The following is a 54,693-nucleotide window of genomic DNA, read 5'->3' on the forward strand; positions in this document are numbered from 1 at the left end:
TCGGGGCAGCATCGGCGTGCTCTTCATAACAAAACGCCCCAGACCGGCGAGGCCCAGGGCGGTGAAAATGTCAAAAACCCGGTATCCGGTTAACCGCAAAGCTGCTCCGCTTAAGTGAACAGCATTGGGGTCAAGGATTGGGCTTTTTCGGCAGCGGCCCTGGCGCGGCTGGCGCTGTTGAAGATGCGCTGCGGATCGACGCCGGGGCGCTTGGCGCTCTGTTGGATCAATTCGAGATAACCCACCATCACCTGCAGCAGATTATTGAAGTCGTGGGCGATGCCGCCGGTCAGTTGCCCGAGGGCCTCCAGGTCCTGGGCGCGACGCACACGCAGTTCCGCATCGTGACGCCGGCTCACATCCAACTGGGAAGCGAAGAAGTACACCAGTTGCCCTTGCTCATTGAACAACGGCGAAATGAATACTTCGTTCCAGAACGTCGAGCCGTCCTTGCGGTAGTTGAGTACTTCCACACACACCTCATGGTGGTGTGTCATCGCGCTATGCACTTGCAGCAGGGCACGCTTATCGGTCTGTGGCCCTTGCAGCAGCCTGCAATTGCGCCCGATGACTTCATCCTGTTCATACCCCGTCAACCTCAGGAACGCCTGATTGGCGAAGATGATCGGGTTGTCGGGTTGGGCGGGGTCGCAAACGATCATCGCGCTTTGGCTGGTTTCCATGGCCGCGAAAAACAGGTCTTTGCGGTTGGAAGAAAGCCGCGCTGGGTCGATACGGTCGACCACGGGCTTTTTCTTGCTTGCCAAGGTTCACCTCCAGTTTCGTGGTGCGTGTTCCATGGACCGTGAAAATGTTGCGCAGTGCCGCCCTGCGCTGAACAGGCGCCCGCCGTATGCGGTCGGGCGCCGCGCATTGCTTTAGCGCTTGGCTTCTTTGTCGGGGTCGGCTGAGCGACGCAGGAACGCTTGGGTCAGTTCCGGTAAGTGCTCCAGCAGCCACTCGGCCATGGCGATTTCCTGGGGCAGGATCTTTTCGCAGGCCGCTTGAGTTTGCGAATCGCCGGCCTCTTTCGCAGCGGCGATAAGCGCGGTGTAGCTGGCAATTTCCATGTTTTCGAACACGTAGCCGGCCATCGCGCCCTTGATGACTTCGTCACTCATCAGCGAGCCACCGACTGCCTGGCCGAACGCCATTAGCTTGCCACCCATGTCTTTCAAGGTAGACGAGCTGCCGCCCAGGCGCGCCAGGCACTGGTCGATCAACTGCTGCTGGCCGAGGGTTTCCTCGATGTGCTGGTCGATCCGCGCTTTGAGCTGCGGGTAGTGTTCGAGGCGCTCGGATTGCGCCTTGAGCATTTTTTCGGCTTGCTGCTCCATCGCATGGGCATCACGTAGCCAATCAAGCAGGTTTTCCTGTGGAGTTGCCATATCGTCAGTCCTCTTGATGAAAAAATCATGGGCCGCACGCCCGAAAGCGTGCGGCTGTCCAACGTCAGATTTCAGGTTTAGGTTGCATTCCCGAGCCCAGGTCAGCGCCCGTCACGGGGTCGCTCGTCACGTCCGAGGCCGTGCGGATCTTCATCGCGCTCAACGTCGCTTCGTCATCGGCATCCAACTGCACAGTGGCCAAACCATCACCACCATCGACCGCCGGTTGCGGGCTTTCCACGAATTCCCATTCTTCGCCCTGGTTCCAGGGACCACGCATGCTTTGCGCGCCTTGGGACATGTTGTAGTAGACCTGCGTGAACTCCGGCATGCCCGGCAGCTTGCCTTGAGGGAAGTTCGGCTGAATCGAATGCAGCGCCTTTTCAAAAGACACCTGATGCGCGATTTCCCGCGTCATCAAAAAGCCCAACGCCTCTTTTACGCCCGGATCATCGGTGACGTTCATCAGCCGCTCGTAGACTATTTTGGCGCGGGCTTCGGCTGCGATGTTGGAGCGCATGTCTGCGGTGGGCTCACCGATGGTGTCGATGTAGGCCGCTGTCCACGGTACCCCGGCGGAGTTGATCAATGGCGCACCGGCCCCGTACAACAGGCTGGTGATATGGGAGTCATTGCCAGCGCCGTTGAGCGAGCGATACAACTCGCCCTCCTCTTCCACGCCTTCGGCCATGCGCCCCTTGGCGCCTTTGTTGAGCATCACGATGATTGATCCGACGATCTCCAGGTGGCTGAGCTCTTCGGTGGCGATGTCCATCAGCAGATCTTTGCGGCCTGGATCGTCTTCAGCCAAGGCCTGGGTGAAGTAGCGGGACGCTGCGGCCAGCTCCCCTTGTGCGCCGCCAAACTGTTCCAGCAGCAAGTTGGCCAGGCCCGGATTAGGCTCGGCGACACGGACGGTGTATTGAAGTCGCTTGTTATGTAAAAACATGAACAAATCTCCTCGGGCTTATCGAAAAAGAGACGGCCTTTGTAATGCTCGCCTACTTTCATGTGAAATAACCCGCGCTGGAAATTTCAAAAAAATTTACGCATATCTCGACCAGTGGTTACGCCTGAATGGCCAAGCGAAACGGCCGTCCGCGATGCCTGGCATTCAATCGGCGCGCACGTTGTCAGAGGGAACGCTGTCTATTTCGGGTGTTCCGTGGGGAGCTGGCCATGGAGAACGAACAACCACCATTTAATGGCGAACGGGAAAAAATCAGGCAAGAGATAGCGCAGGTGCCATCGCAACCAACCAAGGGCGATAACCAGGGGAGGGGGGCAAAGCAAACTCCAAAACCTAACGGGGGAGTAGATGGGGGAACAAAATCATCAGACACAAAAAAGCCCCGTAAAAACGGGGCTTTTCAGTAAATAATGGCGGAGAGATAGGGATTCGAACCCTAGGTACCGGTGAAGGTACAACGGATTTCGAATCCGTCCCATTCGGCCACTCTGGCATCTCTCCAACGGCGCGCATCATAACAGTGTGTTTCGTGGAAGCAAACCCCAAAGGTGATTTTTTTCCGTGCTATCAGATGCTTGCGTCGATTACAGCGGTACACCAAGGCGGTTGGCGACTTCTTCGTAGGCTTCGATCACGTCACCGAGGCCCTGGCGGAAGCGGTCTTTGTCCATCTTCTTCTTGGTGTCCTTGTCCCACAGGCGGCAGCCGTCGGGGCTGAATTCGTCGCCCAGGACGATGGAGCCGTCATGGAACACGCCGAATTCCAGCTTGAAGTCCACCAGTAACAGGCCTGCATCGTCGAACAGCTTGGTCAGCACGTCGTTGACCTTGAGGGACAACTCCTTCATGCGCGCCAGTTGTTCAGCGGTGCCCCAGCCGAAGGCCACGACGTGGGATTCGTTGATGAACGGGTCGCCCTTGGCGTCGTCCTTCAGGAACAGTTCGAAGGTGTAGGGGTTGAGCTTAAGGCCCTCTTCCACGCCCAGGCGCTTGACCAGGCTGCCGGCGGCGTAGTTACGTACGACGCATTCCACCGGGATCATGTCGAGCTTCTTGACCAGGCACTCGTTGTCGCCCAGCAGTTTGTCGAATTGGGTCGGGATGCCGGCCGCTTCGAGTTTCTGCATGATGAAGGCGTTGAACTTGTTGTTCACCATGCCTTTGCGATCAAGCTGTTCGATGCGCTTGCCGTCGAACGCCGAGGTGTCGTTGCGAAACAGCAGGATCAGGCGGTTGGCGTCGTCGGTCTTGTACACCGACTTGGCTTTGCCGCGGTAGAGTTCTTCACGTTTTTCCATGATGGGCTCCGCTTTGAGTAAGGTGGGCTAGGCGATGTGTCGCCAGTCGAGCCCTGAATCTTGATCGGCCAGTTGCAGCCAGTCCGGGTCGCACCCAAGGGTGTCGACAAAGCATTGCCGGGCAAGCGTCGGCAGGTTGTTCTTGCTGCTCAGATGGGCCAGGACCAGGTGTTGCAGGTCTTGCCAGCCCAACTCATACACCAGGTACGCCGCCTGGTGGTTGTTCAGATGTCCCAGCTCGCCGCCCACCCGTTGCTTGAGGAAGTAGGGGTAATGACCGCGCGCCAGCAGGTCTCGGCAGTGGTTGGATTCGATCATCAAGGCATCGAGGTCCCGGTAACCGTCCAGCACCTTGACGCAGTAGGAACCCAGGTCGGTCAGCACGCCAAAACGCCGCTGACCGCCACTGAATACGTACTGCGTCGGCTCCAGGGCATCGTGAGCGACCGCAATGACATCGATGCTCAGCGCTCCGACTTGCAGTTGCTCGCCACCAGCCAGGAAGCCTGCGGGTTCAATGGGTTTGCGCATCCCGCGCAACGTGCCACGACTCATGTACACCGGAAGATTGTAGCGCCGAGACAGCAAACCCACGCCATGCACGTGGTCGGCATGTTCGTGGGTCACCACAATTGCGCTCAACTGCGTGGGGTGAACCCCCAGGCGCAGCAGGCGCCGCTCGGTTTCCCGCAGGGAGAAACCACAGTCGACCAGCACATACGTGTCGTCATGGGCGACCAGCGTACCGTTCCCTTGGCTACCGCTGCCGAGAACGGCAAAACGCACCGGATCAGCCCAGGTTGTCTTGAATCACGCCCAACACTTTGCGCGCTGTTTCAGCTGGCGCGACGGTGTTGATGTTCTTCTCGACGGTGACTTGCACGCTTTCGCCAACCTTGCTCAAACGAACCTGATAACGCTCGGCGCGGGTTTCGACCTCTTCCTTGGTCGGCGTGCTGCCGAACAGTTTGCCGAAGAAACCTGGCTCGTCGTCTTTCTTCTCGGCCTTTTCAGCCACGTTGATGTAGTACAGGCCCAGACTGCGGTTGATGTCTTCAACGCGCCAAGGGCCCTGCTCCAATGCACGGCCGACACTGGCCCAGGCACGGTCAAGGTCTTCACCCAGGTTCAGCACCACGTTACCGCTGCCGTCTTCGGTGAGGCTGACGCGGTTAGGCGTGTCGTAGTCACGGGCTGCGAGCAGGGAAACGGAACCGCCCTTCTCGGAGATACGGCTCATGCTGGCCAGCATCTCGTCGACCAGCGCAGCATCGACACCGGTATTGACCGAGCGTGGTGTGAAATCAACGTTGGCCGTGCTGCCGGCAGGACGCTCGGCGCTGACCACATAGACTTCACTGGTATTACGCTGCACACCCGGCTCGATGCGCACACGCACACGGGCTTCGCTGTCGGCGGCTACACCGCCAGCCAACAGGCGCTGGGCCATGTTCGCGGACAGCTCGCGACCTTGCTGCCACGCCGTGGTGAACTCACCGGTTTGCGGGCGTTGCTGGTCGATGCTAAAACCGTTGTCCTGGAAGAACTGCACCGCCACCGGCCAGACTTCGGCGGGTGGGCGCTGGGCCACGATCCAGCGGTTGTCGCCGCTTTTCTGCAGGCTGTAGTCGCTGGCATCCGCCACTGCGGTAATCGGCTGTGGACGCGGTACCACGTACTCGCCCTTGACGGTGTCGTCGGCAACGTTGCGCGGGATCGGCAGTAACGGGTCAAGGCGCTTGGCGACATTGACGTCAGGCGGCAGTTGCATCGGTTTGGTTGCTTGCGCTTCCAGGTAATCGCTGCCGCGGTCACGGAAGTAGCCTTCCGGGCCCCATACCCAACCGCAGCCACTGGTGCTGGAGATAATCAAGGCAAGTGCGGAAAGTCCGGCCAATCGCTTCATGCGTAGTGCTTCCTCAATTAAACCAGGACGCCGGACTGGCGCAGGGCCTGTCGCAGCGGTTCGTGACAGGCTTCGCTGAGCCGGGTGAGCGGCAGACGGATACCGTCCGGCATCAGGCCCATCTCAAACAGCGCCCACTTCACGGGAATAGGGTTGGATTCGATAAACAGCGTTTTGTTGAGCGGCATCAGCTTCTCGTGGATGCCGCGAGCAGTCACGGCGTCGCCGGCGATGGCGGCGGCGCACATTTGGCTCATGGCACGCGGGGCGACGTTGGCGGTCACGGAGATGTTGCCCTTGCCGCCCAGCAGGATCAGCTCGACAGCGGTGGCGTCATCACCGGAATACACCAGGAAGTCGCTGCTCACGCCGGCCAGGATGTCCTTGGCACGCTGCAGGTCGCCGGTGGCTTCCTTGATGCCGATGATGTTCGGCACAGTGGACAGGCGGATCACGGTCTCAGCCTTCATATCGCACGCGGTGCGACCCGGTACGTTATAGAGGATCTGCGGGATGTCGACCGCTTCGGCGATGGTCTTGAAGTGCTGGTACAGGCCTTCCTGGGTCGGCTTGTTGTAATACGGCGTGACCAGCAGGCAAGCGTCGGCGCCGGCTTTCTTGGCGTTACGGGTCAGCTCAATCGCCTCACGGGTGGAGTTGGCACCCGTTCCGGCAATCACGTGGATACGGCCCGCGACGCGCTTGACCACGAACTCGATTACCTGGATGTGCTCTTCCACATCGAGGGTGGCCGATTCACCTGTGGTGCCGACCGCCACAATGGCGTTGGTGCCCTCTTGCAGGTGGAAGTCCACCAGTTTGCCCAGGCTATCCCAGTCGAGACGACCTTGCGCATCCATGGGTGTGACCAGTGCCACCATACTGCCCGCAATCATGCAACCGCTCCTGCCGGAAAAAGAGAGCCGTAATGGTACTGGCGCCAAGATGCTTGTACAAGCGAAGTACCGCGTGAGGATGCGTTCTGGACCAACTAAACGTCGGGCAATGCCATCATTGGGCCAAAGCACTGCCGGAAGCCGACCGATCACACAATGAAAACGCCACCTCCTAGCCCTTGGCGACGGTTTTCGCTACCCTTCATCCTTTGATCGATACGGCCCACACGGTATCGACCGCTCATCGCTTTAGGAAGGCTGCATGTCCACCCCCACAGTTCGCGAACAATTCCTTGTTATCAGTGCCCTCGGCGCCAACCCCATGGAGCTGACCAACGTCCTGTGCCGCGCCAGCCATGAGAACCGCTGCGCCGTCGTGACCTCCCGCCTGACCCGCCACGGCGAGTGCAGTGCGCTGGTGTTGCAGATCTCCGGTTCCTGGGACGCCTTGGCGCGCCTGGAAACCGGCCTGCCGGGCCTGGCCAAGAAACACGACTTCACTGTCAACGTGGTGCGCAGCGCCGCCCTGGAAAATCGCCCGCAAGCCCTGCCTTACGTGGCGTATGTCAGTTCGGCCTACCGCTCGGACATCGTCAACGAGTTGTGCCAGTTCTTTATCGACCACAACGTCGAGCTGGAAAACCTGACGTGCGATACCTACCAGGCGCCACAGACCGGCGGCACCATGCTCAACGCTACGTTCACCGTGACCCTGCCGGCCGGCGTGCAGATCAGCTGGTTGCGCGACCAGTTCCTGGACTTCGCCGATGCCCTGAACCTCGACGCCTTGATCGAGCCATGGCGCCCACAGAACCCAATGTAAGGAAACACCCATGCCGGTAGCCATCGACAAACCCGTGGCCGATTTCGAAGCCCAGGCCACCAGCGGCCAGACTTTCAGCCTCGCGGCCCTCAAGGGCAAGCAAGTGGTGATCTACTTCTATCCGAAGGACAGCACCCCAGGCTGCACCACCGAAGGCCAGGGTTTTCGTGACCAGTACGCAGCGTTCAAGGCCGCCAACACCGAGGTGTTTGGCGTGTCGCGTGACAGCGTGAAGTCCCACGAGAACTTCAAGGGCAAGCAGGCGTTCCCCTTCGAGCTGATCAGCGATAAAGACGAAGCGGTTTGCCAACTGTTCGATGTGATCAAGCTGAAGAAGCTGTACGGCAAGGAATACCTGGGCGTGGATCGCAGCACCTTCCTGATCGACAGCGAAGGCGTGCTGCGTCAGGAATGGCGGGGCGTGAAAGTACCGGGGCATGTGGATGCGGTCCTGGCCGCGGCGCAGGCGCTGAACAAGGCCTGATCTTGCGCCTGCAAGGCTATCAGGCCTTGCGCAACCAATAATGGTACACACCAGCGGCCTCTTCTTCGTGGAGCAGCGTATGGCCTGCCAGCCTGGCGAAGGTCCTGAAATCACGCTGTGAGCCTGCATCCGTGGCGGTCACCTTGAGCACGGCGCCGCTGGCCATACGATTGAGTTCCAGCTTGGCCTTGAGCAAGGGCAACGGGCAATTGAGGCCGCAGGCATCGAGTTCGGCGTCAAAGGCTACAGCGTCGGTCATGGTGTTACTCCAGGCAAACATTTGGGCTGCTTAGAATATCTGGTCCCAAGCTCAGTGTCCGGCTACAGTAAGCTCTTTGTCGAAAGGCTTTGTGCATGACTTTTTTGCGCCCTACCCTGCTGACGCTGGCCTGCCTGCTGGCCTCCCCGGCCTTCGCTGACGAGCTGCCGTCACTTGGCGACGCCAGTTCTGCCATTGTCTCGCCCCAACAGGAATACCAACTGGGCCGCGCATGGCTGGCCTACCTGCGCGGCCAGGTCTCGCAGCTCAATGACCCGCAACTCAAGGATTACGTCGAAACCAGCGTGTACAAACTGGTGGAGACCAGCCAGGTCAATGACCGGCGCCTGGAATTCATCCTGATCAACAGCCCGCAACTCAATGCCTTTGCGGCACCTGGCGGGATCGTCGGGGTCAACGGCGGCTTGTTCCTCAACGCCCAGACCGAAGGTGAATACGCATCGGTACTGGCCCACGAACTGGCTCACTTGTCCCAGCGCCACTTCGCCCGGGGCGTCGAAGCGCAGTCACGCATGCAACTGCCGATGATGGCCGCCCTGCTCGGCGGCATCATCGCCGCCGCCGCCGGTGCAGGCGACGCGGGTATCGCCGCGATTGCCGGCTCACAAGCCGCAGCGATCCAGGAACAACGCCGATTCTCCCGGCAGAACGAACAAGAGGCCGACCGTATCGGTATCCTCAACCTGGAGAAAGCCGGCTACGACCCGCGCTCCATGCCGACCATGTTCGAACGCCTGATGCGCCAATACCGCTTCGACGCCAAGCCACCGGAATTCCTGCTGACTCACCCGGTGACTGAATCGCGGATCGCCGATACCCGTAACCGCGCCGAGCAGGCCAAACCCGGCGGCAAGGAAGACAGCCTGCGCTATCAGTTGATTCGCGCACGGGTGCAATTGAAGTACGAAGACACGCCAGGCCTTGCCGCCAAGCGCTTCCAGGCCCAGTTGGACGAGAACCCCAAGAACGATGTGGCGCGATATGGTCTGGCTATCGCACAGATCAAGGGCACCCAACTCAAGGAAGCACGGGAGAGCCTGGCACCGCTGCTGGCCAAGGCGCCCAACGACATCACCTACAACCTGGCGCAGATCGAGCTGGACATCACCAGCAACCGCATGCCGGACGCACAGCAACGTACCGACCGCATGCTCACCCAGTACCCCAGCAACTATCCGCTGAATCAGGTGCGGGTGGATTTGTTGCTTAAGCAGAACCGCACCGCTGATGCGGAGAAAGCGCTGGACGGGCTGCTCAAGTCCCGCCCGGACGATCCGGACGTGTGGTACCAGGTCGCCGAGACCCGCGGCTTGTCCGGCAACATCATCGGCCTGCACCAGGCTCGTGCCGAATACTTCGCCCTGGTGGGTGATTTCCAGCAAGCCATCCAGCAGTTGGACTTTGCCAAGCGCCGCGCTGGCAATAACTTCCCACTGTCCTCGCGCATCGATGCCCGTCAGCGTGAGCTGATCGAACAGGAGCGCTTGGTCAAAGGCATGATGAGCTAAACCCATCACCCACAAAAAAGCCCCGCTGTCGTTAACCGACAGCGGGGCTTTTTTGTGGGTTAGTGGATTACTCTGCCAGCTTGAAGGTGATGAAGCTGGCTCGACCTTGACGCAGGACGCGCATCGACACCGAACGATTCTTCGGCAACGCCTTGGCGATGTCGGTGAACTCCTTGGTGGAGTCGATCGCCTGGTTGTTCAGATGGGTGATGACGTCGCCAGGCTGCAGGCCGATCAAGGCGGCCGGGCCATCCTGGACTTCCTTGATCACGACACCGCTCTGCAGGTCGAAGGTTTTCTTCTGCTCGGCGGTCAGCTCAACCACGGCAATACCCAGGCGGTTGCTGCTGCGTTCAGCACCTGGCTTGGCATTGCCCAGGGCATCCAGGGTCGCACCTTCTTCCGGAATGGCGCCGACGGTCAGCTCAACGTTCTGACGCTTGCCGTCACGGATCACTTCCAGCTTGGCTTTACCGCCGGCCTTGAGCGCGCCGACCAGATGAGGCAGGTCGGCCGACATGATGATTGGCTGGCCGTTCATACTCAGGATCACGTCGCCGACTTTCAGGCCGCCCTTGGCTGCAGGGCCATTGTCCTGGATCTGTGCAACCAGCGCACCGGCCGGCTTGTCGAGACCGAAGGACTCAGCCAGATCCTTGTTCACTTCCTGAATAACCACACCCAACCAACCTCGGCTGACCTTGCCACCGCTCTTCAACTGGTTGGAAACATCCATGGCCACGTCGATCGGGATTGCGAAAGACACGCCCATGAAACCACCGGAGCGCGTGTAGATCTGCGAGTTAATCCCCACGACTTCGCCGGCCAGGTTGAACAGCGGGCCACCGGAGTTGCCCGGGTTAATCGGCACGTCGGTCTGGATGAACGGTACATAGTTTTCGTTCGGCAGGCTGCGACCGATGGCACTGACAATGCCCTGGGTAACGGTATGGTCGAAGCCGAACGGTGAACCGATGGCTACCACCCATTGGCCGGCTTTCAAGTCCTGGGATTTACCGAGCTTGAGAACCGGCAGGTCCTTGCCATCGATTTTCAGCAGCGCCACGTCGGAGCGTGGGTCGGTGCCGATCAGCTTGGCCTTGAGTTCACTGCGATCAGCCAGGCGTACGAGAATCTCGTCAGCATCGGCAATCACGTGGTTGTTGGTGAGGATATAGCCGTCGGGCGAGATGATAAAGCCGGAACCCAGCGACTGGGCTTCGCGCTGACCACCGCCGCCACGAGGGGCGCGGGGTTGCGGCATGCCGCGCTCGAAGAACTCGCGCAGCATGGGCGGCAGGCCTTCCAGATCCGGCATCTGCTGGTTCGATACTTTGCGATCCGGCAGTTTTTGCGTGGTACTGATGTTCACCACCGCAGGCGAGGCCTGCTCCACCAATTGGGTGAAGTCAGGCAGTTCGACTGCTTGCGCAGGCAAGGCCTGACCCAGCACCAGCACCGTGGCGACTATGGATAGGTAAGACTTCAAACGTGGTATCGACATACAGCTCCCGTTACGACGAGCAGGGTTGAGCGACAGGGTTCAATAAATGCCGGAGACTGCGACCGACAATTTTGTCCCGCTAACAAAACAAGGCCAGGGCCATCAAACCCTGACCTATAAAAAACATAGGAAATTTTTGCAAGTGAAAATGCTGATCCAGAGATTTCATACGCTCAGCACCCAACCAACGATGGGCACAGATTGAAAGATCAGCATGAACGCAGGATTAACAATTTCATGGCTTGGCAGTGGCCTCCCCACTACGCATCGACAAGGCGATACGCTCGGCAGTGCCGATGGGAATTTCGCCTACCACCGTCACCATCACTTCACCTTCCACCGTATTCAAGCGTCGGGATACTGCTACGGTTGGCCCAAGCTGAGCCCGGGTTTCATTCACATCAGCACCTTTTGCTGACTCCAGAAACACGGAGAAACGCGCGAGCCCATCGCCAAACATCAGGCTATCGACCGTGGATTTGGTTTGGGTATCTTTGCGCGTGACGGCACTGATCTGTTGGAAGCCAGGCGGCAGCCAATCCAGATGCCACACCTGGGTGGCAGGCATGTCGGAGGCTTTAGGAGAGGAAACAGCGACAGGCGAACACTCGCGGCCAGGCTGCAAGTCCTGGTCGGACGGAACGGCGCGGGTATCCAGGCGCGTATACTGAAAGCGCTCCAACAACTGCCCCTGATCATTGAGCAGCAAGGATTTGAGCGGCAGCGCGGTTTCACGATCCAGGTGCAATTCAAAACCATAGCGATATTGATCACGCGGACTGATCGACACGATCACCGCATTACGACCGGCCACGCGGGATTTACCGATAACGGCCAATTCATAGAATTGAGTGAGTTTTTGTGGATCGAGTGCACGCGAAGGTGCATCAGAGGAACTCGTCAGGCCAGAAACCAGCGCACCGCTGACACATTGTGTACGACCGTCTACCCTAAGGGCTTCCTGGGCAACGCCATCGAGCTGCAACAAGCGCTCACGTACGTGGCCATCCTGGACGCGATGCCAGATGTCATGGGTAGAAAAACTACCATTACGTTCGTAGACAAACGTGCCTTCAAAGCTTTGCTGCTGCTCTGCACGCCCAAGTCGAGTCAGCCAGTCTTGGGCTTCATCGGCATGGGCGGATAGTGCAAACCAACTACTGAGCCAAAGCGTAAGGAGCGGTATGGCGCGCATAGGGCTCCTTAGCGGATCAACGGTTTTCCTGGCTTGCTGCGCGAGCGTATGGCAGAGCGCTATCAGTGTCTTTCGAAGCCGATTCCTGCGTATGTTGACGCAGGTAGCCTGGAAGACGCTGGTCCTGCCAACCGGATTGCCCTTGAAGCACACCATTAGCCATAGGGCCGGTGGTATCGGAGCTTTCCTTGTAGCCTGCCAGTACAGCCGGACCTTTGACTTGCGGACCGGCCATGACCGGTTGCTGAGTCTGTTGGGCCAACTCGTTGCCAGCAATCTCGTCCTGGTTGTACAGGCGAACACCAGCCAGCACAGCGACGGTGACCGAAGCAGCTACTGCCAGGCGACCCAGGCTACGCCATGGACCCCGTGCAGCTTTTGCCGGAACGGCTTCATCAGCAAGCGCAGCAGAAACGGCCGCAGCAATATCCAGACGAGGGATTAGAAGATCCTTGTGCATCACCGCCCGAGCGACTTGGTAACGAGACCAGGTATCACGGGTTTCGGCATCATCAAATGCATTGAGCACCCGACGAAGTTCCAGTTCATCCGCTTCGTTATCCATCACTGCGGACAGCGATTCCTGCAGGGCATCACGACTCATGGCGGTTCCTCTCTTGGCTGTCGCCGCTGTCTTTAGTTTTCCTGCAACAAAGGTTGCAAGGCTTTGTCGATGGCTTCCCGGGCCCGGAAAATCCGTGACCTTACAGTCCCCACCGGACATTGCATGACGCTCGCAATGTCTTCGTAACTCAGACCATCAAATTCACGTAAAGTTAACGCCGTACGCAAATCTTCTGGCAGTTGCTGAATTGTGCGATGGACGGTGCCTTCGATCTCGTCGCGCAGCAATGCACGCTCCGGCGACTCGAGATCTTTGAGGCCGTGATCACCATCGTAAAATTCTGCATCTTCTGAACTGACATCACTGTCTGGTGGGCGGCGGCCGCGAGACACCAGATAGTTCTTCGCCGTGTTAATGGCGATGCGGTAGAGCCACGTATAAAACGCACTATCACCGCGGAAATTTCCCAGTGCACGGTACGCCTTGATAAAGGCTTCCTGTGCAACGTCCTGCGCTTCATGGGTGTCGTGCACAAACCGCACGATCAACCCGAGAATTTTGTGCTGGTATTTCAGCACTAGCAGATCAAATGCTCGCTTGTCGCCGCGTTGTACGCGCTCGACCAGCTGCTGATCCTCTTCCTGGGTTAGCATGAACACTCCTCGTTGTACTCGAAGGAGGCTTGCATAACTAAACGATCAGGCTTGCAAACATAGACTCGGGCTTTTCGCAAAAGTTCTCCCCCTTCAAGCAAGTTTCCGGCATGCACTGATTTGGCACACACGAAAAACGCAGCCCGGGCGGCGCCGGCTGCGCGAATAATCTTGTCGCCGGTTTCGTGACGCGTCCAATGCTCCCGACGGGCCAATAAACTCAACGTTTTCCCAGCTTTCGGGCAACCTGCTATTGAGTCGGTACCCATGCAAAAAGTTCCCGCCTCGCCAACCGGCCATTTCCCAAAGCTGCGCAGCATAATCTCACAATGCCACGAATGCGTGGCTATTGTGCCGCTCCCCCCCTCTATATACTAGTGGCCCGTGTGCCCCTTTGATTCGCCGATCCAGGCGTCCTGTTTGCGCCGCTCCTTCGGATCGCTTTTTGCGGAATCCATTCAATGAGCCAACAGTTCCAACACGATGTCCTGGTAATCGGCAGCGGCGCGGCCGGCTTGAGCCTTGCGCTGACCCTGCCCAGCCACCTGCGTATCGCCGTCTTGAGCAAAGGCGACCTGGCCAACGGCTCGACATTCTGGGCCCAAGGCGGCGTCGCCGCGGTGCTGGATGATACCGACACGGTGCAATCCCATGTTGAGGATACCCTCAATGCCGGCGGCGGCCTGTGCCATGAAGAGGCGGTGCGCTTCACCGTCGAGCACAGCCGGGAAGCCATCCAATGGCTGATCGACCAAGGTGTGCCGTTCACCCGCGATGAACATGCCGGCAGCGACGACGGTGGCTTTGAGTTCCACCTGACCCGCGAAGGTGGCCACAGTCATCGGCGAATCATTCATGCCGCCGACGCCACCGGCGCAGCCATTTTCAAGACGCTGCTCGAACAGGCCCGCCAACGCCCCAATATCCAATTGCTTGAACAACGTGTCGCCGTCGACCTGATCACCGAAAAACGCCTGGGCCTGGCGGGCGAACGCTGCCTCGGCGCCTACGTGCTTAACCGTGCCAGCGGCGAAGTCGATACCTACGGCGCACGTTTCACTATTCTTGCCTCGGGCGGCGCGGCCAAGGTCTACCTCTATACCAGCAACCCCGACGGCGCCTGTGGCGACGGCATTGCCATGGCCTGGCGCTCGGGATGCCGGGTGGCCAACCTGGAATTCAACCAGTTCCACCCCACCTGCCTGTATCACCCCCAGGCCAAGAGTTTCCTGATCACCGAAGCCCTGCGTGGCGAAGGCGCACACCTGAAGTTGCCCAATGGCGAACGCTTCATGCAGCGCTTCGACCCTCGCGCCGAGCTGGCACCGCGCGATATCGTCGCCCGCGCCATCGACCATGAAATGAAGCGCCTGGGTATCGACTGCGTATACCTGGACATCAGCCACAAGCCCGAAGCCTTCATCAAGACCCACTTCCCGACGGTCTACGAACGCTGCCTGACCTTCAATATCGACATCACCAAAGGCCCGATCCCGGTGGTCCCCGCCGCGCACTACACTTGCGGTGGCGTAATGGTCGACCAGCATGGCCGCACCGATGTGCCCGGCCTGTACGCCATCGGCGAAACCAGTTTCACCGGCCTGCACGGCGCCAACCGCATGGCCAGCAATTCACTGCTCGAATGTTTTGTGTATGCACGCTCAGCCGCAGCCGACATCCTTGAACAACTGCCGCGCATCCCGGTACCGGCCGCCCTGCCCCGCTGGGATGCCAGTCAGGTGACCGATTCGGACGAGGACGTGATCATCGCCCACAACTGGGACGAGCTGCGACGCTTCATGTGGGACTACGTGGGGATCGTGCGCACCAACAAGCGCCTGCAACGCGCCCAGCACCGGGTGCGCCTGCTGCTGGATGAAATTGACGAGTTCTACAGCAACTACAAGGTCAGCCGTGACCTGATCGAATTGCGCAACCTGGCCCAAGTGGCAGAGCTGATGATTCGCTCGGCTATGGAGCGCAAGGAAAGCCGAGGCCTGCATTACACCCTCGACTACCCGCAGATGCTGCCCGAAGCCCGCGACACTATCCTGGTGCCAACCACCTACGGCGGCTGAACTTCAGGCGTACCCGCAGGCGCCGGTGTACATCGGCAGCCAGTGCGTCCTGCGGCACACAGATCGAACGCACTCGCCGCTCACCCTGCACTCGGTAGCGCAACACAACGATCAGCGGCAACGCGAGGCTGTCGGGACGCAATTGCACCGCGTGCCAGCCGCGCGAGGCGTTCCATAGCTGCCAGCCATCGTCGTCACGGCGCAGGCCACGAATCGACGAACGGTGAGTGAGCAGGATATGGCGCGGCAGCACCCAGGTGCAGTGAGCCAGGCATAGCAGGACGCCAAGGCTTGAATAAGGCAGGTTCAGCATCAGCAGGCTACCCAGCGCAATCAGCTGGGCAAGCAGATACGCCGCCAGCAACAACCGTGAGGCCTGCCAGCGGCATTCGAAGCGGTTACTTGGGCTGGACACGGTCCAGAATCTTGCGAACCATGCGCTGCAGCTCCGGATCTTCAGATTCGGAGCGCTCCATGAACCAGCCGAACATATCCTGGTCTTCGCATTCGAGCAGCCTGACGTAGAGGTCGCGATCGACTTTATCGAGCGTCGCGTACACTTCTTTGGTGAACGGCACCAACAACACATCCAGCTCAAGCATGCCACGACGGCTGTGCCAGAAGAGACGATTGATTTCTACATCTTCGACCATGGAGCCCTCCTCAAATAGAGCGCCAGTATACAGCCCCGGCGAGACCGGGACACTCGGCTTTGGTCGCCCATACGGAAACTATCCATTTGCCGGGCGCCCCTCTATGATGCACCCATGACTTTTTGATGTGCGATGACCCATGGCCGACTCTGCGTTTTTTTGCCCACTGACCCACGAAGGCGTGCTTGCCGTCCGCGGCTCCGATGCCGCCAAGTTCCTGCAAGGCCAACTGACCTGCAACCTCAATTACCTGAGTGATACCCAGGCCAGCCTGGGCGCGCGGTGCACACAAAAAGGCCGCATGCAGTCCAGCTTCCGCATCCTGCTGCAAGGCGACGGCGTACTGATGGCCATGGCCACCGAGCTGCTCGAACCGCAACTGGGGGACTTGAAGAAATATGCGGTGTTCTCCAAATCCAAACTCACCGACGAAAGCGCCGCCTGGGCACGCTTCGGCCTGGCAAACGCAGACGCTTCCCTTGGCCTGGCACTGCCGGCCGAGACCGACAGTGTAGTACGCACCGATTCGCTCATCGCCATTCGCGTCTCCTCTAACCGTGCCGAACTCTGGGTGCCCGTAGAGCAAGCCGACGCCGTGCGCAGCCAACTCGCCGCGCAGCTGCCACAGGCAGACTTGAATGCCTGGCTGCTCGGCCAGATCCGTGCCGGTATCGGCCAGGTGATGCCGCAGACCCGCGAGCTGTTCATCCCACAAATGCTCAACCTGCAGGCCGTGGGTGGCGTGAGCTTCAAGAAAGGCTGCTACACCGGCCAGGAAATCGTCGCGCGCATGCAGTACCTGGGCAAACTCAAGCGGCGCCTGTATCGCCTGAGCCTGGACGTGGCCGATCTACCCGAACCAGGTACGCCATTGTTTTCACCCAACCACAACAGCGCGATCGGCGAAGTCGTGATCGCGGCAAAAGCGGGCCAGTCGATTGAACTTCTCGCCGTGCTGCAAGCCGAAGCTGCCGACAATGGCGACGTGCGCTTGGGCACCTTGGAAGGCCCTGGCTTGCACCTGCTCGACCTGCCCTACCAACTGGACCGTGATCGCGAGATCCAGCGTTAATCGCCGTACCTTTTTGCAGCACCCTAGAGAGCATGAATGAACAAGCTGGCGGAAAAAGTCCAACAGGCGTTGGTGATGGCCATCGACAACGATGACCTGGTTCTGCCGACACTGCCGGAGGTAGCCCTGAGGATTCGCCAGGCCGCCGAAGACCCGGAGATCAGCATCAGCCACTTGAGCAAGGTGATCAGTCGCGACACCGCCTTGTCGGCGCGCCTGATCAAGGTGGTCAATAGCCCGCTGTTAAGGGCCAGTCAGGAAGTCACCGACCTGCACACCGCCATCACGCGGCTCGGCACCAACTACAGCAGCAACCTGGCTATCGGCCTGGTGATGGAGCAGATCTTTCACGCCCGCTCCGAAGTGGTTGCACAGAAAATGCGTGATGTGTGGTGTCGCAGCCTGGAAGTAGCCGGCGTCAGCTATGCCTTGTGCCGCCGGCATAGCCACCTCAAGGCGGACCAGGCGGCCCTCGGTGGTTTGGTGCACCAGATCGGCGTGCTACCGATCCTCACCTATGCCGAAGACCATTACGAACTGCTCTCGGACCCGGTCAGCCTCAACCACGTCATCGAGAGCATTCACCCGTTACTGGGCGACAAACTGTTGGGCGGCTGGGACTTTCCGGAAATGCTGGCAAAACTGCCAGGGCAGTACCTGAACCTGGAACGCGACTCTGCCAGGCTCGACTACGTCGATCTGGTGCAGATCGCCGTACTCTACTGCCACCACAACACCGACCATCCGCTGGCGAAAGTCGACATTACCAGCGTGCCGGCGATGCAAAAGCTGCAGGTTGATCTCTACAGCGAAAAGTCACGCGCCGAACTGGATGAAGCGCGCTCAATGTTTTACTGATCAACCCGCAATAAAACTCACGCGGACTTTCAGCCCAGCCAACTCACCATCATGCAGGCTGATCCGCGCCAGGTGCGCGCGGCAGATCTCCCCGACAATCGCCAGTCCCAAGCCCGACCCCATGCCCTGCTGGCTGCGTCGGTAAAAACGCTCGAATACCCGGTCCCGCTCATCCAGCGGGATGCCCGGGCCATCATCTTCGACCTCCAACACCGCCGGTGCCGTCACCCGCAGAATCACATTGCCGCCAGGTGGTGTGTGGGCCAGGGCGTTATCCACCAGGTTGCTCAGTAACTCGTTCAACAGCGTCGGTTCGCCGCGCAGCCATATGGGCTCGTCCGCCTCCAGCGCCAAAGCCACTCCCCGCGCATGGGCCAGTGGCGCCATGGCCATGCCCAGCTCACGGGCCAGCTGGCTGAGGTCGAGCAATTGCGCACCGCCCTCGGCAATGGCCCGGGCACCGTTTTCAATGCGGGCCAGGGACAACAACTGGTTAGCCAGGTGCGTCAGGCGGTCGGTGCCTTGGGCGGCGCTTTCCAGGGTGCTGCGCCAGGTGGCTGGCTCTTCGGCGCGCAGGCCCAGCTCCAGCCGGGCCTTGAGCGCCGCCAGCGGCGTGCGCAGTTCATGGGCTGCATCGGCAATAAACTGCGCCTGGCGCTCGAACTGCCCGCGCAGGCGTTCGGTAAAGTGGTTGAGGGAACGCACCAACGGGCCGAATTCATCCTGGACTTCCACCAATGGCAGCGGCCGCAGGTCATCGGGCTGGCGCTCTTCCACCGCCGAGCGCAGGCGTTCCAACGGGCGCAATGCCGCGCTCACGGCGAACCACACCAGCAACAGTGCACCGATGGCGAGCATGCCCAGGCGCAACAGCGTGTCGGCCATCAAGCTGCGGGCCATGGCGACCCGTGCTTCGTCAGTTTCAGCGACGCGGATTTCCGCCATGCCATTCATATTCGGTTCGGAGACGGCCTTAAGAAGGCTCACCACCCGTACAGGCTGGCCTTGATACTTGGCATCGTAGAAGCGCGCCAGGGCCGGGTAATCGTCGGTGCGCGGCGTGCCGGGGGGCGGGCCGGGCAAGTTTTCGTAGCCGGAAATCAGCTTCTGGTCGATGTCATTGACCTGGTAATAAATACGCCCTGCGCTGTCATAGGCGAAGGTGTCCAAGGCCACGTATGGCACATTCGCGCTAAGGGTGCCGTCGACCTGGGTCAAGCCGGCGGCAATGGTGCGCGCCGAGGCCAGCAAGGTGCGGTCATAGGCGGTGTCGGCGGCTTCGCGGCCATTCCAGTAGGCACTCATACCGCTGGCGAACATCAACAACACCAGCAGCAGCGCCAGGTTGCACAGCAGGCGCCAGCGCAGGCTGCTGGGCTTATGCATCGCGGGCTTCCAACAAGTAGCCAAGGCCGCGGAACGTCACGATGGCGATGGGCTGGCCGTCGAGTTTCTTGCGCAGGCGGTGCACGTAGATTTCGATGGCGTCGGGGCTGGCTTCCTCATCGAGGCCGAATACCTGGGAGGCCAACTGTTCCTTGCTCATCACGCGGCCCGGCCGGGCGATAAGGGCTTCGAGCACAGCTTGCTCGCGGGAGGTCAAGGTCATCAGCTCGCCCCCAACCGTGAAGCGCCGGGTGTCGAGGTCATACACCAGCACCCCGCACGCCTGCTGGCGCTCCCCGCCCAGCACGCTGCGCCGCAGCAGCGCCTTGACCCGTGCTTCCAGCTCCGTCAGCTCAAACGGCTTGGCGAGGTAGTCGTCGGCACCCAGGTTCAGGCCGTGCACGCGATCTTTCACATCGCTGCGCGCCGTCAGCATCAGCACCGGCAGGTTTTTGCCACGGGCCCGCAGGCGCGCCAGCACCTCGAAACCATCCATGCGCGGCAGCCCCACATCGAGGATTACCGCCGCGTACTCCTCGCTGCCCAAGGCCAGGTCCGCGGCCACGCCATCGTGCAGCACGTCGACCGTCAAACCCATGCTCTTGAGCGCCTGGGCGACACTTTCGGCGAGTTGCAAATGGTCTTCAACCAGGAGGACACGCATGGATTTCTACCTCATGAGGGGTGATCGGCGCGACTTTTTATCGACCCGCTGGCCGGCGAGTTTACAGGCGCCACCTGCCCTGTGAAGCCCGAAAACATTGAAAGGCCATTGAAAGGTTAGTGAAAGCTTCGCCCTTTAGCATCCAGCCACGGTGGTCTATGCCTGCCGAGCTACCTGATCCGTAGCATCCGAAAAACGCCTCGAAGCGTTTTCGTCAAAAAATAAGAACAATAACGGAGAAATCCCATGACATCTTCACTACGTAGAGTTGCCCTCGCCGCCGGCTGCATGCTGTTCGCCGGCCAACTGCTGGCCGCTGACGAACCCAAGCGTCCCGAATGCATCGCCCCGGCCTCCCCTGGCGGTGGTTTTGACCTGACCTGCAAACTGGCGCAAAGCGCGCTGGTGAACCAAAAGCTGCTGAGCAAGCCGATGCGCGTGACCTACATGCCCGGCGGCGTGGGCGCGGTGGCCTACAACGCCGTAGTCGCCCAACGGCCTGCAGACGCCGGCACCCTGGTAGCCTGGTCCAGCGGCTCGCTATTGAACCTGGCCCAAGGCAAGTTCGGCCGTTTCGATGAAACCAACGTGCGCTGGCTGGCGGCGGTGGGCACCAGCTACGGTGCCATCGCGGTGAAAAGCGACTCGCCCTACAAAACCCTCGACGACCTGGTCCAGGCGTTGAAGAAAGACCCGAGCAAGGTCGTGATTGGTTCCGGCGGTACCGTCGGCAGCCAGGACTGGATGCAAACAGCACTGATCGCCAAGGCGGCCGGCATCAACCCGCGTGACCTGCGTTACGTGGCGCTCGAAGGTGGCGGCGAAATCGCCACGGCGCTGCTGGGCGGCCATATCCAGGTGGGCAGTACCGACATCTCCGACTCCATGCCACACATCCAGAGCGGCGATATGCGCTTGCTGGCCGTGTTCGCTGAAAAGCGCCTGGACGAACCGGAAATGAAAGACATCCCGACGGCCAAGGAGCAAGGCTACGACATCGTCTGGCCGGTGGTGCGCGGTTTCTACCTTGGGCCAAAAGTCAGCGATGCCGACTATGCCTGGTGGAAAGATGCGTTCGACAAACTGCTGGCCTCCGAGGACTTCGCCAAGCTGCGTGACCAGCGCGAGCTGTTCCCGTTTGCCATGACCGGCCAGGAGCTGGACACCTACGTGAAGAAACAGGTGGCCGACTACAAAGTGCTGGCCAAAGAGTTCGGCCTGATCCAGTAATCGCCCCCTGTTCGCGCGGCCATGCCTTTGTGCATCGAAGGCGTGGCCCAGGAGTTCTCCATGCTCTTTCAACGCATTTTCGCTGCCGCGATGTTACTGGCCTGTATCGGCCTGGCACTCATGGCCTGGCCGTATCAGGCGGCCTTTTCCTACGAACCGGTAGGGCCTCGAGCCTTCCCCCTGCTGCTGATCGGGCTGATGGGCCTGGCGCTGATCTACATGCTGATTCGTCCGCAACCGACCAAGCACACCGACGATGAGCCGGCGCTGGACCGCCCGACCCTGGTCAAGATCGGGATTTGCGTAGCCTTGCTGCTGGTGTTTGCCGGCACTTTCGAATCCCTGGGTTTCATTCTCAGCAGCATGCTGATCGGTATTCCGATGGCACGGCTGTACGGCGGCCGCTGGTTGCCCAGCGTGGTCATCATCACCTTGATGAGCATCGGTCTTTATCTGCTGTTCGATAAAACCATGGACGTGCCACTGCCCCTCGGTCTGCTCGACGTTCTGGAGAACTGATATGGATACTTTTGGCTATTTGGGCCAGGGTTTCGGCGTCGCGCTGAGTCCCTACAACCTGGTGACTGCACTGTGCGGCACCCTGATCGGCACCGTGGTCGGCCTGCTGCCAGGCCTGGGCCCGATCAACGGCGTGGCACTGTTGATCCCCATCGCGTTTGCCCTGGGCCTGCCGCCCGAATCAGCGCTGATCCTGTTGGCAGCGGTGTACCTGGGTTGCGAATACGGCGGCCGGATCAGCTCGATCCTGCTTAACATACCGGGCGAAGCCTCCACCGTGATGACTACGCTGGACGGCTATCCGATGGCCCGCAAAGGCATGGCCGGCGTGGCGTTGTCACTGTCTGCCTGGAGCTCGTTCATCGGTGCGTTTATCGCCACCTGCGGCATGGTGCTGTTCGCCCCGCTGCTGGCCAAATGGGCAATTGCCTTTGGGCCGGCGGAATACTTCGTGTTGATGGTATTCGCGATTGTCTGCCTGGGCGGCATGGCCGGCGACAAGCCGCTGAAAACCTTCGTCTCGGCGTTGATCGGCCTGTTCCTGGCCTGCGTGGGCATCGATGCCAACAGCGGTGTGTATCGCTTTACCGGCGACAATATCCACCTGACCGACGGCATCCAGTTCGTGGTGTTGGTGCTGGGCCTGTTCTCCATCAGTGAGATCCTGCTGCTCCTGGAAAAAACCCACCGTGGCCAGGAAGCGGTGAAAGCCACCGGGCGCATGATGTTCAACGTCAAGGAAGCCTTGTCGGTGTTGACCGTAAACCTGCGTTGCGGGGTGTCGGGCTTTATCATCGGTGTTTTGCCAGGTGCTGGCGCGACCATGGCCTCGGCCGTGGCCTACATGACCGAGAAACGTATCGCCGGCGCCAGCGGCAAGTTCGGCCAAGGCGACATGCGCGGCCTGGCAGCACCTGAAACCGCCATCGGCGCTTCGGTCTGCGGCGCCATGGTGCCGATGCTGACCCTCGGCGTTCCGGGTTCGGGGACCACGGCCGTGATGATCGGCGCGCTGTCACTGTACAACATCACCCCTGGCCCGCTGCTGTTCCAACAGCAACCCGATATCGTCTGGGGCCTGATCGCCTCGTTGTTTATCGCCAACATCATGCTGGTGGTCCTCAACATCCCGATGATCCGTATCTTCACGCGCATCCTTGCCGTGCCGAACTGGGCGCTGGTGCCGGTAATCGCCATTATCACTGCGATTGGTGTGTACGCCGTACATGCCACCACCTTCGACCTGTTCCTGATGATCGCCATCGGCATTTTCGGCTACATCCTGCGCAAGCTGGATTTCCCGCTTTCGCCGTTGCTGCTGGGCTTTATCCTTGGGGGCCTGATGGAACAGAACCTGCGTCGTGCGCTGTCGATTTCCAATGGCGCGCTGGAGATCCTGTGGTCAAGCCCGATCACCTTCGGTGTGTGGGTAATGACCGCCATCATGCTGCTCGTACCGTTGCTGCGTATCTGGCGCAAGCGCTCCTTGCAGCGTCGTGCCGTAGCCGATGCCTGAGGTCAGCTTTAAATATTGGTGGGGAACACCGCTGGTCGGCCTGGCCGGCGGTTACCTGGCCAGCCTCGTCGGCTGGCCGTTGCCGTATATGGTCGGTTCGTTGCTGGCGATCATCCTGGTGCGCTGCCTCACGCCCTGGCAATTGGCGGAGATTCCCGGCGGACGCAAATGCGGGCAATGGGTGGTGGGCATCGGCATCGGCCTGCACTTCACCCCGGTGGTGATCGAACAGGTGATGAGCCACTTCGGCCTGATTTTCTTTGGTGCCTTGGTTACGAGCTTGTCGAGCGTAGTCGGCGTTTGGTTGATGCGCCGCAGCGGTGAAGACCGCGCTACGGCGTTTTTCTCGAGCATGCCGGGCGGCTCCGGCGAGATGGTCAACCTCGGCGCACGCAATGGTGCGGTACTCAGCCGGGTCGCGGCGGGACAGAGCTTGCGCGTGCTGGTGGTGGTGCTGTGCGTGCCGGCGATCTTCAAGTATTTGCTGGGCGGCGGTGCACCGCAGTTTCATCCAGCGCCGGTCGACTGGGCTTGGCTGGCCCTGCTGTTTCCGGTAGGTGCGCTGGTGGCCTGGGGCTGGCAGCGTCTGCGCCAACCCAATCCTTGGCTGTTCGGGCCATTGCTGGTGAGTGCCGTCGCCAGCGTGACCTGGGATCTGCACATCGGCTTGCCCGATGGTGGTAGCCAGATTGGACAATGGCTGATCGGCAGTGGTTTGGGTTGCCACTTCAATCGCCAGTTCTTCCGACGGGCCCCGTCGTTCATGGGGCGCACCTTGATCGGCACGGCCTTGACCATGGCGCTCGCCACGTTGGCGGCGGTGGGCTTGAGTGCGCTGACGCACCTGGACCTGCGTTCACTGACGTTGGGCATGATGCCCGGTGGCATTGCCGAAATGAGTCTGACGGCGCAAACCCTGCAATTATCGGTGCCGTTGGTGACGGCAATGCAAGTCATGCGTTTGTTATTTGTGCTGTTTTTGGCGGAGCCGTTATTCAGGCACTGGAACCGTCAGCCGGAAACAATCTAAGCCCTCAATGCGGTTCAAATGTGGGAGGGAGCAAGCCCCCTCCCACACTTTGAATTTGCTTGGCGTTAGAGCGGCGGCAAACGCCACTCTATCGGCATCTCGCCATTCTGCTCCAGAAATTTGTTGGTCCGGCTGAAATGCCCACACCCAATAAACCCGCGGTAAGCCGACAACGGCGACGGATGCACCGAGGTCAGCACCAGATGTTTGGTGGCGTCGATCAGCTTCTGCTTGCTCTGGGCATGGGCGCCCCACAGCAGGAACACCAGATGGGGCTGATGCTCACTGGCCACCTCAATAATCCGATCGGTAAAGAACTGCCAGCCCTTGCCCGCGTGGGCATTGGCATTGGCGCGCTCTACAGTCATGGTGGTGTTGAGCATCAACACACCCTGGTCGGCCCAGCTTTGCAGGTAGCCGTGGTTGGGGATGTCGATGTTCAGGTCGCGCTTGAGTTCTTTATAGATATTGACCAGAGATGGCGGCGCCGGCACGCCAGGTTGTACCGAGAAGCACAGGCCGTGGGCCTGGCCGGGCCCGTGGTAGGGGTCTTGGCCGAGGATCACCACCTTGACCTTGTCCAGGGGGGTGGAGTTGAGGGCGTTGAAAATCAGCGGGCCAGGTGGGTAGATCTCTTTGCCGGCAGCATGTTCCTGGCGCAGGAACTCGCGTAACTGGGCCATGTAGGGCTTCTCGAACTCATCGCGCAGGGCGTGTTTCCAGCTGGGTTCGAGTTTGATACGGTCGCCATCGGTCATAGTTGAATTGTCTTGTAAAAAAGAATGAGGCGAACCCTAGGAAAGCCGCCCCCGCTTGTCAATTGATCTGACACACCACCGGCGCTTTCCCACGAAGGGATCATACTCATCCTTCACCTTCTCGACTGAGGTCACGATGAACCTGCACTTCGAAGAACTGACCGGCAGTGGCGGTGCCCGCATTGGCATCGCCAGCCTGGACGCGGAAAAGACCCTCAACGCCCTGTCCCTGCCGATGATCCTCGCGCTGGGCGACCGCCTGGATGCCTGGGCCAAAGACCCGCAAGTCGTCTGCGTGTTGTTGCGCGGCAATGGGCCCAAAGCCTTTTGCGCCGGTGGCGAGGTGCGCAGCCTGGCCCAGGAATGCCGTGAACAACCCGGCGAAGTCCCGGCCCTGGCTGCGCAGTTTTTTGCTGCCGAATATCGCCTCGATTACCGCCTGCACACCTACCCCAAGCCGCTGATTTGCTGGGGCCACGGCTATGTGCTGGGCGGCGGCATGGGCCTGTTGCAAAGCGCCAGCGTGCGTATCGTCACACCCAGCAGCCGCCTGGCCATGCCCGAGATCAGCATCGGCTTGTACCCGGACGTGGGTGCCAGCTGGTTTCTGTCACGCCTGCCGGGCAAGCTCGGTTTATTCCTGGGCCTCACCGGTGCCCATATGAACGGTCGTGATGCGCTGGACCTGGGCCTGGCCGACCGCTTCCTGCGCGACGACCAACAGGACGAATTGCTCAATGGCCTGCTGCAACTGAACTGGCAGGAACAGACCGCCATGCAGCTCAACAGCTTGCTCAAGGCCCTGGCCCAGGAAGCGGTGAGCCAGCAACCCGAAGCGCAGTGGCTGCCACGCCGCGGGCAGATCGACGAGTGGCTGGATGTGGGGGATGTACGCTGCGCCTGGCGTGCCTTGAGTCTGCTGCGTGATCACAGCGACCCGCTATTAGCGCGCGCCGGCAAGACCCTCAGCGAAGGTTGCCCACTCACGGCTTACCTGGTGTGGGAACAGATCCAACGCGCCCGGCACCTGTCCCTGGCCCAGGTGTTTCAGATGGAGTACACCATGAGCCTCAATTGCTGCCGTCATCCGGAATTCGCCGAAGGGGTTCGGGCGCGCTTGATCGATAAAGACCAGACGCCCCATTGGCACTGGCCGGATATCAACACGCTTCCGGAAACGGTGGTGCAGGCACATTTCAACAAGGTATGGGAAGGTAGGAGCCCCCTGGCGGATTTATCTGACTACTGACAGGTCAGTGCTCCTGTCGTTGACGTTGAAGGCACAGTTGTCCGGTTGGCTGTCCGTGCAGGTATACACCGGCAGTTTGAGCACACCGGGCCGCAGCTCCCAATATACGGTACTGGTCAACGACATATTGATCACTGCATTGCCGCTGTCTGGCCTCAACGCGACAACTCCGTTCCAACTGGTACGGTAGATGCATTTGTCCATGTAGCCGTGCTCCCTATCTTCGCCCTCCCCCGGTATAAAGACAGCGCCGCTGAAACCGTCGATAAGGCCCCGATACTTGACCTTCGGGCTTTGCCACCGCAGGCCGTTGTCCTCGACGCGATAATGGCCGTTGACGTAGGTGACCGTCGACGGATAAGGACAGCCTTGCTCCGCTCTCGCCGATGCAATCACGCAGTTCATCAACAGGAACATGCATATCAGTTGTTTGAACATGTATTCCATCTGCTCAGTCTCACTCTGGAAAAGCACAAGGCTTTTCGCTAGTGAAATACAGCTAGCGCTTCAAAGGTAGCTGTTAAATCTGACAGTACGGACATACGGTACCTATAAAAAACGGCGCATGATGCGCCGCTTGTTTTTCAAGATATTTAACGATGACCACCGCGACCACCGCCATGGTCGGAACCTCGGCCATGCCCGCCGTTGCCCCAGCGATTGCCCCACCCCTGGTCCTGATAGGGCCTGTAACCGGCACTCGGGTAATAACGCGGCGCGGGCTGGTAGTAACGCGGCGCGGAATAATAACGAGGCGGTGGCGCATAGTAGCGAGGCGCTGGAGCGTAGTAACTACGCCCATACGGGGAGTAACGCGGGCCGCCGTAGTAATAGGCTGGCGCCGGCGCCGTATAGACTTCGGAGCGATAGTAGGTGGTGCCTCCATCATAGTAGGGCACACAAGCTGAGAGGGTCAGGCCGAGCAAAGCGATAAGTAGCAGTCGTCGATACATGGCGGCCTCCTGGACCGCGGAAGAGCTCCTCCAGCGACGCTGGGAAGCGGCATTCAGCTTTCACTGAATGACGAAATATCTGACATCAAAAACAGAATCTGGTGCGTTGGCGACACAAGTAGAAACATCTGTTTCAGACGAACTGAATACTGGCCTTTAGAGCGTGGAGATGGAACGCGACTGAGCAGCCCTGTATCGTGCAAGAACTTGCGCGACCCTGCCCGTTTTCTGCCTGAACCGACCGATGACCACGCCAACCCTCTGCCCCGCCTGCGGTGCCCGCAACGACTGCACCCTGGCCGACCCGCGTACCGCCGACCAAGCCTGCTGGTGCTACAGCATCACCATCGACCCGGCGGTACTTGAAGCCTTGCCTGATGAAGTGCGCAATCAAGCCTGCTTATGCCCGCGCTGTGCCCAGGTGGACGCCCAGTTGCGTCAGCGCAATGCGCGTTGACCGTTTCCTCAGCAACCTGCCGCAGTTCAATCGCCAGCAAGTGCGCCTGCTGCTTGCGGAGCGACGGGTGACCGTCGATGGCGTGGCGGTCAGCGATCCCCATCATGACGTGCGTGAATTCAGCCTGGTCTGTGTTGATGACGCCGTACTGCAGCCGGGCAAACCGGCGCGCTATTTCATGCTGCACAAACCCCAGGGTTGCGTCAGCGCCACTTCGGACCCACAACACCCCACGGTCCTGGACTTGCTGGATGAACCGGACAAAGCCGAACTGCATATCGCCGGCCGCCTGGACTTCAATACCACCGGCCTGATGCTGATAACCAACGACGGCCAGTGGTCGCGGCGCCTGACGCAACCACAAACCAAGTTGCCCAAGGTTTACTACGTGCAAACCGAGCAGGACATCGGCCCGGAATACGCGGCGACGTTTGCCACAGGTGTGTACTTCGCCTTCGAAGACCTCACCACCCAACCCGCCGAGCTTGAACTATTGAGCTCAAGAACGGCGCGGTTGAGCATCATCGAAGGGCGCTACCATCAGGTGAAGCGCATGTTCGGGTATTTTGATAACAAGGTGATCGGCCTGCATCGTGAGCGAATGGGGCCTTTGGTGCTGGATGCGGCGCTGGCGCCGGGCCAATATCGGCCACTGACTGACGAAGAAATCCGACAAGTCTGACGACCGTTCAGCCGGTGATGGCAAAAAACCAGTCTTTAACCTTGCGACGTGCCAACTGTACTGCTTGAATCAGGGCATCAACCAGTTTTATGACTGGCGAGTCACCCTATAACCTCCAAGAAATATCTTGCCTGGCCCGCCCTTGATCGACGGGCCTTTCCGGCAAACAGCCCACCCTAGCAATACCCGTCGGCCAGCCGTCATCGGACCGACAGGGGCCCTCATTTTCCAGGCGTATGCCTACCTGTCACAAAGCTCGTGCAGAGTGATCTGCGCGCACTACCCGCTTGCCAGGAGTCTTACGACATGAGGCCAGAAATCGCTGTGCTGGATATACAGGGGCAGTATCGGGTGTATACGGAGTTCTATCGCGCGGACGCAGCTGAAAAGACCATCGTCCTGGTCAATGGCTCCATGGCGACCACGGCGTCCTTCGCTCAAACCGTGAAAAGCCTGTACCCGCAATTCAATGTGGTTTTGTACGACCAGCCCTACGCTGGCCGCTCAAAAATCCATAATCGTCATGAGCAGATGCTGACCAAGGAAGTCGAAGGCCAGATCCTCTTGGAACTGCTCGACCATTTCGCCGCCGAGCACGTACTGTCTTTCTCCTGGGGCGGCGCTGCCACTCTGGTCGCCCTCGCGCACCGGCCTCGCCGCGTAGAGAAAGCCGTGATCAGCTCATTCTCGCCAGTGATCAACGCCCCCATGCGTGACTACCTCGAACGCGGCGTCGACTATCTCGGCAACCTCGACCGTGACCGCGTCGGCCAATTGGTCAACAGCACCATCGGCAAACACCTGCCGTCGCTGTTCAAACGCTTCAACTACCGCCACGTCAGCAGCCTGGCCGAGCACGAATATGGGCAGATGCACTTCCACATCAGCCACGTGCTCAACAGCGACCGGCTGTGCTACATCAAGGCGGCCAGGCAGATCGACATTCCGGTGCTGTTCCTGAACGGTGAATGGGACGAATACACCAGCGCCGAAGATGCCAAGCTGTTTGGCCAGCATGTGGCCAAGAGCAGCTTCAGCACCATCCAGGCGACGGGGCATTTCCTGGATATGGAGCATAAAGCGGCGTGTCGGGACAGCCGTGAGGCGGTGGTGGGCTTCTTGAAACCGGAGCGGCAGGTGAGCAGGTTGCGGTATCAGCAGGGTCACGCCCAGCAGGCGTTTGCCATCTGAAATGAAGGCTGACGGGAGCGGCTTGGGGTGCGAAGCAGATCCACTGTCTGTCAGCAGCGCTTCGCACTCCAGCGGGAGCAAGCGCCCTCGCCACACGCAACCCGCACATTTTTCGAAGAAAAACTTCAAATCCTGGCGGACATCTGGTACAAAGTCAGCCGCTCTGAGCGGGTATAGTTTAGTGGCAAAACGAAAGCTTCCCAAGCTTTAGTTGAGGGTTCGATTCCCTCTACCCGCTCCACTCAGATTTTGCGCTTGCGTCGGGATGGTTCTGGCGCGAATGCATAAGAACCGGCCCTTGGTGGCCGGTTTTTTTATGGGTCATGGTACGCGGATCAGCTCAGGTTTAAGGGGCTTCCAGCCGGCCGACGCGATCAACAGGGTCAGTACCTGGAAACCAATGATCAGCCCCACGCAACCGGCCCAGCCCCAGCGCTCCCAGATCAGTGCCGGGACGATAGCGCCGCAGCTCCCCCCCAGGTAATAACAGGTGAGATAGACCCCCACCGCCCCTGCCTTGTCGGCGCCAGCGGTGGCGGTGGTGAAGGCATTGGCAGTGGCTTGGGCGAGGAACACGCCGGTAGAACTGAGTGCCAGGCCCACCACAATGCACCAGAGGGAAGGCACCAGGGTCAGGGCCGAACCACAGACGCCCAAGATGGCGGCAACGCTCAGCAATTCGACGTGCGGGCGGGCTTTGCTGAGTCGGCCAGCGATGGGGATCACGATCAATGCCAATAGAAACACCATGTACAGCGCCCCCAAAGCGGCAGGCCCGAGGTTGAATGGCGGTAAGCCAAGGTATAAACCTGCGTATGTAAAAGTAGCGACTTGCGAGAACAATACGCAAAAGCCTACGGCGTAAGCGGCCAGCAAAGGCCTGCGCCAAACGCCTGACGAAGCCGCCTGGACTTGCTGCACCCGCGGGCGGTTGGCCGGCAGCAGGAACTGAATAAAACCGCCCACCATCAAGCTCAGCACCGCCAGCCACTCAAATGCTTCACGCCAGCCCACATATTCGGTCACCACCCCAGTGATGAAGCGCCCGCCAAGCCCTCCCAACACGGTGCCCGCCACGTAAAGGCTGGTGACTTCGGTCACCGTGCCGCCGCGCCAGCGATCGCCGATGTAGGCCACGCTGGAGGCAAACACAAACGGGATCAACATGCCCTCGATAAATCGCCACACCAGCACTTGCGCGAAGCTGTCAGCATAGGCCGTCATCAGCACCGGCCCGGCCAGCAGCAACGCCGCAGTCGAGATCACAGTGCGCTGTTCGAAGTGCCGGGTCAGGCGGCTGACAAACGGCGCAGTCATCGCCACGGCCAGTGTGGTCACGGTAATACTCCATCCCGCGGTCTTGGCGCCGATATGAAATTGCGCGGCGAACACCTGCAGGATGCCCTGGGTGGCGTAGAGATTGAGAAACGCCGCGCAGCCACACAGGAACAGGGCAAGGCGGGCACAATGCAGGCGTGGTTTCATGAAACCTCTCGTTTTATTTTGTGAGGTCTTTATAGAATGCCGGGTAACTCTTAACCAATACCGAATTCCGACCGATTGATACCCAAGGACCAGGATGCTCGACCTACGCAAGCTGCGTTACTTTCTGACGGTCGCCGAAGAGCTGCACTTCGGCCGCGCAGCACTTCGCCTGCACCTGGCCCAGCCGCCGCTGACCCGGCAGATTTCCGCCCTGGAAGCCGAATTGGGGTTCAAGCTGTTTGATCGCACCAGCCGCACGGTCACTCTCACCGCCCAGGGACGTGCCTTCCTGCCCTACGCCAGGAGCGTGTTGGAACAGGTGGAGTTGGCGCAGGTGATCGCCGGTAAATTGGCTGCCGGCACGGCGGGTCAGCTGACATTGGGCTATGTCAGCTCAATCGCTCTGTCAGACCTGTTCAGCCGCGCCATCCAGGCCTTCGCCCAGCGCTTTCCCGATGTGCAACTGACCTTGGTGGAGTGCGCCTCCGGCAGCCTGGGCGCGCAGGTGGCGGATGGGCGCCTGGATATTGGCTTGAGCCGGCTGCTGCCAAAAAGCACTGATGTCCAGGTATTGTCATTGGGTGAAGAACGGCTGGTGGCAGCGGTCTCCAGCGACAGCCCGTTGGCGAGCCAGGCGACGGTCAGCCTGGCGCAACTGAGCGCTTACCCGCTGATTCTGTTTCCCGCTGACTATGGGTCTGGCTTGAACCAATCCATCGAACGACTTTACCGCCACCACGGCCATCCGCTGCGGCCTGGCCCGACCGGGCGGCAGATCACTTCGATCATCGCCCTGGTGGCGGCCGGGCAAGGCGTGGCGCTGGTGCCGGACTGTACGCAGAGTTTGATGAACAGGGGCGTGACCTATAGGCCAATGCAGGAAGTGGATGCGTGTGCGCAGTTGCTGGTACTGACCCCGGCATCAGCAAGAAGTGTGTTGGCGGATGCATTTCTTGGCGTACTCGAGCAGTCACTACATACCCGCTAGCCCCTGAAAATCCTTGCAATACCTCTCCACAGCGCCTTTTCTGCGCGCCCATACACTTCATTCAAGGCCTACTGAAAAACCGCACAGCTACCGCTGGTAGGTAGCGTGTTGATTATTTTTTTTCAGTGGTTATAGTCACCACCAACACACACCACAAGGAGGTGATGTGGACAGTCGATATTTGATCGGTCATATCGTTGCAGACGGTTGGTATCTTGTACGCATCAGGGGCAGTCATCACCATTTCAAGCACCCGACGAAGCCAGGGTTGGTAACGATCCCTCATCCAAAAAAGGACCTGCTGGATAAGACCGCCAAGAGCATCTTGAAACAGGCTCTGTTGAGTTAACCGTCCCTGGAGGGCAACACACATGCTTTACCCCATCGCAATTTCAACCGGTGACAAGGACCACGCGTGGGGCGTGGAGGTCCCGGATATTCCAGGTTGCTACTCCGCCGGCGATGACCTGGACGACGCCATGGCCATGGCCCGCGAAGCCATCGAAGGGCACTTCGAGATCCTGGCAGAGGATGGCGCGCCGATTCCCAGCGCCCAGAAAGTCACCCTGCATGCCGCCAACCCACAGTACGCCGGCTGCACGTGGGCAGTGGTGGACATCGATGTCACCAAGTACCTGGGCAAGGCGCAAAAACTCAACATCACACTGCCGGGGTACCTGTTGAATCGCATCGATGAATATGTGTTGAATCATCCGGAAGAAAAAAGCCGCTCGGGGTTCCTGGCATCGGCAGCGCTCAAGGTATTGCAGCAGAATCGGTGATTACATCTAAGTAAAATCTTACGGTGGTGACGAATACACATCGTGATGATGTCAGCTCGTCGATTCAGAGATCCGGAGCACTTCATGCTTGAAAAACCTATCCTGCGCCAGGTGGTCGGCTGGGTGGTGGTGGTGCCGCTGCTGGTCTCGTTTTTAAGGCTGCCATTTCCCCTTGGCTGGTTCCTGATAGTCGGATCGATTGCAGCATCGGTTTACGGCGTAAGGTTCGCCTTGCGCCATGCCAGCCGACGCGTGACGTTTTTCGCGCTGGTCATGACCGTGCTCAATGTGATTTCCTCTGTAATGATTGGTTATGCATCAGTACCCATGGCGCTTTATAGGATCACCTGGCTCTACTGGTACCCGTACTATTCCAGTTGGATTTATTGGAATTTCTAGACTGACAAAGAATTTGACCGCAAGAAACGCAGTTTCCTCGTCGGCGGCTGGCATTACAGTAGCGTTATCCCCATTAACGCCCTTTCGAGGAGCCTGCTCGTGACTTACCAATACAAGCTCATGCCTTCCCCCGTCGGTGAACTGACCCTGGTGACGCGCAATGACAGGCTCAGTGCCATCCTGTGGGAAGTCGAGCGCGCCAACCGCGTGCGCCTGGGTGAATTGATCGAAGCCAACGACAATCCGGTGCTACTGGAAACCGAGCGCCAATTGAGGGAGTACTTTGCTGGAACGCGCAACCGGTTCGAGCTGGAGCTGGACTTCACCGGCACCGACTTTCAAAAGCAAGTCTGGCAGGCCCTATTGACCATTCCGTTCGGCGAAACCCGCAGCTACAGCCAGATCGCCCAGCAGATCGGCAACCCGAAGGCCGTGCGCGCAGTAGGCGCCGCCAACGGGCGCAATCCGATCTCGATCATCGCGCCGTGCCACCGCGTAGTGGGTGCATCGGGCGGGCTGACCGGGTTTGCCGGAGGGCTTGAGGCCAAACAGTATCTATTGACCCTCGAAGATCGCGGCCAAATCAAAATGGCTTTCTGATCACAGGCCTGGTACAGCCACGCGAACAAAAGCCCGATAGTCGAATAAACGCTCGAAACCCAACTTGCGATACAGCGGGACGGCGCCCTCCGATGCCTCGAGAAAGCATCGCTGGGCGCCCAGGCTCGACGCATGACACAGGGCCTCTCGAATCAAACGCGTGGCATAGCCTCTTCCACGCAAGTTAATAAGCGTGCCAACATCATTAAGCCGGGCCTCTCCGTTGCATAGGGACAAGGTCAACGAGCAGCTCACCTGCCCCTCGGCGGACAGGGTGAAATGATAAAGGCTTTCATCAGCGTCCAGGGCCCTCTGGTGTCGGGCCTGATAATGCGCCACCACCTCGGGCAGCATCGCGTACGCATTGCCAAGCGGAACGGCCCACTCATTCAAATCCCGTGTCAGGCGGACCTGCACATCGCCCTCGCCCTCTGATGGAGTAAGCGCTGACAATGGGAGGACCATTGCCGTGGTCTTCTCAGCAGAGTGAAAATCGAGCCCCGTTAGCACTTCGCGCAAGCCCTCGACCTTTTGCTCATGAATCACTATGCGTACTTCGATCAGGGTGCGTCGGATCAGCTCGAGGATCGCAGCCATTTCCTCACCCAGTGGGGCGCTGCCCAGGCGAATGAACAGCAAATTCCACGGGAAATCATGCTCGTCAATAAAATAGGCGTTGATGGCTGCGCAATAGCGTCGGTGCGTCAGGCAGGTGGCGGCAAAATAGTGGTCCTCGGTCAGATGATAAAGCGTGGCTAGGTCAAAGGCGGGATTGGCATCCATGAGGCGATATCCAGATAAAAACCCAGTCTTGCCCTGGCCGCCTTGGGGCGCCGTAGGTTCCTGCCTAAATACCTGGAAGAAAAACCCACAATTTTGTTCACATGCTAAGTTGTAAAAAGAAATTTCAGCGGCTGGCCGCGGTCAGTATTTTCATCACCCTTTTTGAGGAAAAACGGTCATGAAATTCTCTGCAGTCTCCCAAGCCCTGTCACGTTGGGCAGGCAGCCCCAGGACCTTCTACGCGGCAGTCGCACTGATTCTCCTATGGAGTCTGAGCGGGCCGTACTTCCACTACAACGACACCTGGCAACTGATCATCAACACCTCGACCACCATCATCACCTTCCTGATGGTGTTTTTGATCCAGAACACGCAGAACCGGGATAACGACATCTTGCATATCAAGATCGATGAACTGTTGCGCGCATCCAAAGACGCACAAAATGCCGTGCTCAGCCTGGATGGCCTGGACCGCAAGGAACTCGAAAAACTGCGCAAGGAGTACCGCAGCATTGGCAGCAGCGACAAGGTGAGTTTGAACAGCAGTTGCGGGGCCACGGCCGACGATGCAGCGCAGATCAAGACTGACCTGAACCAGGCCTGAAAAAAAACGGCGGTTGGAGTGATCCAATCGCCGTTTTTTATTTCACGTAATAACCTCAGCCATCACCTTGATGCCCCTTGCCATAGGTCGATGCCAAGGCGCGGGCTTTTTGCAGACGCTCTTCGAGCTTGGGCAGCGTCTCATCCACCAGCGCTTTTATTTCCGGCACATCCGACGCGGCGCCTTCTTTTTTGAACAGAGCGATAGCGTCCTCGTTTTCCTTGACCTGTTGCGCGGTGTAGGCCGCGTCAAAGGAGTCGCCGTCCTTGAGTTCGGGCATCAGGGTTTCGGCTTTATCAACGATCTTTTCCCGAGGTGCTACCGGCAAGTCGAGCTTCTTGGCGATGGCTGCCAAGTGCTGGTTGGCCAGGGTACGTTCGTTGATGACTTCGATGGTGTAGTCCTTGATCTCTTGGGATGAGGTCTTGGCGTGGGCCATGCGACTGGTTTCGATATCGGCCATCCCTTTGGCCGAAGCCTGCTCGATGAATTCGGCAGGCGACTGGGCGAAAGCATTGCTGGCGCCGAGGCCCAGCAGCATCGCGAAACTGGCGGTGCGTAACCGGATAGCCATGCGGCTCATGATGGGTTCCTCCAGGGCAAAAATAAGTGCGGGGAAAACACGCCCCGCCCTGAGTTCGAATTTTTTGCGCGGCAAAGGTTTAGAAAAAACCTGCCAGTGCGACGAACGGTCATGGATGCGTCAGGCCGGTTCATTGGCGAACAAGCCCGGTAACGCATGCGCCAAGGCGTTGATGGCGAAGCCGATAAACATCACACCGCAGAGCCGGGTGATAAGGATTTCATGACGCTGGTACAGCGTACGCACCCGCTGGGCGCCGACCACGCCGATCAGAATCGCGTAGGCCAACAGGCCACCGATAAAGCTCAGGAAAATCAGCGACGGCAGCATCGACCACGTCAGCAATTCGGCACGGCTGGACAGCAACGCCGTGAAGGTCGCCACGGCAACCGGGTATGCCTTGGGGTTGGTCAGGCCGAACAGAATGCCATGCCAGAACGGGTGCCGCGCCGCGCCCTGAGGCGCATCGCTGCTGCGGCGCTGGGTGCGGATTGCCCGCCAGCCGAGCCAGAACAAATACACACCGCTGAGTACGCCCAATACATCGAACGCGCTGCTGCCGACTTCCCGCGCACCGACGATGGCGATCAGCGCCGTGCTGCACCACACCACATCGCCGAGCAAATGCCCACACAGGAAACCCGCCCCGGCACGTCGACCACGGGCAGCGCCGATGCCGAACACAGCCAAGACACCCGGGCCTGGGGTAATACCGTAGATAAAACCCGATGCAAGGACGGCGAGCAGCAAGGAGAGGGTCATAGGTAGGCGCTCTGACAGACGTGGGAGGGTGATTGATTTTGCATGTTTCAGCGCGGCGGGTAAAACTTCATTCCCGCATAAGGCTTGGCGCTACAGGCTTGCAGGCGCGAGGCCAAGTCGCCGACATGGGCCTCCAGTTTGTGACCGTCGGGATCGAGGAAATAAAACGACGCGCCTTCGCTACGGTTGCCGCGCCACTCCTGCACGCCAGCCGCCCGCAGGCGCTCGACCAGCGCGCCGAAATGAGCAGCATCGGCGGTGAAGGCATAGTGGGTGTAGTCTGCTGCCGGCACGGGCGGGCGCATCGGGTCCAGTGACAGGCAAAGCCACAGGCCGGGTAATGAGAGGTAGGCGCCGTTGTCCCAAGTGGCGTCGAGCTTCAGCTGCAGCAGCTCGTGATAAAAACTGACGCTGCGCGGCACATCGGTCACTGCCAGGGTCAGGTGGTTGAAGCCGCTGAGCATGTAAATTTCCCGTGGTTATTGGTAACCATCTGACAATACACCCCGTACCCGCCCAATCAACCACTGCAACCCCAAATCCCCACCCCGCCGCGCATGCCAGGCCAGCTCAAAGGCAAATGACGGAATATGAAACGGCGGCGGCACGGCCAACAGCCGTGCATGATCGATATCCAGTAAGCCGCGGGACGACACCGTCAAAATCAGGTCCGTGCCCTCGATCAACTGCGGTGCCACGCCCCAATGCGGCAGGCTGATCGCCACATGCCGCCGTTCACGTATCGCACTCAGTGCCCGTTCGATTTCCGGCGTACCGCTGCCGCGCATCTCCAACAGCACATGGGGGCGCCCCAGGTAAATCGGCAGGTCGAGCACGCCGCTGGGTGCAAGGCTGTGGCGGTCGACCAAACAGGTGTAATGCTCTTCGAACAGAAGCGTAGTACGCAGTTCGGCGGGCATATCGGGGAATACACCAGCCGCCAGGTCGAGATCCCCATTGAGCACGCCGTCGACCATACCTTCACGGCTGGCCTGGATGATCTGCAGATCAATGCCAGGTGCTTCATGGCGTAGGACACGGACCAAGCTGGGCAGGAAAATCGCCGCGCTGTAGTCCGACATCGCCACACGAAACCGGCGCTTGGCCGAGTCAGGCTCAAACCGATTCGGTGCCAACAACGCCTGCACTTGGGCCAGGGCTTCAGCCAATGGCGCCGCCAGTTCCAGGGCACGGGCCGTTGGCACCAAGATGCCACCCTGGCGCACCAGCAACGGGTCACCGAGCATATCGCGCAAGCGCGCCAACGCATGGCTGACTGCCGGCTGGCTCAGGTGCAGGCGCTCGGCAGCGCGGGTGACATGTTGCTCGCTGAGCAAGGCATCGAGGATCACCAGCAGATTCAGGTCGATGCGGCGCAGATCATTCATCAGCTGCATGCTCGTCATAAGAATTTGGAATTTAAATTTGCGCGACGAATAACCTAGAGTCCAGCAAAACCTCTGGGAGATTTGAAATGACGACGTTGCATTGGCTGGGTTTGTTAGCGCTGGCGGTGATTGCCGGGGCGGTGGTGCCGTTTCAAAGTGCGATCAACGCCAACCTCGGGCGCGGGCTCGGGCATCCGTTATGGGCCACCCTGGCGTCATTGCTGGTAAGCATCATCGTGCTGCTGCCGGTGATGGTGGCGCTGCGTTTACCGCTGCCGAGCCTGGCTTTTATCAGCAAGGCACCCTTGTGGATGTGGGCCGGCGGTGCGTTCGGCGTGTGTTTTATTTCGTTGGCGCTGATGCTGCTGCCCAAGCTGGGCGCATCGGGGTTTATTGCGCTGGCCATGGCCGGGCAGATTCTTGCGTCGTTGCTGCTCGACCATTTTGGCCTGTTCGGCCTGGTGGAACGCCAACTGAATACGCCGCGGGTGCTGGGGGCGGTGTTGTTGATCGGCGGCGTGGCGTTGATTCAGTTCAGCGCCGCACCCGCCCGGGCGCTGGCAACTGCGAGCTGATCAGATCGAGCGCTTGTGCAACCTCAATGGCGCTCCACAGCCAGGCGATTGATCTCGGCCTGCTCCACCACCGGTTGCGGCGCGCCATGGCTTACGGCTTGCAACATCGCCCGGCCTACGGCCTCGGTGCTTACCACCCAAGCCGGTTTTACCCGACGCACAAACGAGAGCACAGGCCCAAGCACGCTGTAGAAAGATTGGTACAACGGCGTTTTCGAACGCACACCATGCAACGGCTGGATAATCCCCGGACGGAACAGGTACACCGCCTTGAACGGCAGTCGCAGCAAGGCATTCTCGGTCTTGCCCTTGACCCGCGCCCACATCGACTTGCCCGCCTCGGAACTGTCCGTGCCGGCACCGGACACATAGATAAACGTCATCTGCGGATTAAGCCGCGCCAGGGTGCTGGCGGCGACCAGGGTCAGGTCATAGGTGAGGTGGGTGTAACGTGCTTCGTTCATGCCCGCCGAGGAAACGCCGAGGCAGAAGAAACACGCGTCAAAGCCTTGCAACAGGTTTTCCAGGGGTTGGAAATCCAGCATGTCGCTGTGCAACACCTGGTGCAGCTTGCCGTGTTCCAGGGTCAGGGGCGTACGGCCGACGGCGACGACTTCCTGCACATCAGGCGCAAGCAGGCATTCGCGCAGCACGCCCTGCCCGACCATGCCGGTGGCGCCGAATAACAGAACTCTCATCAGGGGACCTCAGCGGCAAGCCGCAAGCTTGCTCAAGTTAAACGCGTTCAGCGTGTAGCTTAACGCTTGCGGCCAAAGGCTGCCCCCCTATCAAAACGCGCTACGGAAAATCTCTTCGATCTGCCGCTGATCTGCTCGTCGTGGGTTGGTCAGCCCGCACGCGTCCTTCAACGCATTGGCAGCCAGTAGCGGGATATCCTGCAATTTGGCGCCAAGTTCGCGCAGGCCAGCGGGAATATCCACGTCCTGGGACAAGCGGCGAATCGCTGCGATGGCCGCCTGGGCGCCCTCTTCCACCGTGATGCCCCTGATATCCGCGCCAAGGGCATGGGCCACGTCGCTCAGGCGTTTGGCACTGACACTGGCATTGAAGCTCTGCACATGGGGCAATAACACCGCGTTGCACACGCCATGGGGCAAGTCGTACAAACCGCCCAACTGGTGAGCCATGGCATGCACAAAACCCAGGGACGCGTTATTGAAGGCCATGCCGGCGAGAAACTGCGCGTAGGCCATGTTTTCCCGTGCCGCCATGTCACTGCCATCGCGCACCGCCAGGCGCAGGTTGGCGCTGATCAGCTCGATGGCCTTGATGGCGCAGGCGTCGGTGATCGGCGTAGCAGCGGTGGACACGTAGGCTTCGATGGCGTGGGTCAGCGCATCCATGCCAGTGGCAGCGGTGAGCCCCTTGGGCATGCCGACCATCAGCGCCGGGTCATTGACCGACAGCAGCGGCGTGACGTTGCGATCAACGATGGCCATTTTCACGTGGCGGGTTTCGTCAGTGATGATGCAGAACCGCGTCATCTCGCTGGCGGTGCCGGCGGTGGTGTTGATTGCCACCAATGGCAGTTGTGGCTTGCTCGATTGGTCGACCCCCTCGTAATCGCCGATACGCCCGCCGTTGGTGGCGCACAGCGCGATGCCCTTGGCGCAGTCATGGGGCGAGCCGCCGCCCAGGGACACCACGAAGTCACAGGCACTCTGTTGCAGCAGTGCCAGGCCTTTCTCGACATTATCCACCGTGGGGTTGGGCCTGGCGCCGTCGTAGATCGCCGAATCGATATCCTGCATCGCCAGCTTCTCGGCGATCATGCTGGCCATGCCGGCTTTGACCAGGCCGGCATCGGTGACGATCAAGGCTTTACGAAAGCCATAATTGCGAATGGCGATCATGGCTTCGTCGAGGCAGTCGCTGCCCATGATGTTGACGGCGGGGATAAAGAATGTGCTGCTCATGGTCAATCCTCAGAGGCTTTATGCCCACAGAATCAACCTGTACCGCATGGCGCATCTTGATCAGGATCAACGTCGGCTCGTGATAAAGTCACCGCCCAGCCGATTTCGAGTAGACCCGCCGCAATGAAGGATTTCCAGGATATTGACGCCCACCTTGAAGACTGGAGCGCCCTGCGCGCTACCCTCGACTTCAGCGGGATTCTGATCGGCAACGGCGCCAGTCGTACGATTTGGGAAGACTTCGCCTACGACTCGCTGTTCGAAAACGCTCGCACCGTTGAAGAAAAGCCCCTGAGCCAATCCGAACTCAGCGTATTCGATGCCCTGCAAACCCGCAGCTTCGAACAAGCCCTGGGCGCCTTGAAAACCACCAGTCGGGTCAACAAGGCCCTGGCGGTGAGTTCGGCCGCGCCGCGTAACCGTTACTACGCGATCAAGGAAGCGCTGATCAACACCATTCATGCCGTGCACATTCCCTGGCGCCTGGTGCAACCGTCGACGCTGACGACGATCAACGCGGAATTGGCCAACTACGCCACCGTCTTCACCAGCAACTACGACTTGCTTAACTACTGGGCGATCCTGCACACGCCGGGCATTGATGACCTGTTCCGCAGCGCCGACTCAAGCTTCGACCTGCGCGATACCCATACCGATACCACGCGCATTCTCTACCTGCACGGCGGCCTGCACCTGGTGCGCAACCTCGACGGCACGGCGCGCAAGCTGCCGTCCACCGACAGCACCTTGCTCAGCAGCTTTGCGATCAACAACACGATCAAGACCCTGGACGATGTGCCGCTGTTCGTCAGTGAAGGCAAGGTGCAAGAGAAGCTCAAGAGCATCCGCAGTTCGGATTACCTGTCGTTCTGTTATGAGCAATTGCTGAACCATGAAGGCGCGTTGTGCATCTTCGGCCATGACTTGGGGCCGCAGGACAAGCACCTGGTGGATGCAATTCGCCAAGCCCGCATCAGCACCCTGGCGATCTCGGTTTCGGGGCGCAGCGATGGGTTTATCCGTCAGCAGAAGCGCCGGTATATGGAGTTGTTCGAGGGCTCTGCTGTGGAACTGAGGTTCTTTACAGCGCGTACGCACCCACTGGGCAATCCGGCATTGTCCGTCCCTGTGGAGCGCTGAGCAAAATGTGGGAGCTGGCTTGCCTGCTCCCACATTGACTGCATTTCAAGTCGGGATCAGCCTCATTCCTCAGCGCTGTGCACCACCACCAGCAACTGCGCCTGCACCTCTCCCACCGAACGAAGGCGGTGGGGCTTCTGCGCATTGAAATGCAAAGCGTCACCACGCTCCAGCAACACCCGCTCGTTCATGAAATCAACTTCCACCCGGCCTTCATGCACGAACAGAAACTCCTCCCCCAAATGCTCCTTGAAAGTCTTGTCGCTGAACTGGGCCGGTGGGTAGATGATGAATGGCAGCAGGCTGCGCTCGCTGACTTGATGGGCCAGCACCGCATAACCCGGCGAGGTGTCGGGCCGTTCGTGGCTGCGCACCAGGCTGTAGCTGTCGAGGCTGACCTTGTCTTCGCTGAACAGCTCTTCGACCTTCACGTTCAATGCCTTGGCCAATTTCAACGCAGCGGCAATGGAGGGCGTGTTGAGCCCGCGCTCCACTTTCGACAGATAACTCTTGGTCATCCCGGATTTTTCAGCCAGGGCTTCCAGGGTCACGCCAAGTTTTTTTCTCAATAATTTCAATCGGATAGACATTTGCTGCGGTTAATCCATGCAGAAAGCGATGAGTCATGCTTGCCAATGACACAATGTGTCATATAGCATCATTCGTGTCATTTGCATTCACCCAACGACCTTGCGAGCAGCGGGCGAGCAGCAAATCCGACGTCCATTGAATCATCCAAAGGACACCGATATGGCCAAGACATTAGCACTCCCAAAAGACCAACTGGTCAAGCAAGCCCTGAGCCAGATGCAAAACAATCTGGCGGATAATACGTGGACCGACCGGCAAAAGCTGGCGCTGACCTGCCGAATCCTGTTCGAGCACGGTCACGACTCCGGCCTGGCGGGGCAGATCACCGCGCGCGGGCCCACCCCTGGCACCTACTACACCCAGCAGCTGGGCCTGGGTTTTGACGAAATCACCGCCGGCAACCTGCTGCTGGTCAACGAAGACCTTGAAGTGTTGGAAGGCCATGGCATTCCCAACCCGGCCAACCGTTTTCATACCTGGGTGTACCGCGGCCGCCCGGATGTAAACTGCATCATCCATACGCACCCGACACACATTGCCGCGCTGTCGATGCTGGAAGTGCCGCTGCAGGTGTCACACATGGACCTCTGCCCGCTGTACGAAGACTGCGCCTTCCTGCAAGCCTGGCCCGGCGTGCCGGTGGGTAATGAAGAAGGGGAAATCATCACCACGGCCCTGGGCGATAAGCGCGCCATCCTGCTTTCGCACCACGGCCAGTTGTCCACGGGCGCCAGCATCGAAGAGGCCTGCGTCATCGCACAGTTGATCGAACGTGCGGCCAAGTTGCAGTTACTGGCGATGGCCGCAGGCACCGTCAAGCCGATCCTGCCGCAGTTGGGGCGCGAAGCCCATGACTGGATCTCCAAGCCCAAGCGCCACGGCGCCGCGTTCAACTATTACGCCCGGCAGAACCTGCGCAAGCATGCCGATTGCCTGAACTGATTGCCCCTTTTAGACCGGAGTTTGCCCATGTCCAACCCAACTATTCACGGCATCATCGGCTATACCATCACCCCGTTCAGCGCCGACGGCCAGCGTATTGACCTCGACGCCCTCGGGCGCTCCATCGACCGCTTGATCGACAGCGGCGTCCACGCCATCGCGCCCTTGGGCAGCACCGGCGAAGGCGCCTACCTGAGCGACGCGGAGTGGGACGAAGTCAGCGCCTACAGCATCAAGAAAGTCGCCAAGCGTGTGCCGACCATTGTCAGCGTGTCCGACCTGACCACCGCCAAGGCCGTGCGCCGGGCACGCTATGCCGAAGCCCACGGCGCCGATGTGGTGATGGTACTGCCCGCCTCGTACTGGAAGCTCAGCGAAGCGGAAATCCTCGCCCACTACGCCGCGATTGGCGACAGCATCGGCGTACCGATCATGCTCTACAACAACCCGGCCACCAGCGGCACCGACATGTCGGTGGAGCTGATCCTGCGCATCCTCAAGCAGGTCGACAACGTGACCATGGTCAAGGAGAGCACCGGCGATATCCAGCGCATGCACCAGCTCAAACTCCAGAGTGACGTGCCGTTCTACAACGGTTGCAACCCGCTGGCCCTGGAGGCTTTCGCCGCCGGTGCCAAAGGCTGGTGCACCGCGGCGCCGAACCTGATCCCCCAACTCAACCTGGATTTATACCAGGCAGTGCTGGCCAATGACCTGAACCAGGCGCGGGAGCTGTTCTACCGCCAGTTGCCGCTGCTGCAATTTATCCTCAAGGGTGGGTTGCCGGCGACGATCAAGGCCGGGTTGCGGTTGACCGGGCTGGAAGTGGGTAATCCACGCCTGCCGGTATTCCCGCTGGGTGAAGCCGGTATCGAGCAGTTGAGGACATTGCTGCGCTGAAACTGAGCAAATGTTGGAGGGCTTGCCCCCTCCAACATTTAGGCGAGTAAATTCTTTAAATAGAGACAAATGACAATAATTCTCGATATCATTCGCGACTTTTCCACGTCGTGCTTCGTCAAGAAGGATATCCATGTCTCGTCCCAAGCCCGACCCGTCGTCGGCCGATGCCTGTCGCGGGTTTTATGCAGATATTCTGTATTTCCTGCGTAAACGCACGGACAACGCCAGCGACGCGGCGGACATGACCCAGGATGTCTTTACCCAATGGCTGGGCTACCGCGACCGGGCCAAGGTCGAGCAGCCACGGGCGTTTCTGTTCCAGATGGCGCGCAACCTGCTGCGCGATCACTGGCGCAAGCAGAAGGTACGACAGACCGTCCACTCTGACCCCGCCGAAATGGACGCCGAGCCGGCCACCGATGAGCAGCACGACCCCATGGCCGCCGCCCTGCGCCTGCAACGCCTGGAACAGTTGAAAGAAGTCCTTGCCGAACTCTCGCCCCGCCGGCGAGAAGCCCTTATGCTGCACCGCTTCGAAGGCCTGAGCCAGGTGCAGATCGCCGAGCGCATGGGCATTTCGACCAGCATGGTAGAAAAGCACATCGCCTTTGCCCTGCTGCATTGCAAGCGACGCCTTCAACCCGACCCCGGCACGGAGCAGCCAGAATGAACCGCCTGAGCGACATCGACGCCCTGGACATCGAAGCGAGCGACTCCATCGACGCCCAAGCCGCCAGCTGGTTTGCACGCAACTGCAACGAGGCGAGCCGCGCCGACCGCAAAGCCTTTGCCGCCTGGCAGGCCGTGCCTGCGCACGCGCGGGCCTATGCCGAATTCGAACAGCTGTGGGCCGACCTCGCCCAATTGCAACAACTGAACAAACCCGTGCCGCTGCCCCAGCGCAAGCCCAGCCTCTGGCGTCCTGCCCTGGCGGTAGCCGCTGCCCTGCTCTGCGCCGTGCTGGCGACGCCTCTCGGCGCGCCCCGCGAGCTGTATCACACCCAGATCGCCACCCAGGCCAAGGGCATGCGTATGTTGAACCTGCCCGATGGAAGCAGCTTGTATGTGAATGCCAACACCCGCATCCGTGTGGACTTCAACGCCCACCAACGCATCCTGCACCTGGACAAGGGCCAGCTGTATATCGAAGTGGCCGCCGACAAGGAGCGCCCACTCTACGTACAGGCCGGCGAGTCGAACGTACGGGTGGTGGGCACCCGTTTTGATGTGCGCCGCGGCCAGCAGCAACTGGTGGTCAGTGTTGCCCATGGCCAAGTGGCGTTCGAAACGGATGGCAAAAGCCCGGTCACCCTGCTCGGCGCCCGGCAACGCGCTGCTTACAACTACGCCAAGGGCACCTTGCAACAGCAAACCCTCAGCGCCGAAGAAGTGGCCGATTGGCGCAGCGGGCACTTGTCGTTTCGTAATCGCGAGCTGGCCGGCCTGGTCGACGAATTGAGCTTGTACCGCCCCCAACAACCACTGCAGGTCAACAAGGCGGTCGCCCAACTCAAGGTGTCGGGCAACCTTGATGTGAATGACCCGGACGCCCTGCTCAACGCCCTGCCCGCATTGTTGCCGGTGAAAACCGTAGTGTCGGCCGATGGCATTATGAGAATCGAGCCAAGCAAATAGCCTGCAAAATCCGCACATGAGAATATCTTGCATTCGCATGTGTGGATTTTTTTGCCTGCCCCGTCTCCCTCCTGTCTGCGTTTGATACGCACACCTTTCTGGCTATTTAGCCGCACCGGGGGATTTCATGTTTCGCGCGCCTTGCCACGCTTCGCACCTGTTTCTTCGACCGACGCTCATCGCTACCTGCCTGGCCTTCAGCCTCAGCGCCCAGGCCGCGTCGTTCAAGCTGCAACTGCCGGCCCAGTCGCTGGCCACGTCCCTGAGCCAGGTGGCGCAACAGGCGCAAATCCAGCTGCTGTTCGATGAAAGCCTGCTCAAGAACCTGCAAGCGCCGGCACTCAACGGTGACTACACAGCGGAAGCGGCGATTCGCTCCCTGCTCAAGAATGGCGACTTCACCCTGATCAAGGTCGGCAGCACCTATGTCGTGCGCCCGGATGAAGGCAAGACCACCCAAAGCGGCGCGATCCAGCTGGACACGTTGAGCGTGATCGGCACCGGCAACGAAGTGAACTCCAGCACGGTCAACCGCTCCACCCTGACCCAGGCCGATATCGACCGCTACCAGTCCAATAACATCCCGAGCCTGTTGCAGACCCTACCCGGGGTCAGCCAGGGCGGCTCGCTGAAACCCGGCGGCCAGACCATCAACATCCGTGGTTTCGGAGATGCCGAAGACGTACCGCTGACCGTCGACGGCGCCACCAAGACTGGCTTCGAGCGCTACCAGCAAGGCACCGTGTTTATCGAGCCTGAGCTGATCAAGCGCATCGAAGTGGAAAAAGGCCCGAACTCGCCGTTCACCGGCAATGGCGGCTTCGGTGGCACGGTCAACATGATCACCAAGGACGCCCCGGACCTGCTCAAGGACGGTCGCAATAGCGGCGCGATGCTCAAATACGGCTACTCCAGCAATGACCATGAACAGGTCTACAGCGGTGCGGTGTATGGCCGTACCGACGATGGTCGCTTCGACGCCCTGGCGTACCTGACCCAACGGGACGGCGGTGATATGAAGGTGGCCGCCAAGTTGCCCAACGAGAACAACGAGTACCCCATCAACCCCCAGCGCCTGCCCAACAGCGCCCAGGATGTGGACGGCAAGCTATTCAAGGTCAACGCGCATTTCACCGATGAGCACAGTGTCGGCTTGTCGTACTCGCGCTCCCATAGCAACCGCTGGACGCCGTTTTCCGCCGCGAGCTATCCGACGCCGCCCACCCAGTTCAACATCGACCGCTACGGCTACGAAGGGGCGTTAAAACGCTTCCTGGCCCTGCGTGACACAGTCGACACCACCTGGTCGGGCAAGTACGAATACCAGCCCCTGGACAACCCGCTGGTGGACTTGACCATCAAGTATTCCCAGTCCGACACCGAGCAGACCGACGAGCGTGACGCCACGGCGTTTTTCCAACTGGCCACCGGCGGGCGCAAGATGGACACGTCCTATACCGACAAGAACCTCGATATCCGTAACGTCAGCCTGTTCGATACCGGGCCCTTGCAGCATGCGGTGACGGTCGGCGGGCAGATCCGCAAACACATCCGCGAAACCGAAATATGGATGCCCGGCACCACCTACAACACGCCGCGCTACAACTACGGGCACTTCCAGCCGGGCTTCATGCCCCACGGCAAGGTCGACACCAATAGCTTCTTTGTCCAGGACGCGGTGACTATCGGCGACGTGACAATCACGCCGTCCCTGCGCTACGACCATGTGCGCAACCGCGGCGAAGGCAACGATGCGCCCTATTACAACAACCCCGACCCGGCCGTTGGCCACGACTACAGCGACCGCACCTACACAGGCTGGTCGCCACGCCTGGCGCTGTTCTGGACCGTGACGCCGAACGTCGGGCTGTTCGCCAACTGGAGCCAGACCTGGCGTGCGCCGGTGATCGACGAACAATATGAAGTCCAGGGCCTGGGCAGCCGTACCGCCACCAGCGTGGACCTGGACCCGGAACGCATCACCTCGATCACACTGGGCAATATCACCAGCTTCGACAACCTGATCGCCCAGGACGACAACCTGCAACTGCGTACCACCCTGTTCCACAACAAAGTCGAAGACGAAATCTTCAAGGCCACCGGCGTGGGTTGCCAGAACCAGGCCATCAACGGCGGCAGCATTGCCTCTGCCTGCCCGCCGGGGCCGATGTCCAACTACCGCAATATCGGTGGCATGACCATCAAGGGTGTCGAGCTGGAGTCGATCTATAACTCCACCTACCTGTTTGGCTCGGTGTCGTTCGCCTATGCCAAGGGCCAGCACCAAGGCGCCTACACCAACCCCTGGGGCCCTGATGTGGCAGCGCGGGATATCCCGCCGACCAAATGGGTGCTGGTCTTGGGTACCCACATCCCCGCCTGGGATGCCCAGGTGGGCTGGATGGGCCAGTTCATCGGCGCCACCGACCGCCTGCCCAGTGATAAATACTCCGGTGGCCCGGGCTCCGGTGTGGGTGACTTGTTCTTCGACCAATACGGCAACAAGCGCTACAACACCCAGGGCCTGTTCGCCAAATGGGCACCACAACAGGCGTACCTCAAAGGCACCGAGGTCAACTTCACCGTGGACAACCTGTTCAACAGCAACTTCCGTCCGGCCTTGAGCGGCGACCGCGCCTACACCAAGGGCCGCGATGCGAAGATCAGCGTGACGCGGTTCTTCTGACCACACACGCATTCCAAATGTGGGAGTTGGCTTGCCTGCGATAGCGGTGGTACAGCCACCATCGTCATCGCAGGCAAGCCACCACAGGGAACCGCGCTCACTTCAGGCCAGGTAGCCATCCCCGCGCAGCAGGGTTTCCAGGCAGTGTTCCGTGATGTGGTAGAACGCCTTGAGCTCCTGGATTTTCACCAGCAACTGCGCGTTGTCCAAAGGTTGCGCACGCTTGACCGCAAGAATCATCTTGTTCTTGTTGGTATGTTCCAACGAGATGAACTCAAACACCTTGGTCTCGTAGCCGCAGGCTTCGAGGAACAACGCACGCAAACTGTCGGTGACCATCTCCGCCTGCTGGCCCAGGTGCAGGCCGTATTGCAGCATCGGCTTGAGCAGCGCCGGGCTCTGGATTTGCAGGCGGATCTGCTTGTGGCAGCACGGCGAGCACATGATGATCGACGCGCCGGAACGGATGCCGGTGTGAATCGCATAATCAGTGGCAACGTCACAGGCATGCAGGGCGATCATTACGTCCAGCTCGGTCGGCGCCACGCTGCGCACATCCCCGCATTTAAACACCAGCCCCGGGTGTTCAAGGCGGGCGGCGGCGCTGTTGCACAGGGTGACCATGTCTTCGCGCAATTCAACGCCGGTGACCTCGCCCTCGGCCTTGAGGGTATTGCGCAGGTAGTCATGGATGGCGAAGGTCAGGTAGCCCTTGCCCGAGCCGAAATCGGCAACGCGCACCGGTTGATCGAGCCTCAGCGGCGACGTCGTCAGCGCATGACTGAACACTTCGATGAACTTGTTGATCTGCTTCCACTTACGCGACATCGATGGGATCAGCGCCTGCTTGGCGTCGGTCACGCCGAGGTCGGCGAGGAACGGCCGGCTCAGGTCGAGGAAGCGGTTCTTTTCACGGTTATGCTCGGCCGACGGAGCCTCGCGCAGTTGCTGCGGCTTGCTTTTGAACAGCGAGCTTTTGTTCTTCTTGCTGTATTCCAACTGGGCTTCGTCGGTCAGCGACAGCAAGTGCGCATTCTTGAACGACGCCGGCAACAGCGCGGCAATCGCTGCCACACCCTCGGCCACGGGGAAGTTCTTGGTGATGTCGCGGGTCTTGTAGCGATAGACGAAGGACAGGCACGGCTGGTCCTTGACCTCAACCTGCTTGATGATCAGCCGTTGCAACTCGGCTTCATCGCCCACGTACTTGGCCAGCACCAGCTTGATAAAGGCGTTCTGGGCCAGGCTGGTGCCGAGCAGTTCGATGAACTGGGCATGGTGATCCGGCGCAGGGTGGGCGGGTTGAGCGGTGAAGGACATGAACAAAAACGCCTCGGGTAAAGAATGCCGGGCATTTTAGGGGGGATAGGGGCTCAGGGCACGGGGTTATTTGATCAACGGTAATTGGATTGGACAACACCGAACACGATGTGGGAGCGGGCGTGCCCGCGAATGCGGTGGGTCAGCCACACATGTATTGACTGACACTGCACATTCGCGAGCAAGCCCGCTCCCACATTTGGATCTATGGTGTTGCAACTATTCGAGTACGACCAGGCGATTAGGCAGCTCATTGCGCGTCTGCGTCACCGGCACATGCACCTTGAGCAACTCGCCACAGGCCTCGACACAGGCGATAAACCCGGCCAGGGTCTGGCCCTGTTTCACCTGCTGGGTAAACGCCTGGACGATGGCATCCCAGTTGCTGTCATCCAGGCGCTGGGAAATCCCGTCATCCACCAGGATCTCCACATAACGCTCCGCCTCGCTGACGAATATCAGCACGCCGGTGCTGCCCACGGTGTGGTGCAGGTTCTGCTCCAGGAACTGCCGGCGCGCCAGGTTCGAGGCACGCCAATGGCGAACCGAACGCGGGATCAGCCGCGTGGTGACCTTGGGTAAGCGAAACACCAGGCACAACACAATGAACGTCGCCCATTGCGCCAACAGCAAGGTGTACATCGTCAGGTAGCCCGACACGTAATGCACCACCCCCGGCACCACCAACGCGATCAAACTCGCCCACAACAACGGGATGTAGGCGTAGTCGTCGGCCCGCGCCGCCAGCACGGTCACCAACTCCGCGTCGGTGGTTTTCTCGACCCGGGCGATGGCTTCGGCGACTTGGCGTTGCTCGTGTTCAGTCAGTAATGCCATGGTTGTAGATGCTCTTTTCTCGTTATTGTCATTACCAGCCCCCCGAAGCCCCGCCGCCGCCGAAGCCACCGCCGCCGCCCCGGAAACCGCCGCCACCGCCTCCCCCACCGCCGCCGCGTGCGCTGCTGCTGAGAATGGCCAGCAGGATAGCGCCCACCGGCAGGCCCATGCGATTGCACAGCCACAACACGCCGATCAGCAGGATAAACAAACCGATGGAGAACCCTGGATTATCCTTGGCGAAATTCGCATCCGCCACATGGGCTGGCACCGCCAAGGGTTCGCCGCCCACCACCTGCAGCATCGCGGCCACGCCGTCGCTGATGCCCTGGCTGAAGTTACCGGCCTTGAACTTGGGCAGGATCACCTGATTGATGATCACCCAGGATTGCGCATCCGTCAGCACACCTTCCAGGCCGTAACCGACTTCGATGCGCACTTTGCGGTCATCACGGGAGACGATCAGCAGCGCGCCGTTGTCCTTGCCCTTCTGGCCAATGCCCCACTGGCGACCCAATTGATAACCGTAGTCTTCAATGGGCACGCCCTGCAGGTCGGGCACGGTGACCACCACGAGCTGGTCGCCCGAGCTTTGCTCCAGCGCCTGCAACTGCTGGGTCAGTTGCTCGCGCACCGCCGGATCGATCATCTGGGCGCTGTCCACCACACGCCCGCTCAGCGCCGGGAAGGTCAACGCTGCCTGGGCCACGCCCACGCAGGCCAACAGCCACAACGCCAGGCCTATCCGTAATAAACGCATCGACACCTCAGCGCTGCCTTATTTGAACTTCACTTGCGGCGCTTTATCGGCGTCGGCACTGGTGGCTTCAAACGTGGCGCGGATCGGCAGGTCGCTGTACATCACGGTGTGCCACAGGCGGCCAGGGAAGGTGCGGATTTCGGTGTTGTAGGCTTGCACGGCCTGGATGAAATCACGACGAGCCACGGCGATCCGGTTCTCGGTGCCTTCAAGCTGGGACTGCAGGGCCAGGAAGTTCTGGTTGGCCTTGAGGTCCGGGTAACGCTCGGACACCACCATCAAGCGGCTGAGTGCACCGCTCAGGCCATCCTGCGCTTGCTGGAACTGCTTGAGTTTTTCCGGGTTGTCCAGGGTGCTGGCATCCACCTGGATCGAGGTGGCCTTGGCCCGCGCTTCAATCACCGCGGTCAGGGTGTCTTGTTCATGGGCGGCGTAACCCTTGACCACCTCCACCAGGTTGGGGATCAGGTCGGCACGGCGCTGGTACTGGTTCTGCACCTGGCCCCAGGCCGCCTTGGCCTGTTCGTCCAGGGTCGGGATGTTGTTGATGCCGCAACCGCTCAGCACGCTGCTGATCAGTAGCAAAGCCGCAGCCTTGAAGCCCCAGCGGTAATGTTGTGCTGCTTGCATGGTGTTTCTCCTGCCCGATCTCGATGGAATTTGATGACTAACCCTACAAACGACGCGCTTGGGGCATAATCCGCCACCACTGGCATGCATCGAGCCAATCAGCTACAAAGATGCCCAGCGCGAAAAAGAGTTCAGAGTGTGCTGCATTTATCTGAACAACACCCGAACAACAATAGACGTTCCCCACATTTTGGCCGACAGCATCTGTTTCAATGCTGCGCAGTAGCCGAAAAAGGATATTCATGAAAAAGCTGTGTTTGCTCGGCCTTGTTGCCACTCTGGCCACCCACCCCGTATGGGCAGAAACAAAGCCTGCTGCGCTTAAAGACAAGGACGCCTTCGTCAGCGACCTGCTCAAGCAAATGACTCTGGATGAAAAGATCGGCCAGTTGCGCCTGATCAGCATAGGCCCGGAAATGCCCCGGGAACTGATCCGCCAGGAAATCGCCGCCGGCCGCATCGGTGGCACGTTCAACTCCATCACCCGCCCGGAAAACCGTCCGATGCAGGACGCGGCCATGCGCAGCCGCTTGAAGATCCCGATGTTCTTCGCCTACGACGTGATCCACGGCCACCGCACGATTTTCCCGATCAGCCTGGCCCTGGCTTCCAGCTGGGACATGGACGCCATCGGCCGCTCCGGGCGCATCGCCGCCCAGGAAGCCGCTGCCGACAGCCTCGACATCACCTTTGCGCCCATGGTCGATATCTCCCGCGACCCACGCTGGGGCCGCACCTCCGAAGGGTTCGGCGAAGATACCTACCTGGTCTCGCGCATTGCCGAAGTCATGGTCAAGGCGTTCCAGGGTACCAGCCCCGCAAATGCCGACAGCCTGATGGCCAGCGTCAAGCACTTCGCCCTGTATGGCGCGGTGGAAGGCGGGCGCGACTACAACGTGGTCGATATGAGCCCGGTCAAGATGTACCAGGACTACCTGCCGCCTTACCACGCGGCGATCAAGGCCGGCTCCGGCGGCGTGATGGTGGCGCTGAACTCGATCAACGGCGTGCCCGCCACCGCCAACACCTGGCTGATGAACGACCTGCTGCGCAGGGACTGGGGCTTCAAGGGCCTGACCGTCAGCGACCACGGCGCGATCGTCGAACTGATCAAGCACGGCGTGGCCAAGGACGGGCGCGAAGCTGCCAAGCTGGCGATCAAGGCCGGCATCGACATGAGCATGAACGACTCGCTGTACGGCAAGGAATTGCCCGGGCTGCTCAAGTCCGGCGAGATCGAGCAGAGCGACATCGACAATGCCGTGCGCGAAGTGCTCGGCGCCAAGTACGACATGGGCCTGTTCAAGGACCCGTACCTGCGCATCGGCAAGGCCGAGGATGACCCGGTCGACACCTACGCCGACAGCCGCCTGCACCGCGCCGAGGCCCGGGATATCGCACGCCGTAGCCTGGTGTTGCTGAAAAACCACAACGAAACCCTGCCGCTGAAAAAGTCCGCGACCATCGCCCTGGTCGGCCCGTTGGCCAAGGCGCCGATCGACATGATGGGCAGCTGGGCTGCAGCCGGCCGACCTGCGCAATCGGTGACCCTGCTCGACGGCATGAACGCGGTGATCGGCGAGAAGGGCAAAGTGATCTATGCCCGCGGCGCCAACATCACCGGCGACAAGGCGGTGCTCGATTACCTCAACTTCCTTAACTTCGATGCCCCGGAAGTGGTGGATGACCCGCGCCCGGCCCAAGTGCTGATCGACGAAGCAGTGAAAGCGGCAAAGAATGCCGACGTGATCGTCGCGGCGGTGGGCGAGTCCCGTGGCATGTCCCACGAGTCGTCGAGCCGCACCGACCTGAACATCCCGCAAAGCCAGCGCGACCTGATCAAGGCCCTGAAAGCTACCGGCAAACCGTTGGTTTTGGTGCTGATGAACGGCCGTCCGCTGTCGATCCTCGACGAGAGCCAGCAGGCCGACGCGATCCTGGAAACCTGGTTCGCCGGCACCGAAGGCGGCAACGCCATCGCCGACGTGCTGTTCGGTGACTACAACCCGTCGGGTAAGCTGCCGATCACCTTCCCGCGTTCGGTGGGGCAGATTCCCACCTACTACAACCACCTGACCATTGGCCGGCCATTCACCCCAGGCAAGCCGGGCAACTACACCTCGCAGTACTTCGATGACACCACAGGTCCCCTGTTTCCATTTGGCTATGGCCTGAGCTACACCACATTCAGCCTGGCGGACATGGCGCTGTCGTCCACCACCCTGAACAAGACCGGCAAGCTCGACGCCAGCGTCACGGTGAAGAACACCGGCAAGGTCGATGGCGAAACCGTGGTGCAGTTGTATATCCAGGACGTGGCCGGCTCGATGATCCGCCCGATCAAGGAGCTGAAGAACTTCCAGAAGGTCATGCTCAAGGCCGGCGAAGAACGCACGCTGCACTTCACCATCACCGAGGAGGACTTGAAGTTCTACAACGCCCAGCTTAAGTTCGCGGCGGAACCGGGTGAGTTCAATGTGCAGATCGGGCTGGATTCCCAGGATGTGCAGCAACAAACCTTCGAACTGCTCTGATCTGAAGCTGTAAACACGGTCGGTGTGGGAGCTGGCTTGCCTGCGATAGCGGTGGAATATTCA

60 protein-coding genes, 2 tRNA genes and 1 pseudogene are annotated in these 54,693 nt (G+C 60.0%); 30 read left to right on the forward strand and 33 right to left on the reverse strand.

Annotated features, from left to right (window positions below):
- Positions 1-119: 119 nt before the first annotated feature.
- The 3 genes and pseudogenes from TU73_RS09240 to TU73_RS09250 form a co-directional block, all read right to left on the reverse strand.
- Positions 120-767 (reverse strand): annotated as a pseudogene (locus TU73_RS09240) (PAS domain-containing protein); the annotation flags it as partial.
- Between the two features lie 111 nt (positions 768-878).
- Complete coding sequence (locus TU73_RS09245) at positions 879-1,388, reverse strand: ferritin-like domain-containing protein (RefSeq protein ID WP_057011932.1); 510 nt, start codon at positions 1,386-1,388, stop codon at positions 879-881.
- A 64-nt stretch (positions 1,389-1,452) separates the two neighbouring features.
- Complete coding sequence (locus tag TU73_RS09250) at positions 1,453-2,337, reverse strand: manganese catalase family protein (protein WP_057011933.1); 885 nt, start codon at positions 2,335-2,337, stop codon at positions 1,453-1,455.
- Positions 2,338-2,567: 230 nt separating this feature from the next.
- Between TU73_RS09250 and TU73_RS28935 the strand changes: the two genes are divergently transcribed.
- Positions 2,568-2,765 carry a hypothetical protein gene (locus tag TU73_RS28935; RefSeq protein WP_156421208.1) on the forward strand — a complete coding sequence of 66 codons (198 nt, stop codon included), beginning with the start codon at positions 2,568-2,570 and terminating at the stop codon, positions 2,763-2,765.
- Between the two features lie 4 nt (positions 2,766-2,769).
- Here TU73_RS28935 and TU73_RS09255 read toward each other — a convergent pair.
- The 5 genes from TU73_RS09255 to dapA all read right to left on the reverse strand — a co-directional run bounded on the left by TU73_RS09255 (position 2,770) and on the right by dapA (position 6,458).
- Positions 2,770-2,859: transfer RNA gene (locus TU73_RS09255), tRNA-Ser, on the reverse strand.
- An 83-nt stretch (positions 2,860-2,942) separates the two neighbouring features.
- Complete coding sequence (gene purC, locus TU73_RS09260; protein ID WP_005786030.1) at positions 2,943-3,656, reverse strand: phosphoribosylaminoimidazolesuccinocarboxamide synthase; 714 nt, start codon at positions 3,654-3,656, stop codon at positions 2,943-2,945.
- Between the two features lie 27 nt (positions 3,657-3,683).
- On the reverse strand, positions 3,684-4,442 hold the full coding sequence (locus TU73_RS09265) for an MBL fold metallo-hydrolase (protein WP_057011934.1): 759 nt from the start codon (positions 4,440-4,442) through the stop codon (positions 3,684-3,686).
- A 4-nt stretch (positions 4,443-4,446) separates the two neighbouring features.
- Complete coding sequence (gene bamC / locus TU73_RS09270; protein WP_046071423.1) at positions 4,447-5,562, reverse strand: outer membrane protein assembly factor BamC; 1,116 nt, start codon at positions 5,560-5,562, stop codon at positions 4,447-4,449.
- A 17-nt stretch (positions 5,563-5,579) separates the two neighbouring features.
- The gene (gene dapA / locus TU73_RS09275) at positions 5,580-6,458 is read right to left on the reverse strand and encodes a 4-hydroxy-tetrahydrodipicolinate synthase (protein WP_057011935.1); all 879 of its coding nucleotides are present in this window, start codon (positions 6,456-6,458) and stop codon (positions 5,580-5,582) included.
- A gap of 262 nt (positions 6,459-6,720) precedes the next feature.
- Here dapA and TU73_RS09280 point away from each other — a divergent pair, with 262 nt between their 5' ends.
- Complete coding sequence (locus TU73_RS09280) at positions 6,721-7,281, forward strand: glycine cleavage system transcriptional repressor (protein WP_003189463.1); 561 nt, start codon at positions 6,721-6,723, stop codon at positions 7,279-7,281.
- Positions 7,282-7,291: 10 nt separating this feature from the next.
- Positions 7,292-7,765: a peroxiredoxin gene (locus TU73_RS09285; RefSeq protein ID WP_057011936.1), complete on the forward strand. Its 474-nt coding sequence runs from the start codon at positions 7,292-7,294 to the stop codon at positions 7,763-7,765.
- A 19-nt stretch (positions 7,766-7,784) separates the two neighbouring features.
- On the opposite strand, the gene TU73_RS09290 is transcribed toward TU73_RS09285, so the two are convergent.
- The gene (locus TU73_RS09290) at positions 7,785-8,024 is read right to left on the reverse strand and encodes a sulfurtransferase TusA family protein (RefSeq protein WP_057011937.1); all 240 of its coding nucleotides are present in this window, start codon (positions 8,022-8,024) and stop codon (positions 7,785-7,787) included.
- Positions 8,025-8,119: 95 nt separating this feature from the next.
- On the opposite strand from TU73_RS09290, the gene TU73_RS09295 reads away from it, so the two are divergent.
- Entirely contained in the window at positions 8,120-9,553 is a 1,434-nt protein-coding gene (locus tag TU73_RS09295) for a M48 family metalloprotease (RefSeq protein WP_046071419.1), read from the forward strand.
- Between the two features lie 67 nt (positions 9,554-9,620).
- Here the strand turns inward: TU73_RS09295 and TU73_RS09300 are convergent, their stop codons facing one another.
- The 4 genes from TU73_RS09300 to rpoE form a co-directional block, all read right to left on the reverse strand.
- Positions 9,621-11,057 (reverse strand): DegQ family serine endoprotease, encoded by a 1,437-nt coding sequence (locus TU73_RS09300; RefSeq protein WP_057011938.1) that lies wholly within the window; start codon positions 11,055-11,057, stop codon positions 9,621-9,623.
- Positions 11,058-11,292: 235 nt separating this feature from the next.
- Positions 11,293-12,252 carry a MucB/RseB C-terminal domain-containing protein gene (locus tag TU73_RS09305; RefSeq protein ID WP_057011939.1) on the reverse strand — a complete coding sequence of 320 codons (960 nt, stop codon included), beginning with the start codon at positions 12,250-12,252 and terminating at the stop codon, positions 11,293-11,295.
- Positions 12,253-12,268: 16 nt separating this feature from the next.
- Complete coding sequence (locus tag TU73_RS09310; protein WP_057011940.1) at positions 12,269-12,856, reverse strand: sigma-E factor negative regulatory protein; 588 nt, start codon at positions 12,854-12,856, stop codon at positions 12,269-12,271.
- A gap of 32 nt (positions 12,857-12,888) precedes the next feature.
- A complete protein-coding gene (gene rpoE, locus TU73_RS09315; RefSeq protein WP_003172477.1) occupies positions 12,889-13,470 on the reverse strand; it encodes an RNA polymerase sigma factor RpoE/AlgU in 582 nt (193 codons plus the stop codon).
- A gap of 461 nt (positions 13,471-13,931) precedes the next feature.
- On the opposite strand from rpoE, the gene nadB reads away from it, so the two are divergent.
- Entirely contained in the window at positions 13,932-15,548 is a 1,617-nt protein-coding gene (gene nadB, locus TU73_RS09320; RefSeq protein WP_043046390.1) for an L-aspartate oxidase, read from the forward strand.
- Here nadB and TU73_RS09325 read toward each other — a convergent pair.
- Both TU73_RS09325 and TU73_RS09330 read right to left on the reverse strand, forming a co-directional pair.
- Positions 15,517-15,963 carry a protein YgfX gene (locus tag TU73_RS09325; protein ID WP_057011941.1) on the reverse strand — a complete coding sequence of 149 codons (447 nt, stop codon included), beginning with the start codon at positions 15,961-15,963 and terminating at the stop codon, positions 15,517-15,519. The genes nadB and TU73_RS09325 overlap by 32 nt on opposite strands.
- Positions 15,947-16,201 (reverse strand): FAD assembly factor SdhE, encoded by a 255-nt coding sequence (locus TU73_RS09330; protein WP_043046387.1) that lies wholly within the window; start codon positions 16,199-16,201, stop codon positions 15,947-15,949. Before TU73_RS09330 ends, TU73_RS09325 begins: the two co-directional genes overlap by 17 nt.
- 139 nt (positions 16,202-16,340) lie before the next feature.
- Between TU73_RS09330 and ygfZ the strand changes: the two genes are divergently transcribed.
- Together ygfZ and TU73_RS09340 are read left to right on the forward strand one after the other, a co-directional pair.
- On the forward strand, positions 16,341-17,273 hold the full coding sequence (gene ygfZ, locus TU73_RS09335) for a CAF17-like 4Fe-4S cluster assembly/insertion protein YgfZ (protein ID WP_057011942.1): 933 nt from the start codon (positions 16,341-16,343) through the stop codon (positions 17,271-17,273).
- Positions 17,274-17,309: 36 nt separating this feature from the next.
- Entirely contained in the window at positions 17,310-18,131 is an 822-nt protein-coding gene (locus tag TU73_RS09340; RefSeq protein WP_057011943.1) for an HDOD domain-containing protein, read from the forward strand.
- Here TU73_RS09340 and TU73_RS09345 read toward each other — a convergent pair whose 3' ends face one another.
- Both TU73_RS09345 and TU73_RS09350 read right to left on the reverse strand, forming a co-directional pair.
- Positions 18,132-19,517 (reverse strand): sensor histidine kinase, encoded by a 1,386-nt coding sequence (locus TU73_RS09345; RefSeq protein WP_057011944.1) that lies wholly within the window; start codon positions 19,515-19,517, stop codon positions 18,132-18,134.
- Positions 19,510-20,181 carry a response regulator gene (locus TU73_RS09350; RefSeq protein WP_057011945.1) on the reverse strand — a complete coding sequence of 224 codons (672 nt, stop codon included), beginning with the start codon at positions 20,179-20,181 and terminating at the stop codon, positions 19,510-19,512. Before TU73_RS09350 ends, TU73_RS09345 begins: the two co-directional genes overlap by 8 nt.
- Positions 20,182-20,427: 246 nt before the next feature.
- Between TU73_RS09350 and TU73_RS09355 the strand changes: the two genes are divergently transcribed.
- From TU73_RS09355 to TU73_RS09370, 4 genes are read left to right on the forward strand one after another with little or no spacing between them, the layout of a single operon-like run.
- Positions 20,428-21,411 (forward strand): Bug family tripartite tricarboxylate transporter substrate binding protein, encoded by a 984-nt coding sequence (locus TU73_RS09355; RefSeq protein ID WP_057011946.1) that lies wholly within the window; start codon positions 20,428-20,430, stop codon positions 21,409-21,411.
- A 60-nt stretch (positions 21,412-21,471) separates the two neighbouring features.
- On the forward strand, positions 21,472-21,930 hold the full coding sequence (locus TU73_RS09360; protein WP_057011947.1) for a tripartite tricarboxylate transporter TctB family protein: 459 nt from the start codon (positions 21,472-21,474) through the stop codon (positions 21,928-21,930).
- Position 21,931: 1 nt separating this feature from the next.
- Positions 21,932-23,446, forward strand: coding sequence for a tripartite tricarboxylate transporter permease (locus TU73_RS09365; RefSeq protein WP_043046378.1), 1,515 nt, complete (start codon positions 21,932-21,934; stop codon positions 23,444-23,446).
- A complete protein-coding gene (locus tag TU73_RS09370; protein WP_057011948.1) occupies positions 23,439-24,476 on the forward strand; it encodes an AbrB family transcriptional regulator in 1,038 nt (345 codons plus the stop codon). The genes TU73_RS09365 and TU73_RS09370 overlap by 8 nt, the downstream gene beginning before the upstream one ends.
- Before the next feature lie 65 nt (positions 24,477-24,541).
- Here TU73_RS09370 and ung read toward each other — a convergent pair whose 3' ends face one another.
- Positions 24,542-25,234: a uracil-DNA glycosylase gene (ung, locus tag TU73_RS09375; RefSeq protein WP_057011949.1), complete on the reverse strand. Its 693-nt coding sequence runs from the start codon at positions 25,232-25,234 to the stop codon at positions 24,542-24,544.
- A gap of 136 nt (positions 25,235-25,370) precedes the next feature.
- On the opposite strand from ung, the gene TU73_RS09380 reads away from it, so the two are divergent.
- Positions 25,371-26,483, forward strand: a complete 1,113-nt coding sequence (locus TU73_RS09380; RefSeq protein WP_057011950.1) for an enoyl-CoA hydratase/isomerase family protein — start codon at positions 25,371-25,373, stop codon at positions 26,481-26,483.
- Here TU73_RS09380 and TU73_RS09385 read toward each other — a convergent pair.
- Positions 26,469-26,921 (reverse strand): DUF3757 domain-containing protein, encoded by a 453-nt coding sequence (locus TU73_RS09385; protein ID WP_057012194.1) that lies wholly within the window; start codon positions 26,919-26,921, stop codon positions 26,469-26,471. The genes TU73_RS09380 and TU73_RS09385 overlap by 15 nt on opposite strands.
- 155 nt (positions 26,922-27,076) lie before the next feature.
- The gene (locus TU73_RS09390) at positions 27,077-27,436 is read right to left on the reverse strand and encodes a hypothetical protein (protein WP_057011951.1); all 360 of its coding nucleotides are present in this window, start codon (positions 27,434-27,436) and stop codon (positions 27,077-27,079) included.
- Between the two features lie 244 nt (positions 27,437-27,680).
- On the opposite strand from TU73_RS09390, the gene TU73_RS09395 reads away from it, so the two are divergent.
- The 4 genes from TU73_RS09395 to TU73_RS09410 all read left to right on the forward strand — a co-directional run bounded on the left by TU73_RS09395 (position 27,681) and on the right by TU73_RS09410 (position 30,007).
- Entirely contained in the window at positions 27,681-27,893 is a 213-nt protein-coding gene (locus TU73_RS09395; protein WP_057011952.1) for a cysteine-rich CWC family protein, read from the forward strand.
- Complete coding sequence (locus TU73_RS09400; RefSeq protein WP_057011953.1) at positions 27,883-28,575, forward strand: 16S rRNA pseudouridine(516) synthase; 693 nt, start codon at positions 27,883-27,885, stop codon at positions 28,573-28,575. Before TU73_RS09395 ends, TU73_RS09400 begins: the two co-directional genes overlap by 11 nt.
- A gap of 306 nt (positions 28,576-28,881) precedes the next feature.
- Positions 28,882-29,766 carry an alpha/beta fold hydrolase gene (locus tag TU73_RS09405; protein ID WP_057011954.1) on the forward strand — a complete coding sequence of 295 codons (885 nt, stop codon included), beginning with the start codon at positions 28,882-28,884 and terminating at the stop codon, positions 29,764-29,766.
- A gap of 167 nt (positions 29,767-29,933) precedes the next feature.
- Positions 29,934-30,007: transfer RNA gene (locus TU73_RS09410), tRNA-Gly, on the forward strand.
- An 80-nt stretch (positions 30,008-30,087) separates the two neighbouring features.
- Here the strand turns inward: TU73_RS09410 and TU73_RS09415 are convergent.
- Positions 30,088-31,251, reverse strand: a complete 1,164-nt coding sequence (locus tag TU73_RS09415; protein ID WP_057011955.1) for an MFS transporter — start codon at positions 31,249-31,251, stop codon at positions 30,088-30,090.
- 94 nt (positions 31,252-31,345) lie between these two features.
- Between TU73_RS09415 and TU73_RS09420 the strand changes: the two genes are divergently transcribed.
- From TU73_RS09420 to TU73_RS09440, 5 genes are all read left to right on the forward strand, one after another.
- Positions 31,346-32,239 (forward strand): LysR family transcriptional regulator, encoded by an 894-nt coding sequence (locus TU73_RS09420; RefSeq protein ID WP_057011956.1) that lies wholly within the window; start codon positions 31,346-31,348, stop codon positions 32,237-32,239.
- A 166-nt stretch (positions 32,240-32,405) separates the two neighbouring features.
- Positions 32,406-32,588, forward strand: a complete 183-nt coding sequence (locus TU73_RS28190; protein ID WP_003189411.1) for a type II toxin-antitoxin system HicA family toxin — start codon at positions 32,406-32,408, stop codon at positions 32,586-32,588.
- A gap of 22 nt (positions 32,589-32,610) precedes the next feature.
- Positions 32,611-33,021 carry a type II toxin-antitoxin system HicB family antitoxin gene (locus TU73_RS09430; RefSeq protein WP_057011958.1) on the forward strand — a complete coding sequence of 137 codons (411 nt, stop codon included), beginning with the start codon at positions 32,611-32,613 and terminating at the stop codon, positions 33,019-33,021.
- A gap of 84 nt (positions 33,022-33,105) precedes the next feature.
- Positions 33,106-33,420: a hypothetical protein gene (locus tag TU73_RS09435; RefSeq protein WP_057011959.1), complete on the forward strand. Its 315-nt coding sequence runs from the start codon at positions 33,106-33,108 to the stop codon at positions 33,418-33,420.
- 99 nt (positions 33,421-33,519) lie between these two features.
- Complete coding sequence (locus TU73_RS09440; RefSeq protein WP_057011960.1) at positions 33,520-34,020, forward strand: methylated-DNA--[protein]-cysteine S-methyltransferase; 501 nt, start codon at positions 33,520-33,522, stop codon at positions 34,018-34,020.
- Here the strand turns inward: TU73_RS09440 and TU73_RS09445 are convergent, their stop codons facing one another.
- Positions 34,021-34,803 (reverse strand): GNAT family N-acetyltransferase, encoded by a 783-nt coding sequence (locus TU73_RS09445; RefSeq protein WP_057011961.1) that lies wholly within the window; start codon positions 34,801-34,803, stop codon positions 34,021-34,023.
- A 178-nt stretch (positions 34,804-34,981) separates the two neighbouring features.
- Here TU73_RS09445 and TU73_RS09450 point away from each other — a divergent pair, with 178 nt between their 5' ends.
- Positions 34,982-35,407 carry a low affinity iron permease family protein gene (locus TU73_RS09450; protein WP_057011962.1) on the forward strand — a complete coding sequence of 142 codons (426 nt, stop codon included), beginning with the start codon at positions 34,982-34,984 and terminating at the stop codon, positions 35,405-35,407.
- Between the two features lie 55 nt (positions 35,408-35,462).
- On the opposite strand, the gene TU73_RS09455 is transcribed toward TU73_RS09450, so the two are convergent.
- The 4 genes from TU73_RS09455 to TU73_RS09470 form a co-directional block, all read right to left on the reverse strand.
- Positions 35,463-35,990: a DUF4142 domain-containing protein gene (locus tag TU73_RS09455; RefSeq protein ID WP_005785958.1), complete on the reverse strand. Its 528-nt coding sequence runs from the start codon at positions 35,988-35,990 to the stop codon at positions 35,463-35,465.
- A gap of 120 nt (positions 35,991-36,110) precedes the next feature.
- Positions 36,111-36,752 carry a LysE family translocator gene (locus tag TU73_RS09460; protein ID WP_057011963.1) on the reverse strand — a complete coding sequence of 214 codons (642 nt, stop codon included), beginning with the start codon at positions 36,750-36,752 and terminating at the stop codon, positions 36,111-36,113.
- A 47-nt stretch (positions 36,753-36,799) separates the two neighbouring features.
- Complete coding sequence (gene fos, locus TU73_RS09465) at positions 36,800-37,216, reverse strand: fosfomycin resistance glutathione transferase (RefSeq protein WP_057011964.1); 417 nt, start codon at positions 37,214-37,216, stop codon at positions 36,800-36,802.
- 15 nt (positions 37,217-37,231) lie between these two features.
- Positions 37,232-38,149, reverse strand: a complete 918-nt coding sequence (locus TU73_RS09470) for a LysR substrate-binding domain-containing protein (protein ID WP_414860417.1) — start codon at positions 38,147-38,149, stop codon at positions 37,232-37,234.
- A 77-nt stretch (positions 38,150-38,226) separates the two neighbouring features.
- On the opposite strand from TU73_RS09470, the gene TU73_RS09475 reads away from it, so the two are divergent.
- A complete protein-coding gene (locus TU73_RS09475; protein WP_057011966.1) occupies positions 38,227-38,715 on the forward strand; it encodes a DMT family transporter in 489 nt (162 codons plus the stop codon).
- Between the two features lie 23 nt (positions 38,716-38,738).
- On the opposite strand, the gene TU73_RS09480 is transcribed toward TU73_RS09475, so the two are convergent.
- Both TU73_RS09480 and yiaY read right to left on the reverse strand, forming a co-directional pair.
- The gene (locus TU73_RS09480; RefSeq protein ID WP_057011967.1) at positions 38,739-39,413 is read right to left on the reverse strand and encodes an NAD(P)H-binding protein; all 675 of its coding nucleotides are present in this window, start codon (positions 39,411-39,413) and stop codon (positions 38,739-38,741) included.
- 90 nt (positions 39,414-39,503) lie between these two features.
- Entirely contained in the window at positions 39,504-40,652 is a 1,149-nt protein-coding gene (gene yiaY, locus TU73_RS09485) for an L-threonine dehydrogenase (protein ID WP_057011968.1), read from the reverse strand.
- 123 nt (positions 40,653-40,775) lie between these two features.
- Here yiaY and TU73_RS09490 point away from each other — a divergent pair, with 123 nt between their 5' ends.
- Positions 40,776-41,792, forward strand: coding sequence for a DUF4917 family protein (locus TU73_RS09490; RefSeq protein WP_057011969.1), 1,017 nt, complete (start codon positions 40,776-40,778; stop codon positions 41,790-41,792).
- 62 nt (positions 41,793-41,854) lie between these two features.
- Here the strand turns inward: TU73_RS09490 and TU73_RS09495 are convergent, their stop codons facing one another.
- On the reverse strand, positions 41,855-42,382 hold the full coding sequence (locus TU73_RS09495; protein ID WP_057011970.1) for a helix-turn-helix domain-containing protein: 528 nt from the start codon (positions 42,380-42,382) through the stop codon (positions 41,855-41,857).
- 160 nt (positions 42,383-42,542) lie between these two features.
- Between TU73_RS09495 and TU73_RS09500 the strand changes: the two genes are divergently transcribed.
- The 5 genes from TU73_RS09500 (at position 42,543) to TU73_RS09520 (ending at position 48,549) form a co-directional block, all read left to right on the forward strand.
- Positions 42,543-43,325, forward strand: coding sequence for an aldolase (locus tag TU73_RS09500; RefSeq protein ID WP_057011971.1), 783 nt, complete (start codon positions 42,543-42,545; stop codon positions 43,323-43,325).
- Between the two features lie 27 nt (positions 43,326-43,352).
- The gene (locus tag TU73_RS09505; protein ID WP_057011972.1) at positions 43,353-44,225 is read left to right on the forward strand and encodes a dihydrodipicolinate synthase family protein; all 873 of its coding nucleotides are present in this window, start codon (positions 43,353-43,355) and stop codon (positions 44,223-44,225) included.
- Positions 44,226-44,358: 133 nt separating this feature from the next.
- Complete coding sequence (locus TU73_RS09510; protein ID WP_057011973.1) at positions 44,359-44,898, forward strand: RNA polymerase sigma factor; 540 nt, start codon at positions 44,359-44,361, stop codon at positions 44,896-44,898.
- On the forward strand, positions 44,895-45,863 hold the full coding sequence (locus TU73_RS09515) for a FecR family protein (RefSeq protein ID WP_057011974.1): 969 nt from the start codon (positions 44,895-44,897) through the stop codon (positions 45,861-45,863). The genes TU73_RS09510 and TU73_RS09515 overlap by 4 nt, the downstream gene beginning before the upstream one ends.
- A gap of 127 nt (positions 45,864-45,990) precedes the next feature.
- Entirely contained in the window at positions 45,991-48,549 is a 2,559-nt protein-coding gene (locus tag TU73_RS09520) for a TonB-dependent receptor (RefSeq protein ID WP_057011975.1), read from the forward strand.
- A gap of 102 nt (positions 48,550-48,651) precedes the next feature.
- On the opposite strand, the gene TU73_RS09525 is transcribed toward TU73_RS09520, so the two are convergent.
- From TU73_RS09525 to TU73_RS09540, 4 genes are all read right to left on the reverse strand, one after another.
- Positions 48,652-49,869, reverse strand: a complete 1,218-nt coding sequence (locus TU73_RS09525; RefSeq protein ID WP_057011976.1) for a class I SAM-dependent methyltransferase — start codon at positions 49,867-49,869, stop codon at positions 48,652-48,654.
- Positions 49,870-50,088: 219 nt separating this feature from the next.
- Positions 50,089-50,706: a TPM domain-containing protein gene (locus tag TU73_RS09530; protein WP_057011977.1), complete on the reverse strand. Its 618-nt coding sequence runs from the start codon at positions 50,704-50,706 to the stop codon at positions 50,089-50,091.
- Between the two features lie 31 nt (positions 50,707-50,737).
- Positions 50,738-51,466: a TPM domain-containing protein gene (locus TU73_RS09535; RefSeq protein WP_057011978.1), complete on the reverse strand. Its 729-nt coding sequence runs from the start codon at positions 51,464-51,466 to the stop codon at positions 50,738-50,740.
- 18 nt (positions 51,467-51,484) lie between these two features.
- On the reverse strand, positions 51,485-52,096 hold the full coding sequence (locus tag TU73_RS09540) for a LemA family protein (RefSeq protein WP_057011979.1): 612 nt from the start codon (positions 52,094-52,096) through the stop codon (positions 51,485-51,487).
- Positions 52,097-52,338: 242 nt separating this feature from the next.
- Between TU73_RS09540 and bglX the strand changes: the two genes are divergently transcribed.
- A complete protein-coding gene (bglX, locus tag TU73_RS09545) occupies positions 52,339-54,630 on the forward strand; it encodes a beta-glucosidase BglX (protein ID WP_057011980.1) in 2,292 nt (763 codons plus the stop codon).
- The last annotated feature ends 63 nt before the right edge of the window (positions 54,631-54,693 follow it).

The organism is Pseudomonas libanensis (genome assembly GCF_001439685.1).
GTDB classification, from domain to species: Bacteria; Pseudomonadota; Gammaproteobacteria; order Pseudomonadales; family Pseudomonadaceae; genus Aquipseudomonas; species Aquipseudomonas libanensis.

Coding starts and splice junctions, on each gene's coding strand:
- TU73_RS09245 (WP_057011932.1), bottom strand. CDS start 1,388: ATGGCAACTCCACAGGAAAACCTGCTTGATTGGCTACGTGATGCCCAT.
- TU73_RS09250 (WP_057011933.1), bottom strand. CDS start 2,337: ATGTTTTTACATAACAAGCGACTTCAATACACCGTCCGTGTCGCCGAG.
- TU73_RS28935 (WP_156421208.1), top strand. CDS start 2,568: ATGGAGAACGAACAACCACCATTTAATGGCGAACGGGAAAAAATCAGG.
- purC (WP_005786030.1), bottom strand. CDS start 3,656: ATGGAAAAACGTGAAGAACTCTACCGCGGCAAAGCCAAGTCGGTGTAC.
- bamC (WP_046071423.1), bottom strand. CDS start 5,562: ATGAAGCGATTGGCCGGACTTTCCGCACTTGCCTTGATTATCTCCAGC.
- dapA (WP_057011935.1), bottom strand. CDS start 6,458: ATGATTGCGGGCAGTATGGTGGCACTGGTCACACCCATGGATGCGCAA.
- TU73_RS09280 (WP_003189463.1), top strand. CDS start 6,721: ATGTCCACCCCCACAGTTCGCGAACAATTCCTTGTTATCAGTGCCCTC.
- TU73_RS09285 (WP_057011936.1), top strand. CDS start 7,292: ATGCCGGTAGCCATCGACAAACCCGTGGCCGATTTCGAAGCCCAGGCC.
- TU73_RS09290 (WP_057011937.1), bottom strand. CDS start 8,024: ATGACCGACGCTGTAGCCTTTGACGCCGAACTCGATGCCTGCGGCCTC.
- TU73_RS09295 (WP_046071419.1), top strand. CDS start 8,120: ATGACTTTTTTGCGCCCTACCCTGCTGACGCTGGCCTGCCTGCTGGCC.
- TU73_RS09300 (WP_057011938.1), bottom strand. CDS start 11,057: ATGTCGATACCACGTTTGAAGTCTTACCTATCCATAGTCGCCACGGTG.
- TU73_RS09305 (WP_057011939.1), bottom strand. CDS start 12,252: ATGCGCGCCATACCGCTCCTTACGCTTTGGCTCAGTAGTTGGTTTGCA.
- TU73_RS09310 (WP_057011940.1), bottom strand. CDS start 12,856: ATGAGTCGTGATGCCCTGCAGGAATCGCTGTCCGCAGTGATGGATAAC.
- rpoE (WP_003172477.1), bottom strand. CDS start 13,470: ATGCTAACCCAGGAAGAGGATCAGCAGCTGGTCGAGCGCGTACAACGC.
- nadB (WP_043046390.1), top strand. CDS start 13,932: ATGAGCCAACAGTTCCAACACGATGTCCTGGTAATCGGCAGCGGCGCG.
- TU73_RS09330 (WP_043046387.1), bottom strand. CDS start 16,201: ATGGTCGAAGATGTAGAAATCAATCGTCTCTTCTGGCACAGCCGTCGT.
- ygfZ (WP_057011942.1), top strand. CDS start 16,341: ATGGCCGACTCTGCGTTTTTTTGCCCACTGACCCACGAAGGCGTGCTT.
- TU73_RS09340 (WP_057011943.1), top strand. CDS start 17,310: ATGAACAAGCTGGCGGAAAAAGTCCAACAGGCGTTGGTGATGGCCATC.
- TU73_RS09345 (WP_057011944.1), bottom strand. CDS start 19,517: ATGCATAAGCCCAGCAGCCTGCGCTGGCGCCTGCTGTGCAACCTGGCG.
- TU73_RS09350 (WP_057011945.1), bottom strand. CDS start 20,181: ATGCGTGTCCTCCTGGTTGAAGACCATTTGCAACTCGCCGAAAGTGTC.
- TU73_RS09355 (WP_057011946.1), top strand. CDS start 20,428: ATGACATCTTCACTACGTAGAGTTGCCCTCGCCGCCGGCTGCATGCTG.
- TU73_RS09360 (WP_057011947.1), top strand. CDS start 21,472: ATGCTCTTTCAACGCATTTTCGCTGCCGCGATGTTACTGGCCTGTATC.
- TU73_RS09365 (WP_043046378.1), top strand. CDS start 21,932: ATGGATACTTTTGGCTATTTGGGCCAGGGTTTCGGCGTCGCGCTGAGT.
- TU73_RS09370 (WP_057011948.1), top strand. CDS start 23,439: ATGCCTGAGGTCAGCTTTAAATATTGGTGGGGAACACCGCTGGTCGGC.
- ung (WP_057011949.1), bottom strand. CDS start 25,234: ATGACCGATGGCGACCGTATCAAACTCGAACCCAGCTGGAAACACGCC.
- TU73_RS09380 (WP_057011950.1), top strand. CDS start 25,371: ATGAACCTGCACTTCGAAGAACTGACCGGCAGTGGCGGTGCCCGCATT.
- TU73_RS09385 (WP_057012194.1), bottom strand. CDS start 26,921: ATGTTCAAACAACTGATATGCATGTTCCTGTTGATGAACTGCGTGATT.
- TU73_RS09390 (WP_057011951.1), bottom strand. CDS start 27,436: ATGTATCGACGACTGCTACTTATCGCTTTGCTCGGCCTGACCCTCTCA.
- TU73_RS09395 (WP_057011952.1), top strand. CDS start 27,681: ATGACCACGCCAACCCTCTGCCCCGCCTGCGGTGCCCGCAACGACTGC.
- TU73_RS09400 (WP_057011953.1), top strand. CDS start 27,883: ATGCGCGTTGACCGTTTCCTCAGCAACCTGCCGCAGTTCAATCGCCAG.
- TU73_RS09405 (WP_057011954.1), top strand. CDS start 28,882: ATGAGGCCAGAAATCGCTGTGCTGGATATACAGGGGCAGTATCGGGTG.
- TU73_RS09415 (WP_057011955.1), bottom strand. CDS start 31,251: ATGAAACCACGCCTGCATTGTGCCCGCCTTGCCCTGTTCCTGTGTGGC.
- TU73_RS09420 (WP_057011956.1), top strand. CDS start 31,346: ATGCTCGACCTACGCAAGCTGCGTTACTTTCTGACGGTCGCCGAAGAG.
- TU73_RS09430 (WP_057011958.1), top strand. CDS start 32,611: ATGCTTTACCCCATCGCAATTTCAACCGGTGACAAGGACCACGCGTGG.
- TU73_RS09435 (WP_057011959.1), top strand. CDS start 33,106: ATGCTTGAAAAACCTATCCTGCGCCAGGTGGTCGGCTGGGTGGTGGTG.
- TU73_RS09445 (WP_057011961.1), bottom strand. CDS start 34,803: ATGGATGCCAATCCCGCCTTTGACCTAGCCACGCTTTATCATCTGACC.
- TU73_RS09450 (WP_057011962.1), top strand. CDS start 34,982: ATGAAATTCTCTGCAGTCTCCCAAGCCCTGTCACGTTGGGCAGGCAGC.
- TU73_RS09455 (WP_005785958.1), bottom strand. CDS start 35,990: ATGAGCCGCATGGCTATCCGGTTACGCACCGCCAGTTTCGCGATGCTG.
- TU73_RS09460 (WP_057011963.1), bottom strand. CDS start 36,752: ATGACCCTCTCCTTGCTGCTCGCCGTCCTTGCATCGGGTTTTATCTAC.
- fos (WP_057011964.1), bottom strand. CDS start 37,216: ATGCTCAGCGGCTTCAACCACCTGACCCTGGCAGTGACCGATGTGCCG.
- TU73_RS09470 (WP_414860417.1), bottom strand. CDS start 38,149: ATGCAGCTGATGAATGATCTGCGCCGCATCGACCTGAATCTGCTGGTG.
- TU73_RS09475 (WP_057011966.1), top strand. CDS start 38,227: ATGACGACGTTGCATTGGCTGGGTTTGTTAGCGCTGGCGGTGATTGCC.
- TU73_RS09480 (WP_057011967.1), bottom strand. CDS start 39,413: ATGAGAGTTCTGTTATTCGGCGCCACCGGCATGGTCGGGCAGGGCGTG.
- yiaY (WP_057011968.1), bottom strand. CDS start 40,652: ATGAGCAGCACATTCTTTATCCCCGCCGTCAACATCATGGGCAGCGAC.
- TU73_RS09490 (WP_057011969.1), top strand. CDS start 40,776: ATGAAGGATTTCCAGGATATTGACGCCCACCTTGAAGACTGGAGCGCC.
- TU73_RS09495 (WP_057011970.1), bottom strand. CDS start 42,382: ATGTCTATCCGATTGAAATTATTGAGAAAAAAACTTGGCGTGACCCTG.
- TU73_RS09500 (WP_057011971.1), top strand. CDS start 42,543: ATGGCCAAGACATTAGCACTCCCAAAAGACCAACTGGTCAAGCAAGCC.
- TU73_RS09505 (WP_057011972.1), top strand. CDS start 43,353: ATGTCCAACCCAACTATTCACGGCATCATCGGCTATACCATCACCCCG.
- TU73_RS09510 (WP_057011973.1), top strand. CDS start 44,359: ATGTCTCGTCCCAAGCCCGACCCGTCGTCGGCCGATGCCTGTCGCGGG.
- TU73_RS09515 (WP_057011974.1), top strand. CDS start 44,895: ATGAACCGCCTGAGCGACATCGACGCCCTGGACATCGAAGCGAGCGAC.
- TU73_RS09520 (WP_057011975.1), top strand. CDS start 45,991: ATGTTTCGCGCGCCTTGCCACGCTTCGCACCTGTTTCTTCGACCGACG.
- TU73_RS09525 (WP_057011976.1), bottom strand. CDS start 49,869: ATGTCCTTCACCGCTCAACCCGCCCACCCTGCGCCGGATCACCATGCC.
- TU73_RS09530 (WP_057011977.1), bottom strand. CDS start 50,706: ATGGCATTACTGACTGAACACGAGCAACGCCAAGTCGCCGAAGCCATC.
- TU73_RS09535 (WP_057011978.1), bottom strand. CDS start 51,466: ATGCGTTTATTACGGATAGGCCTGGCGTTGTGGCTGTTGGCCTGCGTG.
- TU73_RS09540 (WP_057011979.1), bottom strand. CDS start 52,096: ATGCAAGCAGCACAACATTACCGCTGGGGCTTCAAGGCTGCGGCTTTG.
- bglX (WP_057011980.1), top strand. CDS start 52,339: ATGAAAAAGCTGTGTTTGCTCGGCCTTGTTGCCACTCTGGCCACCCAC.